This is a genomic window from Pararhizobium sp. DWP3-4 (assembly GCF_049898205.1).
Lineage (GTDB): Bacteria > Pseudomonadota > Alphaproteobacteria > Rhizobiales > Rhizobiaceae > Pararhizobium.
Genome location: NZ_JAFCXF010000012.1, coordinates 57,236 through 114,906 on the forward strand (window position 1 = coordinate 57,236; position 57,671 = coordinate 114,906).

Here is a 57,671-nt window from a genome sequence, read left to right on the forward strand (position 1 = left end):
GGCAGTGCGAGGATTTTGTCCATAAATACGGGCCGTAAACTGAACATTTTCACGGCCGGTTAACTCCGGATGCAGGCCCCCAGCGAAACCCAGTGGCCAAGATATTCTTGCCGACCTGGTGATCTTACCAGAGTTCGGCAACTCGGTCCCAGCCAGCATTCTCATCGTTGTTGATTTCCCCGCGCCATTTATACCCAAAATAGCGTACGACGATCCGGCCCGGAAATCAGCTGACACGTGGTTCAGTATTATTTTAGAGGAGCCACGTATCTTGTAATATTTAAACACATTCGACAAGTGAATCATGGCGAAAGTAACTTACCTCGCAAGAAACGCTCACCTAGGAGAGACAGAAACAGAAAGAATGTTGCTATTCCAATAAGATATGCAGGCGACAGCATGTCATCGCCATACCCTTCATAGTAAGATGCCCTAATCCATTCGACGCAATGAACTAGTGGATTAAACCACATGGCGTCACGTACCTCTTGGGAAAGTGTGGAAGGAAGTATAAATACGCCAGAAGTGGAATAAAGAGCAAACATCAGTACCATAAATAAAATGTTCCACATCTTGAATATCGATGAGACCACAGTATTTAAGAACCCCATGCAAATAGAGAGGTAAATGGTGGATGAAACCGCAGCGCCCCACATTGCAGGATCTGGCGGAACAATATCAACGCCATACGCCAGGGCACCTGCAAAGAACAATATTACGACTAAGAACGCCGTCAAAAATTCAATAATGCCGCGCGAGATTATTATATAAATAGGTTTTATAACCGGAAAAAGAAAAAGCGGTTTATTAGTCTCAATCGCTATTCCCATCATGCGCGCAGGGTACAGACACAAAATATATGGCATTACTCCACTGGAAACGAACACGGCCGGATCGTTACCAAGAGGTGTTACACGATTAGCGAGACTCATAAGGATGACAATTGTTACTAAGTGGCTAAGAGGCCACGCCACCGCCATCAGATAGCCCAAATGAGTGCGGCCGTATCGTGTACGAAGGTCACGCAAGATCAAGGCCCCTACAATGTTCCCGTAGGATCCCAATTTAATCACCAATACTCCTTCTCACGGATATTCAGCTCATGGGCCGACCGCCTTCGCTGCCTCCCAACTTAAGTCCCTACGTTTTTCAGAAAAACCGGCCTATTTTGTGACGCAAACCTAAAAGATAGGTGATTAGAGTTTGCATCCTAAACGACTGTCTATGGGATTGTCGTGGTCTCTCCGGGGCGGTTCGAACTGAATTTATCGTCGCCAAAATTTCTTCTACGAGACTGGAGTTCCTGGCCTGCAATATTGAAGTGTTCTCCTCAGCTGCTATGAGTTTGTCGCGAAGATCCCGAGTGTGAACAGAAAGGTTCTCGTTGCTCACCTCAAGAGCGGCGAGCTTTTCGTTAAGGGCGCGATTCTTGTTACTAAGTGAACTTTCATTCGCCTGCAAATAAGCTAGACGGAGCTGGAGATTGTCTCGATCAGACTCGGCTCGCTCCAATAGGGAGCGCATTGACTCAGCTTCAATTCTAATTCTCTCAGAATGCAACCAGTCTAGGTGACGTACTCCTTCCAGATCCTTCTTAAAATCAGACAGCGTCTGCTCCTGAATCTCGGAATAGAGAGAGTCCCAATTTGCTTTACCTAGCATATTCATGAAGGTCGACGCTGTAGGCGGACGAGATAACTCCCTACTCGCAGCTTCGAAATTTCGGAAATCCGATATTCGCTGTGAACTCAGCTTTAAATTTCGAGGCGTCAAGCGGGAGAACCGCGACAAGTGATGGACCAAATGATTAAGCTTCAATCTTGTTGGGACAGCGTCATTGGTTCCTATCAAATCATCCCTGAAGAGAGCCGCAATCAATTTTCTGCCATTCAAAAGCTTTTGATCCCAACCCTCCCGATTGATTGCGGATTGGAGCTGACGATCAAGTTCATCCTGCGACTGCGCAGCATAACTCACATCCCTTCCAAAAAAGAAATCATTGCTGAGTGTAATCAGGGGTTTGTCGAATATAAAAGGAAGTACTTGTGAAGACGTAAATGTGGTGACACAAACGTCACAGTTTCTGACAAGAGTCCTAATGTCGACATTGTTCAAATAGGTGAGATTGACTCCACAATCCTCAAGTATCTCAAACGGCCGCATGGGGTGCGGCTTGACCAAAAGGCGTGCTCCGGGACAGACTCTCGAAAGAGCGGAAACCAAAAACTGCAAGCCTTCCGCTGAATTTTTCGCAAAACTACCTACCCTGTCTGTGAGCTCATATTGCTCAGTTGTATTATGTAGATTTACGTCGAATGCTCCTAAATAAACTATTGTTTTGCCGACAAATTCTGATGAGGGTATATCTTCATCTATATTGTATCCATCGTATTTTTTATTAGCCGGTGAAGTATAGTATCTCTCAATATTGCCCCATAGGGGCAATAGATCGGCATCATTACTGTATGGCTCAATAAATTGTCCGCGCAGCCCGATATTGCTAAGAGCGAAATGTCCAACTAGGTTGAATGAGATAGTATCCTCGAATAATCCTCTCTCAAATATATAGGATGCAATCTGTCTGCCTTGCGCCAATCGTAACATTAATCTCGAAAGCGGTATCGAGCTTCCCCAAGCTAGGATTAGCACAGGCCGCATAAGCTCAAAAGCTCGCTCCCAAAAGCTCGCTGCTCGAATAATTGCATGTTCAGCCTCTACAGGAGAAGCAATCCCGCACCACTCCTGCTCCGATGCGATGAGTTCATCTACAAGCCACCCGAACGTGGCAGATCGCCCCATTATGGCATTCTTAAATCGGGCGCCTTGTTCAACTAAACTAAAAGGAACAAAAAAGTAATCGAAGCCGGTAAATGAACGATCTGGCTCATACGGACCAAAAACAATTAAGCGAATCCCGTTAGCGCCAAGGGCGTGCCCCAAATCCGAAATGGTTTGATAAAAGCTGTCCTTGCCATTTAGGTAGCAAAGCAACCAAACAATTCCCCGAGAATCCTCTTTGGTTTTCTTTTTCTTCATTCCCCGCCCTAGCGCATGGTATTGTATTTAGCTCCGGTAGTCCTTCCCCGGAACTAGGACGCTGTGATACTCGCCTACTGTGCTTACTGGTTTAGGCTGTAAAATAGATTCGGCAAGACGGAATTCCTGTATGTCGTCTATGTCAAAGCTCTCTGCCTCCGGCGTTTCAATGAAGGAGACATCCCCATTGTACAAAAAGCTACCCGTTTCGTTGTAGCTCTCCAATGCATGATTTGCATCAAACACAGCAATTATGAAGTTTATCAAACTAAGCGGCTCTAAATCCTGGGTCCTTGGACTTTTACCGCTTGCGTCGAAATTCACCCAATTTCCCCTGCAGTAAGCGTGTCGCCTTATCGTATTAACAGAGAACAGGCTCGAGGGTCTTTCTCTCTCGAACTTATCTATTGCAAGGTCGATTGTGTGGGCCTTGATGAACGGCGCTGTTGGATTAATCACTGCAACGGCATCACACGGGTGTTTCGACAAAAAATCAAACACAATCTCGTCAGTCGCCGTCGAAGAAGTCGCTAGAGCGGCGGGTCTCATGTACGACTCCATACCGTACTCGGCCGCCACCGAAGCAATCTCACAGCTTTCTGTATTGATGACCGTTTTTGTAAGAGTTCGGCACTGCTGTACGGCCTCGATCGCATAAGATATTAGCGGCCGCCCGTTGAGCAGCCGTAAATTTTTTGCTGGTATCCTAACGCTACCCAGACGAGCGGGGATGTAGCTGAGTATTTTCACTAGTTCCTCATGAGTATTCGGGAATGTGTTGCCTGAGGTTGTAGATCGATTTCACGTGTAGCTCATCATTGCCACAAAAGTCATCATCGACGTGCAGCTTTCGCCAGAATTCGGCCGGCTCTTTAAATTTTCCTTCAATGAGATAGCGCAAAGGTAATTCGCATGTTGCAGGGGCGTATTGTGTTTTTAGAACCTCGGGACCGTACGTTCGGATCAGGTTCTTGAGGTACATTTTTGCTCCATCATTCAGTGCTTGGAGATATTTAAAATCCGCTTGAGATCGGCCTTCCTTTTTGAAAACTGGTTTTGTTCCCTGCCCAATTGTATCTTCAAACCCAATAACTTGCCCATGAGGAGCGGTCAAAAACGCCTCCAGTATCAGAGAGTAATTTTTGACAACACTGTCGAACTCCTTGTTAGCTTCAGAAAAATATCCATGAGCTGAGCCGCCGCGTTTGAAAACGTCGATAATCTCTGGCGACGTTACCATATAAAATCCCTTGAGGGGATTGGGCATTATGGTTTGGAGCGCAGACTGGATCGAACCACTATACCCGAGATCGACCAGAGCCAGATTTGCTGCACTTATGCCAGCGGATAAACAGTACCGCTCAATCTGCTGTTTTTTCTTAATACCCGCTTCAACAATCTGATCCTTTAGAACTTCTAACACCTCTAGGATAAACTCCCTGTCGATGTTAGTCGAAAACCTCGCATCGGAAAACCCGAGTTGGCCGCTTGCTTCAAAGCCAATTCGAGCCATTAAAAAGTCCCGCACAGTACCGGAAAATTCCGCTCCCCGTACAATAAAACTAGGATCAAATACATTGGCCTGCATCGCACCCATGGCCAGTCTTCGAGACATGGGGAAATATTTCGCAGGCGGGAAAAAATCTGCGTCAGAGCCGACTAATTTCCGAATATACTCATAGTTCTCAAAAAGGAAATGTCCTTCTCTTGCAAGAAAACCAACTTGTTTGACGTCATGAATACTGTGGTGGTTGATAATCCAGGTGAAGAACCCGAAAAAAAGAGGACCAAATATCGAATAACCAACATCTTCCGGTGTATCTAGTGAAACAGGGCGGAATGAATCATTACTCAAAAATGCATTTGAGGCGGCTTTCTGGATAACGGGGCCAAGTACTATGCCGTCACGCCATTCCGTCTTCGACTTTTGCCAATCACCCGGAGGGCTGATACCTTTCAGGTCAGCCAATACCGTCGTGTGTAAGACATGCAAACACGGGATATCCCTCATGGTTGGAAGATGGATGTCAGATTCTTCATTGTCGCCTACATGTACGAACTGCTTGCCCTTAACCTCTAAGTTCGCGATCACAGGCCACACATCATCACGGTCTTTTCGGTAACCGCAATCTGCAGAAATGTAGAGTTGATCAAGCTGAGACTTAATACCCATATTTTCCAGGCAACGCTCGAAAAAGTCTTTGGGCATGTAGGAGTCGCTAATTAAAATGGTCCGTTTACCGGCAGAATGGGCACTACGAAGCATTGAAACAACATCTTCGCGAGGAGAGAGGCAGCGTTCCTCGATCGCAAGTTCAAGGCCTTTTGCTTCTCGAATCACGTCCGCAGACCAATTGCTGCAGTGCCCAAAACAATCATAGATATCGTGAATATCCACATCGCCTTTTTTCGTCACGGTCCGGGCGTAGGCCTCAGCTTCCTTACGCACCCTGAAGAACTCAGTCTCAGTGGTGATTTGCGCTCGGCTGTAAAGCACCCATCCGATATAGTTATGGATGTCGTCCGGAGTTGTCGCCAGTCTGCAAACGAGCGTGTCGTAAAAATCGAAGGAAAGGGTGTCTGCCGATTCAACAAAGTTTTTGGCATACTGTGCCGTATTGATATATTTATGAAGTAGTTTTTCGCTCCAGTTGCGCCTGAATGTTCCGAAATTATAATCATACTCGATATAGTCAAAGCCGTGGGAACTGGCTATTCCACATATTCCATGCTCAATTCCGTGCGCGAGCGTGCCGTCATGGTGCGAGGGCTCTGGATCAAAATCATCATATTTCCAAGCATGACTCAGGAGGCTTTTGAATGCTGCAGTGCGGCCCCAAAACATGCTTCCCATTGGCACGTCGATCAACCCTCTAAACTTGAATTCTGAAATCTCAAGCTTTGAAAAAAGATCGGCGCCCCTGTGGCCAGAGCCGAGCCAACTATGAAACCAAGGTCCGAACTCTATAAAAGTTGTTGGAAATATGAGACCAATTTTCTGATCATTCTTAAACTTTCCGATGATGGCAGAAACAGCCGCCTCTGAACCGAGTACACCCTTGTATAGGTGTTCGCGCCACCGAGACTGATTGTCGCCGGTGCGTAGAGATTTCTTGGTATGTATATGAACGAACAGGTCGTGCTCCAAGATCTCGTCTCTAAATTCTACGAGAAATGGTCCAAAATTGCGTCCCCGATTTTGCGCCAATTTGATTTCAAACCGGCAATTTAATTCGTGAAACTTAATGGCTTTTCGGATGTCGTCAGCCACCGATTCTTGCGTCACTGTGAACAGGGCGGTAAACGCATATGGCAAGCTTTTCAAATAGCCGCAGATCTCTTCAGCGAGATCACCGTAGTATACGTGAGCGACTACGGCTATCGTTGGACCATTTTCCAGTGGCGTATGAAAAATATGCTCTTCATGTCCCATAAAGCGCGTTGCGTGATGTCCGCCAAAAATGCTTCGAGCCGCGACCTTTTCGAACTGCCCATGCATGACGTAGTGCTGAAGCGGTAAAAATCCGTGGTTTCGTAAGCCAGGCAAAGCTTCGTTCTCATACCAGTATGGGTCAAAGAGTGGGTGAGGAGCACGACCTTCTTTAGCGCCAAACTTTATATAGTGTTCCGTGGGATCCATCTTCGACTCAAGAACATCCCTATAATATAATTGATACCAAACGGGGTCAAAGAGCTTACACGGGTAGCGTCCCTCATGTCTTCCGAAGCGGACATAATGCTTGATAGGGTCGAGTTTCGATCTCTTTACATCGGGATTTTTCTCAAGATACCAAGCCTTGTCGAAAATTCCGCTATTTGCAATGAGAGTTTCGAGTTTCATCTTTACGCTCCAGTGATTTTTCTTCAATTTCGCCCGCCACGTCTTGTCGATACGCTTGCAGCTCCCTGGGGTGTTGAGAGGAGAGATTCTTCAAGAGAATTGTGTGGCCCGTATTCGGCGTGGAGATACCAGCTGAAAAGTCATTTTACAACTTCTTTGGGGGGCGATGAAAATCGTCCGATGTGGCCGATGATGCTGCAGCAGTCGCGTTTGACTGGTGAGCCTAATGCAGAGAGGCAACGCCCAATCCGCTCTGAGGCAGAATCCTCTCATGCGGCCGTGAGAAGTTTTGTCGCCTTATCTGGCGGGTGACGGGCTGGTGGCCATTCGGTATTTTATTCCCTTTATGGTGGTTCCTGCGAGTTAAGGCGCTTCACTTGACATTGGACGGCGGGATCAAACGAACGTTTTACCCAATCTTCTGAAGTTTGCTACCTCACTCTTAAGCACCGAAAAGGGCTCCATGCCGATCAGGCAAGGCGCACGCTTCGTGTAAAGGCGAGCAACTGTCTGCGGAGGAGCTGGCGACGGATAAGAACTCGCCCACAATTGTCTTCACCGTGGATTTGCAAAACGTTCTTAACCAAAGGCTCCTCTATTCGGGACAACGACACCCAATCTGTGCCGGAACTTGCTGGCGGAAACAGGAGCCATCCACTCCATCAATCGAAATGGCATGCTCCAAGATCAAGGCACATCTCAGGGACGCAGCCGCCAAAACATTTGACACCCTCACAAAGACTCCCGGCTCAACCTGTTCCCTCTTCAATCGAGCAGAATGTTGGAACGTCTTCAGCGCCGGAGGATATGCGTCATGTTAATCGTACGATGCTTTTTATAAGGAAGGGCCAATGAATCGCGGCACCGGGATTCGCAGGCCGAACAATGTTCGAGGTAGATCTCCTTGGCGGAGAGCTGGGTCGGGCAGATGGCCATCGCGCGACCACCGCCTCTGACCGGGAAACCGCAGCTTCTTCAGCGAGACTGGCCAGTTGGTTGAAATTTACGTCCTGGCAGAACTCCAACGGGTTGTGCGTCCCGTTACAGATCTCGCCAAGACGCTACCTGCACCACATAGGACTGTTTTTGTTCTCTTGACAGAACCAAAAATGGCCTTTCCGAAACATTCTGGAAACGGTTCCTGAACAAATTAGCGACAGCTTAGATAAACACTGGAAATCTACCTCTTCTGATGGTGCGGCAACTTGTGGGAAACCATTCCGCAGACAGAGCTCACTAAAGCGCCCAGCAAAATTTGTTAAGCTAAATTAGTGCCGACCTACCCGATCGCCTTTTGGGCGGCCGCTTTTACGGCAAGTTCGGCAAGGTGCGCAAAGCCGATGCTCGCCTTCTATGAGTTGGACGCATTAACAATCGCAAGCTCCATTACGTTCTTGAGCTCCTATGTAAACGGGTCGCGTCCGAGGAAGCCGACGTTAGGAAACGCGACACTATCCAGCAGGTTTCAGACATATCGTCGCCTCCGGTCGACGAATGAAAGAATTTCTTTGGACGGGGTGGAGGCATTTTTTAAACGACATACCCTTCGCCGAGAGCCGGTTGGGCGGGTGAAATAAATCGTGGATGAATCGACAGTGCCCTGCGATTCTCTTCAATTGGAGAGGATCTGGTCCCGCGTGACTTGTAAGAAATGCTCGTCTTTACCATTCCCTATTATATAGGTTCGCCGATATTGGCCGGTGCACTGGTAATTCAGACTGAAACGAGCTGCCGGTTTGATTCAGATTGCGTTTTGAAGGTAATCGGCATTTACCACGTTGATCAATCAGACGGTAATGGTCCCGGGTGTGGACTGCTGACAGTGCCTTTGGAGGGATGCAAATGCCGTACGGTTGTATCTTCCTCCGGGTGATTGCTTGAGCGCTGAGTGGACGCCTGTGGGGGAGCATCGGTCCCAGCAGTTAGGACAAGCAGGAAATAATCTCAGAAATTGTCTGTGACTTTCGTGCCTTACTGCTATTGAGTTTGGCAGTGCGATCCTCGGGATCGCCGCGCAGGCGCCCGTACAGGAATAGGTCTTGCGACCGTCATCAGAGGACACTGCCGCTTCCGCCTCGCATCGCTTGCTGACTTGAATGGCCAGCGCGACGATGCGCCCGCAGACAATGCAAAGCATGGAGCATCATGATGACAGACGATGACAAAATCCAGTCCGTTCTCGGTCTCGACGTGTCCTGTGACAGCGTCACCCTGTTCGACAGCCTGAGGGCTGGGTGGCGCACTATGGCCTTGGCCGTAGCCAAACCCTGGTCCACCCCGCAGCGCCATGATCGCCGCCGATATTCAGGATCATGTTGCCGAGCTCGACCGGCGCGTCGTCAAAATCGAGGCACATATCGAAACCCTCATCCGCAAGGACTGGGCCTTCATCGCCGGAAAGGGCTCCGCGCTCCTTCCCGGCATCGGTGCGACCATCGCCGCACTTCTGATCGCCGCCATGCCCGAACTCGGCGGCATTAACCGCCGGCATACGGCCAGTCTGGCCGGATGTGCCCGCATCCCAGAGTCAGTGGAAAACTGAACGGCCGCAGGGCAGTCTGCGGCGGACGCCGGCATCTCCGGCCCGCACTGTTCAATCCGCTCGCCACCTCATACAAGGCCTTCCTTGCCGCCGGAAAACCATAGGACCTGGCGCTCGGCGCCATCATGCGAAGATCATCACCATCGCAAATTCTAGATTGCGCGACGCAGAAACCATCGCCAACGACTGACTTGATGACGCGTTCTTGCCGGCTCGGGGCCGAAACGGGACGGTATGCGCTGCTGGTGGCGTACCGGGACTGCTGACTTAGTTTTGTAGCGAGTGGGCGTTCGACGGAACAAAATGCTGTTGAGGCGATTGTATTTGCTCCATCCCATATACCGGAGACTTTCGATGGCCAAGAAGTCCACACCGACGTCGCCTGCCAATATCGCGACCATTCACGACCAAAAACTGCATCGAGGTGAAGGGGGCGAACTTCATCAGTTCGCCGAGGACGGCGCCCCTGTCTTGACCACTGCCCAAGGTGGACCTGTTGCAGACGACCAGAACACTTTGCGTGTCGGCGCACGCGGTCCGGCGCTGATCGACGACTTCCACTTCCGTGAAAAAATATTCCATTTCGACCATGAGCGCATTCCCGAACGTGTGGTCCACGCGCGGGGTTATGCGGCGCATGGTTTTTTTGAAACATACGAGTCCTTGGCTTCCTACACGCGCGCCGATCTGTTTCAGCGTCCCGGCGAGCGCACTCCCGTCTTCGTACGGTTTTCAACGGTCGCTGGCAGCAAGGGATCGGCAGACCTCGCTCGCGATGTTCGGGGCTTTGCCGTGAAAATGTATACCAAGGAAGGAAACTGGGATCTCGTTGGCAACAATATCCCTGTCTTCTTCATTCAGGATGCCATCAAGTTCCCTGATCTTATTCACGCAGCCAAGCCAGAGCCAGACCGCGCGTTTCCCCAGGCCCAGACTGCGCACGATACCTTCTGGGACTTTATCAGCCTGACCCCCGAGAGCATGAACATGGTCATGTGGATCATGTCGGATCGAACCATTCCGCGGTCGTTCCGGTTCATGGAAGGTTTTGGCGTTCATACATTCCGCTTCGTCAACGCCAAGGACGAATCGACCTTCGTGAAATTTCACTGGAAGCCAAAGCTTGGCCTGCAATCCGTTGCGTGGAACGAGGCTGTCAAGATTAACGGTGCGGATCCCGATTTTCACCGCCGCGACCTCTGGCAGTCGATCCAGTCCGGCAATTTTCCCGAATGGGAGCTACAGGTTCAGCTCTTTGACCAGGAGTTCGCCGACAGCTTCGATTTCGATGTGCTCGATCCGACCAAGATCATTCCGGAGGAGATTTTGCCGCCGCAGCCGATCGGCCGTCTGGTCCTCGACCGGATGCCCGATAACTTTTTTGCCGAGACCGAGCAGGTCGCCTTCATGACCCAGAACGTGCCGCCTGGCATCGATTTCAGCAATGATCCGCTGTTGCAGGGTCGCAACTTTTCCTATCTCGATACGCAGTTGAAGCGTCTCGGCGGGCCGAATTTCACCCACCTGCCGATCAATGCGCCGAAGTGTCCGTTTGCGAACTTCCAGCAGGATGGCCATATGGCCATGCGCAATCCCGTTGGCCGCGTCAACTACCAGCCGAATTCATTCGAGGAAGGCCCCAGAGAATCGCCCTTGCAGGGATATCGACATTTCCCGGCGGAGGAACAGGGTCCGAAAGTTCGCCTACGCCCGGAGAGCTTCGCCGACCACTACAGCCAGGCCCGGCAGTTCTTCATCAGCCAGACACCGCCAGAGCAACGGCATATTGCTGCCGCTCTGATTTTCGAACTGTCGAAGGTGGAAACGCCGGTCATCCGAGAACGGATGGTTGCCCATCTCATTAACATCGACGAGACGCTCGCCAGCAAAGTGGCTCATGCGCTCGGGTTCAAGTCGATGCCTAAGCCTGCAGATGCCGCTATGCCGACGCGCCAGGATCTGGAACCTTCACCGGCGCTCAGCATCGTCGAGCGTGGTCCTAAACGGTTCGAGGGACGCAAGCTCGGCATTCTCGTGACCGATGGTGCTGACGTGCAGATCTTCAAAGCTCTGCTCGACAACCTGACCAAGCAGAAGGCGGTCTTCGAAATCATTGCCCCAAAGGTTGGTGGCGTGACGATGTCGGATGGAAGCTGGGTGGAGGCTCACCAGATGATCGACGGTGGTCCGTCTGTCCTCTACGACGCGGTCAGTCTCGTTGTTTCCGCCGACGGCGTTGCCGATCTTCTCAAAGAAGCCACGGCACGGGACTTCGTCGCTGACGCGTTCACCCACTGCAAATTCATCGGTTACGTCGCCGATGCTGTGCCGCTTCTGGCCAAGGCCGGGGTTACAGAAAATCTCGACGAGGGCACGATAGAGCTCAAGGACAAAGCGACCGTTGCCGCGTTTTTTGACGAAGTTGGGAAGCTTCGCGTTTGGGCACGCGAACCATCGGTCAAGTTGAATTGATGATGGAAACGGGAGGGGCGTTGAGCCCCGCCCCAGCGCGGTAGGGGGCGCTTTCCGGCGCCGTTCGGGTTCTACGATGTCTGGCACCAAGAACTCTCTTGTGCGGATATCCGGTCTCTGCAGCCCTTATAGACAACCGCTGACATGGGGTCAGCGGCACCTCCAGCAAAAGAATGGATACACCAATGGCTCATACGAAAAAGCTCGAAGACCTCTTCCATGACACTTTGAAAGACGTCTATTTTGCCGAACAGAAAATCGTCGAAACCCTCCCAGAAATGGAAGAAGCAGCAACCAGCGTCCAGCTGAAGGACGCGTTCGCCAAGCACCTGGCAGAAACCAAGGTACATGTCGAGCGGCTCGAGCAGGTGTTTGAAATCATCGGCAAGGAACCGGAAGCCAAGACCTGCGATGCGATCCTCGGCATCACCGACGAAGGTGCTGAGATCATGGAGGAATACGAAGGCTCGCCTGCCTTGGATGCCGGACTGTTGGCAGCCGCCCAAGCCGTGGAACATTACGAAATGTCGCGATATGGCACCTTGCGCACATGGGCACTCGAGCTTGGGTTGAATGATGCTGCCGGATTGCTGCAGACGACGCTCGATGAAGAGCAGGCAACAGATCTGGCGCTGACCTCGATTGCTACGTCGGTTGTGAATCAAAAAGCTGAAGGCTGACCGTACCCGACACCGGATCCGTGGCAGAGCGCTGCGGATTCGGTACAGCGCCCTCTCCGGCCCGAAGATAGATTATGCCTTCAAGGCCGGCAACGATCACGCATTAGGCCTATCTCTGCAAAGGAGCGTCTTTATGTCGAACGCGACAAACGACCAAAACAATCTTGGCCCCACAAACGCAACCAGCCCGACAGAATTTGGGCAGTCTGTCGAAAGCCAGGCTCAGAGAAATGACGCCACGACAACGAGCGGAACGCAGCCCGAACGTCTAAATGTCTATCGGCTCGAACCCATCGCCGAAGCCCACGATCCCCGATGGGACAATTCGCCCTATCAAGGCGTTGTTGTCGTCGCAGCGCGCACCTCCGGAGACGCTCGGATCGTAGCTGCGGAGCGTGAGCTCGATTTTATGGAAATCGATGCTGCCCCGGCGGAAGATGTGACAACGAGCAATGCAAGCGCTTTCCGCTCGGAAAAGCTCTATACCGTGATTGAAATCGAACATGCCCGCATGGATCTGATCCGTGGAGTTATCGACGGCAACATTGCGGTATCGACGATAAAGCCCGTCCAGGTATAACTTGGTGACAGGCGTATAATCATAATGCACTTCGGTGAGGCTTAAACTGCTACGAAACCGCCCGCCGTGTTGCACCGAACACCGACCAGTCGGTTTTCGATGTCAGGATTTCCAGACCGAGCGTTCCCAACCAGCTGTTGCCCATTGGATCGAGCGCGGGAGACCACACGGCGATCGACGCCTGATGGGGAGCGACTGCAAGAATGCCTCCACCGACGCCAGATTTTGCCGGCAGACCGACACGGTAGGCGAAGTCGCCCGATCCGTCATACTGTCCGCATAACATCATGATGCGACAAAATCCGTCGTGCCCTGCGAGCGGCCTTGAGTTTGACGCCATCGTCATCATTCGAACCGTCAAGAATTAGAAAACGTCCTGCTTTCGCAAGACCGCGGCAATCCAGTGTGATGGCGCATTGATGGATATAAGCGTCCATGACCTTTTCAACCGGGTCCTTCAGATTGCCATGATGCCTCGACATGAACATCAGCGATCTGTTGAGGTCTCCCCCGGTCCGATCGCTGTCCATCACGTCCTGGTTCAGCTCCATCTTTTCCTCATCAAGCATGCGTTCAACCAGCCTGACGACGTGTCTACTAGAACCGTGGCGGCCGCCAAGACCGACAAGGATGTCGCAGATGACGAGTGCGCCCGCATTGATGAAGGGATTGCGTGGAATTCCTTTTGCGCGCTCCAGATCGATGATCGAATTGAACGGGTCGCCCGAGGGGTCGCGCCCGACACGCTCCCATACTTTCTCGCCAATAGCCTCAAGTGCGACCTCGAGTGCGAATACTTTAGAGATCGACTGAATTGGAAACCCGACGCGTGAATTTCCAGCCGCTGCCTCTTGGCCGTTACGCAAGTAAACGGCGATACCGAATTGTTCAAAATCCTTTTTGAGCGGCGCCTGCTTTCCCGCCAACTCAGCTTTTACGATTGCCTCATCGAACACCGCGGGTGCTTCCTTGCGGACCCGTGAGACGACATCCGCAAGGATACCTTTGAGTTCTTTGATCTCCATACCGATTGCACAATCCTTAACTGTCGCTCGTTCGGGGTTTGTCTTGGTCAGCCGCCGGCCAGTCATTCGACGGTTCGCCCACAACATCGGCGCTTGCATCCTCTGCCGGGTCGGGATCGCGCTCGTAAGCGTCCCGAAGCACCGCCGCTTGCTCCATTATAGCGTCAAGCACATCGCCTGCCTTCGCTCCCTTCACGACAAATGTATCGACGAAGTCTTCCAACCTCTCCCTGACGTCTTCGCTAAAGTTCCCGACCATATCTATCTCCACTGTTTCAAACGGACTTCAGTCGTCACTGAGCTCTAACCAGACAGGTGCGTGGTCGCTCGTATGCTCCCCCTCCCCAAACCTGTCTATCGACGCCGGCATTAAACGTCGGGCCGGGAGCGGGATTGCATTTCGATACAGAAAGGCAACCACTCGCCAGTCCGTTGATAGCAGCCTCGATGTATCGGCGATGTGTATCGTCGCAATCACCGGAAACACGCCTGCGAGTGAGAACTGGCTCCCTGCCCTTGCCCAAAATGGCGACGCCGTTCCAAAATTTTCGTCCCTGCCAGATCGCGCCGTACCCGGCCCTGAGTTCTTTCGCAGAAAACTTGTGTCGGGTGCCTTCAGTTTCTGCAGGCAAACGATATCCGGTGACGCCTCTTCAACCCCGCGCAGGAACACCTCGAGACGGCCTTTGACGCCATTCAAATTGTAGGTGGCGATCTTCAAGATGTGCCCGGTGCTTGTGAGAATTGATGCTGCACGAAAAACCCGCATCGGGCGACAATGTTCCGAACGAGTTTTTGGGTTGGTAACTAATTCTTAAAGTACGCGAGAGTTTTCCTGGGGGCTTCAGTCTGCCGCCTCTCCGACGGTATCGGCGACATACGCTCCTCTGGCCCCCATTGGCAGCGGCGATCCCGTGGTAGTATCGCGGACAGTCTGGTGTTCCAGTTCCGCATTCAATACGGCTCCAACGATTACGATGATCACTGATATCCACGTCCAGATCATAAAGCCGATCAATGCCCCAAGTGCACCGTAGGTTGCTTCATAGTTGGCGAAAGTGGTCAGGTAGTAAGAAAACAGGATGGAGGCCAAAAGCCAGAGCAGCGTGCTGAACACGGCTCCCCAGGTCAACCAGCGCGCCTTCGCATGCGCCCGGCTCGGGCCAAAATGATAAATCAGCGCGACAATGCTGCCTATGACGATCAGGACAACCGGCCACCGCAAAAAACGAATTAGCGTTTCCTGCCAACCATCAAGCCAGATGTAGGAAAGAACGGCAGGAACCCCGCCGAGCGCCGCGATGAAAACCGCAGCGAGGATTAGAGCTATCCCTGTGAAGGCAAGAGACACCAGGTTGAGTCGAATTATGCCCCGCTTTTCCGCCTCGCCATACGCGACATTCATCGCGTCAAACATGGCTTTTACGGCGCTATTTGCGCTCCACAACGCGATAGCAAGGCCGACAAGGAAACTCGTGCTCAAGGACGAAGCTTTTGCCTGCACGAGAATGTTGACCTGTGTCAGGATGATGTCGAAAGCACCTGGTGGCAATACGTCCGAGATGAAGACGATGTGCTTGGCCATTGTGGCGGGATCGGCGATGAAACCATAAAATGACACTAAAGCCCCAAGAGCTGGAAACAGGGATAGCAAAACATAGAATGTCACGCCGGCGGCAATCAGAGTTACCCGGTCTTCAAACACGTCCTCAAGCACCCGCCAGAAGACATCTCGAAGGCCCCTCGTCGGGATCTCATTCGGGGTCTCTGCGTTGCGTCCGCGGCCCGGTTCCTCTTTTTCCAGTTCAGCTGAGGATCCCATTATCCGTTTTACTCCATGATCTGCCACATCTCTTCGGCAAAGATAGCGCGACCCGGAATAATGGCTATCGGGAGGAAGCGTGAATCTCCGCGAAACCGAGATTATGCGCACATTCGGATAGTGCCAGGAAACCCCTGACTTACGTGAGTTGAAGTAAATCCCCCCTCGCCGGACATTGGCACCGGCCGACAAATCCGGCCTGATAACGCCCCAACATCTGTCTTCGACAGGGTGGCTGCATCGTTTGACGGATCAGCACGCGGGCGTCAGGCGTTTGTACTCCCTAAAGCCGCTGCCTTCGCGAAACCAAAGTCTCTTTTCGAATAATCCGTGGTGAGATCAGCTGGAAATGGTCCTGTGGTCAGCAGCGTGAAATCAAACGAACCGGGATTATCAGCGTGAAGCACATATTGCCGGTGAACCCTGAGAAAATCCCGTTTGATTCTCAGGTAGCGTTCCGGTTTCAAAAGATGCTTCACCTTTATAAACATCAGCTCGGCTTGCGGTGCATCAGGGTGTCCACACAGGGAAACCACGGCACACTTGTAGAAATGAATCACGTCCGTTAGGCATTGCACCTCCACAAATGACACCTCAGGAGCGCGGGCTATTTCGCCAACGCGTTGACGAAGTCTGTCTGCTGACTTCAACAACGCGCATTGCAGGATCGCCCCACCGAGCGTCGCGAACACCACGCGTTTTCCCGCGATAGCGTCAGGTTTGCGTTCCAAGACCATGCCAAGCACGTGCGCTGCGAGCGTCGATCCCATGCTGTGCGAACTGATGAGGTACTCGTCTGCTGGTTCATCCAATGCTTCGATCACTAAGTCGGACTGTCGCTCTAACCATCGGTCTAGGTCTGAATCACCCGCACCTGCGGCCGATACGGCGAGTTCCCAATCGGCCAACAGATGAAGCGTGAGAAGCCGTTCTGAGAAGGGATGGAAGAGATATCGATAGAATGAATATGCGAGTGGTAGACTCCAGAGATAATGCCAGAATTTGAAATCCAGCCATTGAGGCACGGCTGCGACTGCAAGACTTGTGGCAAGACCAATACTCATGAGAACGAAGGGAAACAGAAAAAACAGACCGAACCGCCAAGCGTGCCTGAAATAGGCTGTCAGTGCCCCTTGACCGATGGCAAACCCAAAACCTGCAAACCCCGCTAGGATTCTCCGGGTCATCGGTTTGTCGCTGAATTTTTCGACAAGGGTATTATGATCACAAATGTAGATAGTGCTTGCTGTTCGCCAGCCCGGCGCTTCGCAAACGATCGCAAAATGCGACGCGCTGGGTTCTTCACTTAACGGCTCGATGGCAGTCGAAAATCCCCATATCTCCGACGAGCGGTGAGCCGACCTTTTGAAGCGCCGGTAGTGAGCTGACGCGTCCATGCGTTCAAACCCTGGAAAATGGATAACCACACGTCGTTTTACGGGTTCAATCATCTTTGCCTGTATGTCAAAACATTCGAAGGGGAATATCCGACAGCCTTGTGAAAGCTGCGGCGCCAAGTCAAGCACGCGATCGGTGGCGCAGGCCATCTGCAATCATCGAAACGCAGAAACGCTTGGGGCCACTCTCGGAGCCGCGCGCGGTTCCTAGGCGGAGCAGGCCAGAATGTGGCGGTCCCCCTGTAGGAACTATGGGTGAAAACTATGTCTTTATCCATCGCCGGCATGAAGGGCCATCTGCGTAGTGTTCTCTTGTGCGGTTGAAAAAACAATGGGGACGTTCGTGTTCGAAAGTGTAACATTCGGTGCTTCTGGGCCAACTTCCGAGCGAAAAATCAGATCATCAAATGGAAAATTGTAACTCGGCAACCAGACTGATATTCCCTGAGGGGGAAAAACGCTGTCGCAAAAATATCCGGCTTGATTGTGGCGATTGCTGGAATGCCCTTAAGTTTTGGTGTCGGACACGTGCGTTCTGGTTTTTCAACGATCCACCAGTCATAGCGACCGCCGTTGTAACCTCAATCCTTCCTGATGCGACGCGGCACTACGCCATCCCCACCGCAGGCTGTGATTTCAACGCGCCACCGTGCGTTTGGCAAAGTGACCCTTGCCGGGTTGCAGTTCCGGTATCTTTGGCAAGGTTGCCCAGGAACCGTTTGGCTCACGCAACGTTGTTGAAAAGACTTGTCCGGGGACCCCTCCCCGGTCGCGAGAGGACGCTCAATGAAAATTCCCCTGTTCACTGCCGTCGGGCTCACTCTGATGCTTTTCTTGAAACCTGCCCTGGCGGACGAAGCAGGATTTTTAAAGTCGATTGGAGGGAAATGGTCGGGCACTGGGTCAGTGACAACAAAAATCGGATCCAGACCCTTGAACGTCACATGCAAATTTGACAGCAGAGCGCGGGGCACATCTCTTATAATGTCGGGTCAGTGCCGTGGACTGGTGGTGATCCGGCGGGCAATTTCCGCCGACATCAGGGCGAATGGCACGAAATATAGTGGGATCTATATGGGACCCTCTGGCCGCCCGTCCCGCCTTTCCGGTTCGCGCACCGGAAATTCTATCAATTTTACTGTCCGGTGGAGCAAGGAGATCAATGGCGATCTAACGGCTCAGATGACGGTCGAAAAAATTGGTGCCAAAGGATTGAGATTGAAAACAACAGACAAAGATCCAAAAACTGGCCGCCTCATTGTCACCAGTGATATCCGGCTGATTCGGTAACGGAGATCAAAAGTCTGGACCACTGACGTGCAAATGCCCGGCACCCAAATTTAATCGGACGTCGCTTTTGTTTTGCCACTGTCACTAGGTTCATCACTTTCTAAGGGTTGTTCTGCTGGTTCGTCTGATGGTTTGAAGTTGGTCATCAGGCGAAGTGTGAGAAACGTCATGATCGATAGAACAAGCGCGATATCGTAAGCTCCCAGCCCCACAGCGGTGCCGATCGCTCCGGTAGCCCATAGGCTGGCCGCGGTTGCGGTTCCTCGCACGCTTTTGCTTACCACCAGAATCGCACCACCGCCGATGAAGCCCATACCGGTGATCAATCCTTCAACGATACGAGCGGTGGCCTCGGGGCTTCCTGCTGTCAGATTTTCAGTCGCTTGGATAAAACCACAGCTGGCGATCGCGACCAGAGGAAATGTCCGCAAACCGGCGCTTCTTTCCCTCTTTTCGCGATCCCATCCTATGGGCAGCGCCAGGAGATAAGCGACGACAAGTGCGCCAAGATGTGGCAGCACGTTGAAGGACTGGGCGATTGCAGAAATCTGGTCGATCATTGGCAATTCCAAAAATAAAAAAATGTGGCGTTCCAGGTCAATTTGTTGCGCGAGGAAAGTGCCCGGCAGGCAAGGCCTTTTACTGCATAATTCTGCGCCCAAAAAGACAAGGGGTGAGCCCGAAAGCTCACCCCTGCCGGTTATTTCTTCATTTTTGAATAGTCGAGCTTAGGAGCGTTCGACAGATCGTCCTTCGTGGTATCGACAAAGGCCTTCCAGTTGCCATCGACGTCGGCAAGGGCAACCGAAGCGGGGTCAAGAACGACGTAGCTTTCGCCGATGCTGAGGAAGCCGCCGACACTTGCGACGATACCAATGACTGACTTTCCCTCACCGATTACGATATCGGAAATTTCCCCGATTTCCTCGTTTTGCTTGTTATAGATATCGACGCCGATAAGGCTGGAGGTCATCAGATCGGTGTCTTGGATGTTCACAAACTTCAGTGGAATGGTGGCGGAAGTCCCCATTGTGATGCCCGGGCCGGTAAGTGCTGCATCTGCTCCGGTCGCTGCGGCCGTCTGCGCAACGGCGGCGCCTGAGAGAAGGGAAAAAGTGAGACCGGCAAGGATCAGACGAAGGTTCATAAAAAAGCTCCTTAAAGTGAATGTTGCCGGCGGGAGAGATACCACTTCCGGCGGCAGTAAACACTCATCAGGACAATTGGTTCCGAGACGATCGCTACAAAACCGGTAGCCGCCGCGTCGCCTCTATCGTGACCCGACGGAAGTACCAATCACCTTATGGAGCGCTCCGAGAAAATGACCAGTTTGGAGGTGGTCAATGGGGATGGAAGCTGTAGCAGAAGTTCGGCGCGGAATCAGCCAGACTCCCCTCCCCTCCTCCCCAAGAGCACTGCATTAGCGCAGTACGAGGGATAATCTCAGTAGTCTCGTCGGTTGTAACCGGTCGCCGGAGTGTCCGCTCATCATTGTGTGCGGTGCTCCAGGTAAGAGGCTCAAACAGTTGGCGACTTCCGTGACGGCTGAAATCGCCATGGTGCAAGGTTCAGTCGAGCGGGCAATTCCTCTATCCGCGGTCATGACCGTTTGCGCCGTCTCAAGGTGGGATGCAGCCGGAAAATCACTTTGCTGTCTTTGCAATCGTTCACTTGGATGAGGTCTTCAACGGGATCGGCTTTCGTTCCATACAACGCGCATCCGGAACGGATCAAAGGCAACTATGTGTGAGATCATTTGACGCTATTATTCGTAAAATACGAATGAGTGATTCTTTAGCCAGGCTGGAAGTGAACGAGTTTGCTTGATTTGGGGAATGGTCAAGTTGCTGAGAAGCGTCGTTCTGTGCCAGTTGTCTGGACAAATGTTGGGTGGGTTGGCGGAACACCGACGTGAGGCGGTGACCCTTATGTACTTGTAATAAAGAGACATTCTTCACTTTTGATTGCGTACATAGTGTGTCCAATCGAAGCGGTATAACCTTGGTGGGGTCTATTATCTCCTTGTCACGCTTGTAGAATCGGAGATAAATAACGGTTAACAGGCAAAATTTGCCTATAAATCGTTATCTGGACATTTTTCTAAAATGAACGCTAACTCGATGCCTTCGACAAAGATACCAATGCACTTCGAAGATCAGATCCTCGAACAGGGAGACCTGATATCGAAAAAGCTGCATCTGCTGAGCGTGCAACGGTTTCCACCAAATGCGCGAAAGACGCTGCGTTCGTTTTCTTTGGCAGAGGTTGCAACCTATCTCAACGTGTCGCAAAGCACGCTGAAGAAGCTCCATCTCGATGGCAAAGGCCCCCTGCCCCAGACATCCAGTTCCGGTCGCCGGTCTTACACGGCCAGTCAAATGCTGGAATTGCGGCATTACCTCGATCAACATGGCCGCTCCGATAGCCGCATGTATGTGCCGCACCGCCGGCCAGGCGAAAAACTCCAGGTCATTGCTGCCGTTAACTTCAAAGGCGGATCCGGCAAAACCACGAGTGCCGCTCATCTCGCGCAATACCTCGCACTGACAGGCCATCGGGTGCTGGCTATCGATCTTGACCCTCAGGCATCACTGTCTTCTCTACACGGCTTTCAGCCAGAGTTTGATCAAGTGGCATCAATTTATGATGCGATCCGCTACGACGACGAAAAGAAGCCCCTGTCGGAAATTATCCAGCCTACAAATTTTCCGGGTCTGGATATCGTTCCGGCAAACCTTGAGCTGCAAGAATACGAATACGACACGCCCTTGGCGATGACAAACCGCTCGTCCAACGAAGGCAAGACATTTTTTACGCGAATATCGCGAGCGCTTCAAGAAGTTGATGACCGATATGACGTCGTTGTCGTCGATTGCCCTCCCCAGCTTGGTTATCTAACCATTACAGCGCTCACGGCTGCGACGAGCGTCTTGATTACAATTCACCCGCAGATGCTCGATGTCATGTCTATGGGACAGTTCCTGCTGATGCTCGGAGGTATCTTAAGACCGATCCGCGCGGCCGGTGCAGAGGTCAATCTCGAATGGTATCGCTACCTTATCACGCGATACGAGCCGACGGACGTACCACAGGCACAAATGGTGGGTTTCATGAACACCATGTTCCATGAGTTCATGTTGAAGAACCAAATGTTGAAATCGACTGCGATCTCCGACGCCGGGATTACAAAGCAATCCCTCTACGAAGTGGAGAAATCCGCGATAACGCGCTCAACATATGAGCGCGCGATCGATTCCATGGATTCAGTTAATGGAGAAATCGCATCGCTTATCCATGCTTCATGGGGGCGATGATATGTCAGCTGACAAAAACGCGATTTTCTCGCGGAAATACAACGGTCTATGCCGAAATTGGAGCAGGTAGATGGCTCGTAAGAACTTTTTAGCAGGCTTAGTCGATGTCGATGTCCCGTCGGAACAAGCGCCGACATCCTATCCAATGCGCGGCGCTTCGAAGACAATGATACGGTCAATCGATGAAATGGCCAAACAGGCCGACCGGTTTCTCGAAGGCGAGGCAATCGTTGAGCTTGAGCCGGAACAGATCGACGGCTCATTCATCTCTGATCGGCTCGATGATGATCCGGCGGAGTTTGATGCCCTAGTTGAGGCCATCAAGGTTCAGGGGCAGAATACCCCTATTCTTGTAAGGCCACATGTTGGAGATAGAGATCGCTATCAGGTCGTATACGGCCATCGGCGGTTACGCGTTGCCAAGGCGCTCGGACGCAAGGTCCGTGCTGTCGTCAAACAGATGGACGATCGAACGCACGTCATCACGCAGGGTCAAGAGAACTCGGCGCGCGCAAACTTGACGTTTATCGAGCGCGCCCTGTTTGCGAGACGACTTGATGAGAGAGGATACGACAGAGAGGTCATCTCGGCAGCACTCGCTACCAATGCGGCCTCGCTGTCAAAGATGATGTCGGTAACGGAGCGCATCCCAGCGGCCCTGATCAGCACGATCGGAGCTGCCCCGGCAGTTGGCCGGGAGCGTTGGATAGAGCTCTCGCTTCTCGCCGGGAGGGCATCCAGCATCGAAAAAATCGACGTCCTCACGCGAGCCGCGACATTTCTGGAATTGCGATCGGACGATCGGTTTACGGCAGTGCTGAACGCGTTGAACAAGACTGCGCGGCCGGTGAAAAAGACAGAGTTGTCTTCAAGCGTCGCGAAGTGGCAAACCGTAGACAAGACAGTCGCAGCGGAGATCAAGAACAGCGGTAAATCGTTTTCTCTGACAATGAAGGCGAAAAACGCCAGCCGCTTCGGAAACTACCTATCGTCGAAACTGGACATACTCTACGCCCAATTCCTGGACGAGGAACAGAAACACGGAGACTAAACTGCAAAAAGAAAAAGGCCCCCAAACGACCTAAATCGTGGAAGCCTCTCTCGTATTCCTAGCAGATCGAGAATCGCATTTCCCCGAATCATAGTCAAGAGTCTTGGGCACCGTTTTGGTGGTTGTGTTCTTTTTGCCTAAAAAAGGTGAAGGAAAATGCAGACGGGATTTGTGACGACGCCCTTTGGGCGGCGGCCGATGACTCTTGCCTTGATAAAAAGCCAGATTGAGTCGGCTGAGATCAATCCAGGCAAATCAATCGACAAGTGGAAGATCTATCGAGACGTGTGTGATGCGCGTTCGCTTTTAGGGCTGCGAGACCGCGCCTTGTCAGTGCTCAATGCGCTACTTTCGTTCTATCCGGAAACCCATCTCTCAGACGGTAACAAGCTGGTGGTGTTTCCTTCAAACGCCCAGTTGGCCACACGCGCCAATGGCATCGCCGGCACCACGCTTCGCGAGAACCTTGCTATTCTGGTTAATGCCGGAATCATCCATCGTAAAGACAGCCCCAACGGCAAGAGATACGCGCGCAAGGATAGGGCAGGCGAGGTTGAGGACGCTTTCGGCTTCAGCTTGGCGCCCCTTCTCGCACGATCCGAGGAATGGGCCCGCTTAGCGCAGCAGGTTGCCCTCGATCGCAAACAGTTTAGGATCGTCAAGGAGAAGATCTCACTGTGCCGTCGCGATATTCGCAAGATACTCACCGCGGCGATGGAAGAGGGCGCATCTGGGGACTGGGGCAAGATCGAATCCCATTACATCGGGCTGGTTTCGCAGATAGCAAAGGCCAAAACGCACGGCGCATTGAACGGCATTCTTGACGAACTGTCGATGCTGCTGGAAAAAACACTCAACATACTGGAAAACCAGCTAGTTTTTAAAAAATCCGACAGCAATGATGACGAAGAGCGTCGGCACATACAGAATTCAAATACCGAATCTATAATTGAATTTGAACCTGTCTCGAAAAAAAAGACGGGCAAAAACTCGATTCCCACCAGCAACCCCCCTGCTGAACCCGTAAAGGCCTTTCCGTTGGGATTAGTGCTACGGGCGTGCCCCGACGTGGCGATGTACGGGCCAAATGGGGCGATTGGCAGTTGGCGTGAACTCATGACGGCCGCCGTCACCGTCCGATCGATGCTCGGGGTCAGTCCGACTGCCTACCAGGATGCCTGCGACGTATTGGGACCGGAAATGGCGGCCGCAGCGATTGCCTGTATCCTTGAGCGGGGAGGGCATATCAACTCGGCAGGCGGTTATCTGCGTGATCTCACCCGAAGGGCGGAGAAGGGCGAGTTCTCGCTCGGTCCGATGCTGATGGCACTGGTACGCGCCAACGCTCGCAGCGAGCGCAAAACAGGATGAAAATGGGGATAAATGCACAAATACGTGTTCCCACCTCATTAACTCCGGCGTCGCGGGGACTGATAGTTTCTGACTGTGGGATGACGGAGGCCGGGCTGACGATGCATTTCAAACCACGCACAAGACTGATCCGGACGCCTGTAAGAAAAACCGGGCCGGAACGTTGATTCGGAGCTGTCGCGAACTAGTGGTCGTGTTCTGCTGATCTATCGCTGAGCAAGGCTGGCCGGCAGTGTTTCGCATTGCTCGACGATAGGGGAGGGGGCGCCGGAAAGCCGCCTGGTTGTTGCCGGCTGGGTGGCGCAGCCGGACTGACCTGCGGAAAAGCGGCACGCCTACGCATGCAGGTTTGCGAAAGTCTTATATCAAGGTCGGTTTACCACTCGGCGAAATGTCGGTGGGATTACTCGGGTCAGACGGCAGGCTTTCGAAGTGGGTTTTGGGAGTGAAAATGAGGGCCTTACGTTGTCTCGTAGAAAGTTCCTTCAGAGGCTCCTTTGGCCGAAGCTGCGAAGCGCGTATTTGGACAGGTTCTTGGTGGCGGGAAATTTGACTGAAAACGCGCTGTCGCCGCATTTGCGCCTAACGCATGTCCGCAAGCTGCTCGGCTGTTTCGGGTCCGGTGACACCTAGGGCTTTTTTCCTTGTCTTCGTGCATCTTTTTGCCGTCGCCTGCGTTGTGACGACAAGTCAGGGAGAAGATGATGATGCAGCGTGGTTCAAATAGGATGGGCAAACGGAACCGTTCCACCGGTGGAAATGAGCTTGAGGAATATTTCGCGGAGCTAGGCGACGGAGAAACGGATAATTACGGCTCTCAATTGAGCCCGCGCGGCACCAGTTCGTCTGGCCTGTCCGTTCCCGAGGAGATCCGCCGGCTTACCGCCTACGTCGCTCACCTCGACGGTATCATCTCAAGCCGTCTGGGTTCTCGGCAAGTAGCATCGCCGCGGGCTATGTCGGGTTTTCTTGGGCCAGCTGTTGGCCTTGTCATTGCTATCAGCATAGCCGTCGCTTTAAGGGCGGCTGCGCGCCGCTGACCAAGCCCCGGGCGCTTCCCAAAACATTGATTTCACTCCGGTAACCAGTGCGTGAAAAGCGTGCCGGGATAAACTTATATGAACAGGAAGTTCACATCGAGTTCATACCGAGGGGCGCAATGTCCGAAATCAACTCGAAAGGATGAAAATGAAAAATACAATCCAGACTATGGGCGCCGCTGCAATAGCGATGGTGGTAGGCCTCACCACCTTTACGGCGGCATCTGCGGCCCCGATCGCGCCCGCGCGGCTGGAAATGAAGTCGGAGATACAGGTAATTCAGTATCGCCACCGCGACGATCACAAGCCTCGCTGGAAGAGGCAGCAAGAACGGCGGCATGATCGCCGTGCGGAACGTAGCGAAGATCGGCGTGGATACTGGAAGGGCCACCGAGGGTATAAGGAACACCGCCGCGGTTACCGGCGCCATAGTGATGGATTCTACTACTCACCTGACGTCTTCCGGATAGTCATCCGTTGATGTTGATGGGGCGCCACCCGTATCGGGTGGCGCTTGTTTCTTATTTACCGGCGACTGAGGGGGTTCTCCCGAAGGTCGTTTATTGGCCGATGTCGTTTTACATACTATCCCGCCAACCAAGCCAACTGGAATGGTTATTGCGTGTCTGCTAATATATGCACGCAAGAGGAGGGAACAGTGCCATGAATTCGGACAGGTTGTGCCAATTTCCCGCAATTTGGCTGCTTACGGGTGTCGGAGAACGATACAAACCAGTCGATACGGTGGCCGCGGCAGCAGAAGTACTGCTGAACGAATGGCCGCAGAGCGGGGGGCGTGAGTATAGGTTTGCTCTTGAAGCATGCTTATACGCACTTCAGGACCGCGGCCCCTCAGATGCTGTCCCAAGAGCGCTGATGCGCGCTGCGGATGAGGCCTTCATCTGTTACATCCGCGTCGTCAAAGACGGAAAGCAAGAAGCGCTGCAATCGTCGATGTCACCGCAACAACACGCCATCCGAACGGGATCCAAGCTGATCGGCTCCTCGCCGTAGAGCGAATAAACCTAGCACGGTCTAATACCGGAACTGCCGTCTGATATCTGGGCCAAAAGTACGGAATTAATGCAGAGTTTCATGCCCGGGGAGGGGAGAACTTCCCTATTCGTCGGCGTTCACAATTTGGAAGACTGCTGTGTGATGGCGCAGCGTGTCAGAAACGCTATTTTTAAGCTTTTGCGCGATGATACAGCCATTCTTGCAGTGCTAAACAGTAACAAATGATAATGCAACATTATCGGTCGTTATCTTGTAGCGACGGGCGGTGCGGTTTTTGTGCATCACTTGACGATCAACTGCACATAGCGGCTCGGTGATTTTGCGCCCCCGCGGTGCATTTAGTCGATTCGTTTGAGGTTTTCCGGCACCTGATAAGCAGTTGCCTCGAAGCGCAGACGACGGGCAGTTGTGATCCCGTCTTTATCGTCCACACACTCTCCGTCGGGGCCCAACGTGCTGATAGTCTTTGTTTTCTTCTCCGAGACGAGGATATCGGAATGGCGGTTTGGTTGAAGGCGCCCCATGGCGAGCGTGCGCTCGATCGTCCGGAATTCCCCAGCGCAATTGGTATCCCATTCGCCCTGGTGCCCTGCGACCACAATGTTATCGAGCACAGGTTTCAGTTCGTTGTTGTCTACGAGAAAGAGCCACAGGACTGTCTCACCAAACGGATTGGGGCTCGAACTTCCGCGCCTTTCAATGCGCAATCCGAAGGAAATCTCGCTTTCTGAAAGGCGATAGTATGCGGTGTCAAAAGCCACGCCTGAGACGAAGACGGCATCGTCGGTGAGAAGGTCTGGAAGGCGCAGCCGGTGCTTCAGCTTGAGACCGTCGCTATCGACAACGAGGAGTTCGATGTCTCCTTCGTTTCCGTCCTCCGATTGGCTCGTCATGAGAGGTACTGCGAATAGCATGAGCTCGGGGCGGGCGGGCCACGTCTTGCAGATCAGTTCATGAGGATTGTCGCCCGCATCTGCCGGTAGCCTGATGGTCTGGCCTCCAACTTTAATTTCCCGTTCGGAAACTTGTTTCGCCGCGGGGTAAGCTTGCCTGACGATGTCGGCGCCTCGAGCGCTACACTCGCTGTCGGCCGCCTGAACACTCGGAACGGTGAAGGCAACAATGGCCGACGCAGCGGCAAGCAGAAAAAATACCCGGCGCTGGCGAACGAAACTTAACGACATGCTGGCCCCCAACGATTGAGTAACTGCGTCCATAGTGGTCCAACAAGTGCTGAGAAGCCAGTGCGGCTCGTTTGGCCGCGGGCTTGGTGTCGTTCCCTCCCAATGTCAAAAGATAGCGCAGGATCGATTGCTCGCCGGTCATTGATCCAACTTATCGCGTTGACACCCTCCTCTTCAAATGAGAACGATTAGTGAACATTATGGAGGCTCACCGCCGATGATTCGCTATTCCCGCTATGTCGAGCCCGACGTCCCGCAGCAACGGGCAGTCCCAAAATCCCCGAGCCCGAAACCACGGACTGTTGTCGTGTCAACGGAGCACGCCGCGACGGAGCCGGCGCCCACATCTCTTAACACCGACAAGGTGCAGTCGGCTGCCGAGACCTTGTCGCCGGGCGTCGAGCACCTCGAACTGACAGCGCCTGACGGCCCGCCGTCGAAAGCGAGGAAGAGTAAGTCCTCCGGGCGCAGGCCCAAGACCCAGCCGGCCGATAGCGGCACGGCGCCGGCATTGCCTTTGCTCACCGGGATCGAAGCCTAGCGGCGGCCGCTTCATCCGACATCTAGGACACTGCCTGCCGCAATATCGAGGGTCGTTTCCCGGGCGGCTGATGGGGACCGGGAGCGGCCCGCATCACATTGTGACTAAGCCGCTTCCCAGACCTGGTTGAGGATCTTTGCGGCCAGTGCCGCCTTGTCCTGGGGCAGGAACCGACCTTAGTGCTGCTGCACGACATCCGGCGTATCCTGGATGGCGTAGCTTGCCTGCTCATAGGATCCAGTCTGCTTGAGGATATGGGTCGCCAGAATATCCCGAACATTATGTGGTCCGTGCGGCAGCAAACCTTTGATGGCTCCGCGACCGGTATAGAGATTGTAGATCCCATAACGCTGGATCACGGTTCGCCAGGCCTCGTAGAATTTGGTGGAGTCGTAGGCCGCGTCGAGGCTGGTCGTTTTGACTGTCTTGACGAACAGTGTGCCAGGATCCTTTGCCGCGCCGAGTAGCACCCCGCGATGGCGATCGATATAGGCTTCGAGGTATTTATAGAGGTCGAGCAGGTCCGGCAGGATGAGCCGGAATGGTTTTTGCCCAAAGAAGGACGAGCCGGAATTCTTGAAGGCGGCCGACGGGATAAGCACCTCCCAGCCTCGCTCCCGCTCGCTCCACCGTAGCTCGCCGCACTTCATGTCTTCCAGCCGTCGCTCGGAGGTGGGGAAATGACCGCGCGGGCAGACGCGAAGCTGGCGAGGGTTCTTTTGCCGAAGCCCCAGATGCAGGCCGAGGCGAAGCATCAGGAAGAGCGGACGGCCTCCGCGGCCGGTCGTGGATAGCGGTCTTCGTCCGGCATGCGTTTGAGGATCTCATCGGTGATCTTGCGGTATTCCGCCAGCGGACTGTCCGCCTCCAGAATGCACATGATCGGCTCGAACGGATCGCGGTGAACACGCATTACCCGCTGAACTTCCTTGGATCGGTTGGCGGCATGGCGATGAAACGCATCGCAGGCCCCATGCCAGTCGCGCGCCGCGAACTCGATCTCCTCGGGCGCGACCAAGCCTTCGATCGGCCGGACGGTATTCAACAGCTCCGGATGCTGGCGGATCCAGCCAACTTCTGAACGTGTCAGGGCCTGTGCCACCATCAGCATGTCCTCCTCTTCCCACTTGGTATAGAAGCCACGCCTTTGTTCGCGCCACTGTAAATACCAGTCCCAGACGCCCGGGAAGATCAGCAGGCCGAAGGTGAGTTGACTGAGGGGAACGCCGCGTCCTTTCGCTGCGCCGGCAGGCGAGGCGGCAAGAGCGCCGAACATCAAGCCGAGATGCTCGATCTTCTGCGACGCTGTTTCCTCTCCCCATACCCCGTTCCTCTGAAAGCCGATCGCCGTCAGCGTCGAGGTCTTGAAGCGGATCAGATCAGCCATTTCCATGGCCAACTGCGGCGGCGCGTCGATGACGCCTGACAGAAGATCAGGATCTTCGAACGTTTCCGTAGCATTCTGGTTGGCGCTGATCGCCAGGCATTGCGATCGAGGCGACAGCGATCCACCGCCATAGGTGATGCCTGGAAAGCGGATGGCGTAATGCTGCTTGACCGCTGCGGCCTGGTAGCGCCGATAGTCTGTCGAGCCCGAGATGATGACCCGGCGCACCCATTCGAGGATTTCCTCCCGCTTGACGAAGGGCAGGCTGCTGAAATCGTCCGGCAGATGCCATGCGAGGCGCCGCCGCTCTGCCGGGCTGATGTCACCCAATTCATGGCCGTAGAGAGAACGGGACTGGTGCGGCAGCTTCGCCTTGAAGTATCCGGCCGGCAGGCCGTATCGCTGCTCGATGCGCGACAGGATTCCGAAGCTCGCTACTGATCGTGGAACGCGCTCGCCCTGTACCCAGGAAAGGAGGGTCTTGTCGTCGAAGGTTTCGCCCAGGCGAATGACGGCGCGATAGAGTTGCCAGTGGCTCTCGCCGAACCTTCGCATATGATAAACAAGCGCCTCCTGAAAACCGGCAGGATCTTTGCTAGCTTCGAACAGTGGATCAGGAAACCGCCGGATCGGCTCAGGTCCCTTCTGCTCCGACCCGAACCGGGGATCAGGATCGTCGTCGCCGACGCGCCGCGGCGTTCGGGTGGAGGGCGCCGTGGCCGCAGACCGACGTTGATCAGGCCGTTTTGATCGTGGTGCTTGCTTCACCGGCTGATCGTCCTCCGCAACTCGTGGCGCTCCGAGCCACCGTATGATTGCGTCCAAGGTAACGCGGAACTGCCTTTTCAAATCCGCCGTCAGTTCATCCTCGATCCCACAGGCATCGATGATGAGACCGACGAGGTAGGGCCTGATATTCTCCAGCGCTCGCTTCGACGCGATCGGCGCAATGCGCGCTTCGCAGAAGTTCGAGATTTTTTCGCTGAAAATGACGTGATGACAGATCGTGTTTTGGCATGCTCTCATTCCATTCTCTCGGCACCAATGCCAAGGGCGAGCGGGAATAGGAGCTGTCGTTTAAAAAAGGATTACTCGATCACGGGGGAGGCGGGAGCGGGCAAGGCCGTTACGGGGAGGTTTAGTCCCTCGAGGTGATCGTGGGGCAGGTGGTCATGATGATGCCCCTTGCCAGTCCGTTTTGAATGCGCGGAAGTTCCAAAGCGGCTGGGGTGAGTAACTTTTGATTCAACAGTGTTCTTTCCGACATAGGAGACGGAAGAGTTATGTATGTCTGCGCACGGGCAGCTATTGTTACATCGAAAATAGGCTGTCTAAACTTCGATAACCTATAATTATCGATGGTTAAGAAACCAACTGGCAATCATGCCATGTGAGGAACTGTAATATTCATATAGAGTTCCTACAGGAAATCATTTACCATGATTTCAATGACTTATGATCTCGCGAAAATCAGCATGACAGCCCTGATCCGACCGGCTTTCGACGCAGGCATGGCGCTTGCGCGTTTGGACGAGCGGATTGCCCGTTCGCCGGTCGGCCCGGGCTTCCTCGAACGATCCCAATTCGTCGACGCCTGCGCTTCGCTGTGGATCGACGGAGAGCTTGTGCATCTCGAAGACCTGGTTCTCCACGACGCCACCCGCGATATCCGCACACCGACCCACGAACTCACCATCGCCCGCGACGTGTTGCGCACGCGTCGGCGGATCGCCGCCCAATTTCCGGGCTGGGCGTTGTCGGCCGACGGTATCCGGGCGCTGCGGAAAACCTCGGAGATCACCTCTGCCGAAGCTAACGAGCGTGAGACGACAGCCGCCGCCTGGGGCGTAGTCCCGATCGATCCGGAAGGCCAGGGGGGAAGACGCCGACGACATCAAACATCTGCCCGGCATCGACTATGCCGCCATCGATGCGGTTCTAGCCCGATCGGAGGCAGCAATTGAGAACGCAACACGGCCCGGCCGGAGTGGCGACCAAGAGAAAGATCCGATGATCTACGATCTTGACTGGGACGAGGATGCGCGGCTCGACGAATGGCGCGCTGTGTTGCGACAGGCCGAAAACTTGCCGGCGGTGCTGCAGGCGGTGGTTGCCCTCGATGCCTGGAACCAGCTTTCCGTCCTTCAGTACGCGCCCTGGCTCGGCCGCCTCCTGGCTGCCGCGATCTTGCGCCAGGCCGGGCTCACCTCCGGTGCGCATCTTGCCGCGATCAATCTCGGCCTCAAAACCATCCCCCGTCGATCGGCGCCGGCATCGCGACCGGGAGACGCGGCTGCTCGCCATCGCCCACGGTCTGATCGCGGCCGCCGAGCTTGGCATGAAAGAGCATGACCGGTTGGTGCTGGCCCGCACCCTGTTCCAGCGGAAGCTGGAGGAGAGAGGACGTCTTGGTGGCGAAGGCGCTCGAGGTGACGCCGCAGGCGGCGCGGCGGATTGTTTTGGAGCTCGGCCTGCGCGAGATGACGGGGAGGGGAGGTTTCGGGCGTGGGGTGTTATGTGATCAGCTTACAAACGGCCGTGCGATAATGTGAACGCCAGCTGACCCACCGCTCTGCGAGCAGCAAACGGTTGCGATTCAGGCCAAGTGTTTGATGAAGTTTTAGAGCGCGACGCAGGTTCTTTATATTCCGCGCACGACATGTAACGCTTGGTACTCTACCTATTTTCAGGACGGCATAGCGTCTTCTTGGCATCCACCTCCACAGCGCTTGCTGTCTTATTATGCCCGTTCCTTGCGGTGAACGCCTGCGCTATACATTGCATCCGATATCTGGGGCGGTCTTGAACCTCCATTGTCAGGTTGCCGACAGCTTGGCGATATGGGGCCTGACGTTACGGGCAACTTCTGAAGGAACCGCCAGTAACGCAGCCTCCAGGATAGCCTTGATTTTCGGCCAACCCGCCTTGCTCGACGCCGCAGATTGAATAGCTGGAACGGAAATCCTCGGGGTTGCAAGAAGAGCTGGTACCGCGCAAAGTGCCAGCCATGTTGCAGCAATGAGTTCTGATAGCGGGGCGCCGGTCAGGTCTTTTAACATGGGCTGGTTCATGTAGTGCGCCGCCAAAGACTGTGCTGTAAGCAGCTCGCCAGGTGTCCGCTTACGCGCGATGGCACCAAGTGCGATCAGTGCATGCGTCGGCCATGACGAATTTTCCCCAGTGATTTTGGCCCAGGGGTCATCCTGCCCCAACATGATTTTTTCCGCATCGGTGAGGAAGTCACAGAGTCTATTGTAAGTCGGGTCGGGGGGCAGATCCGCTTTCCAGCTGCCAAACGGCAGATCCGAGACTTTTCCGTTCGCCATCAGCACGATAATCGCAAGGAAGATAGTGAAGGTATAGAACACCTCCGTCTCGTTCGATAATGGCGGGGTTGGCGGATTGTCTGCGGCACTTAAGTGAAAACCGTGCCCAGCGGCATGCTGGGCGGACAGGTGCGCCAGATAGGTCATTTGCCTAACCGTGTCGGCGATCAACGGGCTTACAACACCGGTTAAGACCGCGAGACGGGAAAAATTCTCGAAGCCCGTCGCGAGGACCAGCCCATCCTTCGACCCTCGCAGCCATTCTGCGATGTTCATCGCAGCTGAGAGATCGCCCGGCACGAAAAGCAACACCTCCAGTAACTGGCTGGCGACGAGAGCGGTGCTGGCAGGTCGTTGGTCTCCCCACTTCAACGTATCGATCGCACTGGCATTTCCCAAGAACGCTTCTGGGTCGTTCAGGCCGCCTCTTGGCTCGCCCTTCAGGTCGGCGAGTACGATCTTCAGTGCGTGCGAGCCGAGTTGCCGAACCGAGAGCAACGGTTCTGGTGGTGACGGTCGTCCGTCGTCCAGCAGACGCTGGACGGCTTCGCCGAACGCCGTCAGCGCCTCGTTCGTCTGCCCGGCGAGATAGAGAGCAAGCCCATAGTCGAACCGAAAGCCGACATGACGTTCTATCTGATCGTCCTCACCAAGGTCTGCCACCGCATCGCCGAAACGCTGAGCGGCGAGTTGCCAAAGTTTCGCTCGGGCTGCTGTCAAGGCTCCTTCGCGGAAGATGTCAGCACGAAAGGGCGGAAGGACGTCAAGATCGGGAATAATCTGATCATAAACAGCCAATGCTTCGGGCAGCGCCCCCGATCGCCACAGAACTTTCGCCTTTGCGGCCAACAGACGCGTGCCATGATCGCCAAGCCCAGCCAGCGTACGATCTGCGGTCGCGATCGCGCTTGTGCTATCGCGCAGATCCTCATCGATGACGCGCACCAGAAGGGCAGCGGCCGCCGACGCCAGAGGAAGAATTTGCTCCCTGAGAGCGATTTTCCGGGTCCTCTCGAGAAGTTCTGCGAGGCCTGCCCAGTCCGGTTCACCCGATTGTGTTTCGTCGAGCCAGATCTGGTTGAGGACGACGATAGCGGAATCCAATTCCATGAAGCGGCCTGGAAGCAGGTAGCGTCTCTCCGTGGGATCGAGTCCATCCACCAGATCCAGATACTCGCTGAATTTCTCGATCGTCGAGGTTGAACGGATCAGCGAAAACGAGACGATCGGGGAGAAATCCGGCCAGACGTCGACAACCTTGCGGCCCTCTTCATCCATTCCCGTCAGCACTTGGCGGACATCTTCCGCAAGCCTTTTGAATCGAAGGCCGAGATCGATGGCCGCGGACACGGGTTGTACCAAGTCGTCGCGTGCCAGGAGCTGCCAGACGAACATGAAGTCGAAAAAGACAGTTCCCAGGTCGCCGGATCGGCGATTGTCGGCCTCGCGCAGTGCTCGTCCCACTACGGCTCGAAGCTGATCGGCCTCTCCCTCCATCGCCATCCGGAGCTGGAGCAATCTGAGCACACCGGTGTCCAAAGTACCCGGGAACGGTGATTCATACTGATCCTCGACGCCGATCATAGCGAACGCGCCGGCCGCCTCGCCAATCTGTTTCCAGACTTCCGGCGGCGCTTCAAGCAAGCTCGGAAGGATGTGAAACAGCGGCCCGGCGCTACCGTTTAGGATCGAGTGCATCAGGATTGTCGAGACGTCAGCCGGTGACATCGATCTGTCAAGCCATGCCCAGGCTATGTTACCGTGCATGCCTTTGCTCCAGGCCGCGCCTCTGATCTCTACCCCGAGGTTGCGCAGCAGTGGCGAAACGCGCAGATCCGATGTGTCGGTGACCTCCAGCCACGGTCCAGTCAAACGATCAATCGTGAGCCCCGGTTCTGGAAGAGCTGGGGCTATTCCACCGACCGCCATCAGACGTCGCCTGGATATGCGCCCCAAAACGAGGCTTGCCCTTGCGAGAAGCTCGCGTTCGTCTTGCGGAAGCGCCGAGACGATCTGCCTGGCCTCGGCTCTAACATCGACCAGTTCCGACGTGGGCGTCAGCCACTCGGCGATAGACGGTCGCGGCCAGTCCTGCCTCTGCAAAGCCTGCAGACGCGCATTAACCAGCTGTGGATGGCCGCTTGTCGACATTGAAACAATTTTCGACCAGACGTCGATGTCATCCGCCGGGCAACCAAGTTCACCAAGAAAGGAGCCGATTTCGTCTGTATCGAAGGCCGGCGCGGCTAATATGCGATCTTCGTCGAGGATGACCATCGTCGCCAGGCGCGGCGGCAGTTTCTGTGAGCTCGTTATCAGAAGGAAGCCGGAGACCTCCCGGATCGCCGCCATTAGGCGGCCGAGTGCCGGGGAGGTGGCTCTGGTGTCTCCGTTCGCGTCAAGGTCGTCGAGCACGATCGTCATCGGTGAGCGCTGGCGTATGATATGCTGGGTCGCAGCATCCAGTATGGCTACAATTGACGCGGCGGTGAGATCGCGCAGATCAATCCAGCCGGCGCCTGTAAACCCTTTTAGGGCCGCCGATGCGAGGATCGTCTTGCCCATTCCCGTGGAGCCGTGGATCAAAACCGTCCCAACGCGAAGGGCGGCGGATATCTTCTCCTCAAGCTCTGGTCTGGAAAACTGCCCGCGAATTGCAAGTGGAGGTTTTGCTATCGCCTGAAGAAGCGGCGCGATTTCGTTCGCCGGTGCGCTACCTCCCGTCAGCTGCATCATCAAATCAAGCAACTGGCTCGTTGGTATCGTAGTTGATCCCGCTGCTTCCAGTATCCGAATGAAATCACCTCGCCGCAACGGTGCCCGGGTTGGATCGATGACGTTGTTCCAGGCGTGGAGGTGCAAATCCGCCAAGGCGCCTGAAGATGAAGTAGCGCTTATCTTCCGAGGCTCTCCAAGTTCAATGAGCTTGTTTTCGATACGCTGCTGAAGCGCATCCGCATTCGGTTGCCCGGTCACCCACTCGAACGGCAAGATGACACGATCGACAAACTGTTCGGTCGTCGCGCTCGTCAGGAAATCCTTGAGCGATTCAGTTGTTCCGTCGTGAGACACAAGGAAATTCTTGATGATCTCGGCGTCGGCTAGGGAGCTTTCTGCATTCGGCGCCCGTCGGATCTGTTCCCATGCTTCTACGCCCGGGCGCGACAATGACAGGTCAGTTCCTCGTTCCATCCCAACTTCCGAGGTCGTGAGATACCGGAACTTGATGGTTGACCCGGGATTACGTTTGCAGTGCTGCCAGAAATTGCTGATGGCTGCTATCGCGTTGCCGTTTCGGAGTGTGAGAGTGCCAGACCCTTTGGTATCCTTCACCTGTTCAGTGGTCACTTCTGAATGGCGGGCGCGGTCGAGATCTTCGGCGCCTTCGAGGTAAAGTTCCTCGCCGTCGGCTAGGTCGAGCCAAGTCTCAATACTGCGAAGGATCTGGTAGGAGTAGCCGCGCATGGGGGCCACCGCTTCGCGGCCCGGATCGTTTGCCAAGGGGTTGAGACGAAAGTCGTTTTCCATGACTTTATCTAGGGCAGAGTGTTCCGTTCGCGCAAGACGAGCGCATTACCCTCAACATTTGTTTTGCCTGCGGGTAGTGCGAATAGCCACTCGAGTGAAACTCTTCCGAGGTCTGTCTATTTGCCGGAAGCGAAGGCGGTGGCAACACATGGGCCACGATCGCCACGCTTTTGCAGGCAGCTAAAATGAACAACGTCGATCCGCTCGCCTGGCTGACACAGACCTTAGTTCGCATGGCCAACGGTTGGCCCGCGCAGGATATCGACGCTCTGATGCCGTGGAACTTCCAGTCGAGCGTGGTCGGCTAACCGCTTACTAATGATCGAGGAGATTTTTGATGAAGACGAGCAGATTTAGCGAACCACAAATCCTTGCAATCCTTCGCCAGGCGGAGGGAGGTGTCCCTGAATCAGATCAGCGATTTTTTGCGTTCAACCACGGTAAACCTTACGCGTCTAAGGTGAAAGCGGAAGCCGGAACACACACGGGACCGGCGCGAATTGGTTCAAGTGGTATCGGGGGAATTTATCTCGTAAAAGCGCTGCCATCGTGCATGCTTAGCCGAATTTGGGGGATATCATGGGACTGTGGTTGATTTTAAGGCAGGTTATAGTGCGGCTGCTGGCGTCGCTTCCATTTGTGTTGGCTTTCTTGATCGTGCCGCAACCTTTCAATTCCCTGGCGCTCTGTCTTTTCATGTTAAGGAAAAAGAGCGCCGCCGACACCGAAGCCTTTGAAGTAGCAACGTTGACTAAATTCATCGCGCGGCGAATCTCGCTTGATGACGATGGGCGAAATGAGTTGAAAAAGATCCATATCGCGTTCATGGACAGCGAACACACGATAGACCCCCGAGACGTTCAGCATGGCGCCAAGAAGGTCGCTGGTGACCTCCTGATGGACTTATTGGACTTGGTGGTGGCAGCGCTGATGCTGATTAATGTGGGAATTTATGCGCTACGCCAATACACCTGAGCGAAACGCCATGTAGGTTTCCCGAAAGAAGAACAGGATGAAAGTGACACATTCAAAGAAAACGCCGAGTCAGAAAAGGCCACGAGCCAGGATCGGTGGCGTCATCTTGCAATTTTGATGCTCATTTTTCGACACTGCAAGCGCCGCAATCGGCACGTGTTTAGACACATAAGCTATCTGACCAACCCCGCCGCGGATTCATTTCCTTCAAGGCGGTATATCGCAAGTGGCGATGACCTCGGCTTGATCTCCACTAATCCGGCGACTTTGCCAAGCTGGTACCAGCAAGCAGACGGGCAATATCACCCAGTGATGATGACGTACCATCCTCTTCACCGGATGCGGGCAGCCAGTCAACGCCGGTCCTCCAGTCTTTCTCCTGGCCAGCAAGCTGCTGTACCGCCCGGACAGACTGCAATCCGCCTTTCCTATCATCCGCCAGGACCGGATCGAACTCGCTTTCCCACGATGAACCTATATCCAGCGAAATGCCGAACCCTTGCCCAAGCGTCGAGCGCTCATCTTCGTTGAGGTCCAGAGCGGCGAACGCGGCACCCGGCTCAACTTCGATCCCGAACAACCATGCAATTCTGGCTGCGGCCAGGCCGGAGCCGGGTGCCATCAAAACGAGCGTCGAACCGTCGTGCCTCTTGCCGATAAGCAGAAAGCCGCCTTCGCGTGCCGTCGCGGTCACTGCATTGTCATAGTAGTACAGCCTGTACTCGGATCGCGTAGGATGCCGGGCGCGGGCGTCGTACCACGTGAGCATCCCCGTTTCAGCCCGGACACCGCCATCGTCGGACATCCTGATGAAGTCTGTCGGAATCTTTTGCGGGTGTTCCTTCCCGAACAGGCCGATCAGGGGCTTCGATCCATTGAACGCGTGCTGGTTGGAGCGGGTGATATCCGTCTCGACTGCGCTCAATCGCTTGAACACAGCACCACTGAACGACGGTGTGAGCACCCCGCCCTTCATGCGTAACTACGCGAAATTTCAGGTGCATCTGCCGGAAGGGGCGGCAACGACGAAGCTTTCAGGCTGTCCCAGCATTTCTCCTTTTTGGCCCATTCCGATACCTGCCGGGCACCCGCATCGTCCCTGAGGATATCATTTACGCGCACGGCCAGCTTGCCGATGTAACCGGAAAGCTGCGTTGACAGGCCCTGCTTTTGCCAGATGCTATCCAGTGACAACCTGCTGCCGGCAATTGTTGGGTTATTCCTAAAAGCTGGTTCAACGGCCTTGTCGAGAAGTCACTTCAGCGGTTCGGCAAGCTCTATGTAATCCAGCCTTACCGCGAGCAAGAGAAGTGCGCCCGTATGTGCATGGAAGCGACCGGCCCTGATTGCAATTGCTCATGCATGGGGAGGAATCATGGTGCAGGCGTGAACGGGAGTTGGTTCGAAGTATCGGACACGTTTGCCACGCGATGGAATGACAAGGAAATTGCCTGCCGATTGATGGTCTCGAAAAGGGCAGCAAAGGCGAGTGCGAGAGAGTTTGAAGATCTGATCTAGGATTGAACCGCTGATCTTCATCGGCTGCGGTGATTGCCGAGGTGGGGGCGCTTGCATGTTCAAGTGCATACAACTACGGTTTGCGGATTAGTAACCCGCCACATGAAGAATCCCATGATCAAGAAAATGCTTATTGCCGTCGTCGGCCTGGCTATCTCCGGCTGCCAGTCATCCACTGAACTTCAAACAGCCGTGGAGCAAGCAACACCCGTCCCATCGTCGGTCAAAGCCGCAATTGTAAAGGACGCCCGCGATTACCTTGTCGATCCTTATTCGGTTAGAGATGCGGAAATATCATACATGCAGTTCAACAAACACAGTGGGCTGCACTGGGTGTGCGTAAAGGCAAATGCCAAGAACCGCATGGGCGGCTATTCCGGAAGACAGGCAGTCGAGGTTTGGGTTCGCAACGGTCAACTCGCTGGCAACTTGCCAAATAGCCCCGCTTGCAATCTGCCCACCATGAAATGGCAGGCATTCCCTGAGTTGGAAGCCCTACGCAATGCTTAAAAAGAAGGCCCGCCGATCTTCACCGGCGGGCCTCATGGTCAGATTGATGTGATAACGAAGGGCGGCGATACCGCTAACTTTACGACTGCCGGATCGCTCAGTCACTGGGAGACGGACATGCGCCTACTGCCCCTTACACTGTTGCTGATCGCCGTTCCGACGCTTGCTCAAGCTGACGATGACAAGATGCGCCGACTCCACGACAATGCTCGCAATTGCCTCTCTACTCAGTTCAACCTTAGAGCCGAGGATCCGAAGTGCTACTCGACATGGATTATTCGCAAGGAAGTCTGGGATAAGGCATGCGCGGGACCGATAAATATTTACTTCAACTACAGGCGTGACGTCGCGAAAAACGATCCTGAGACTGTCTCTGCATCAAGAGCCGACTGGTTGCAGTATTGGAACGACTACATCGATCGGGAGACCTACAACATTCAACAGCGAAACGGCTGCATCTAAATTATACTCATAAGGATTAAAAATGGACAAAACTGTTTACTACTACACCTTCCTGTCTACGGCTGGACCCGTGTGTCTGTTCCCTGAAGGGACTGGCTACAAGATCCTCGTCAATCAAGAAAACCTTGGCGCATACTCGAATCCAGATGAGGCATTTATAGCCGCTGTCACAGGTAGCACGCTAACGCCTTAGTCTGGGGGTGACCTCAACCAACTAGACCTTCCGGGTAACATCGAAGACTGGCAGAAGGAATGCTTCACCACGATCAGCGGATTGTGGTCTGACCCTCGATAAGATCCTACGCCCGCCGATTTAAGCGGCGGGCGGACCGAGACTGGTGTCCGGGGAGTCCTAAGAAAGCAGGACTCCGTTCCCGCCCTTCATGACCACAAGCGCATATGGCTTTTCATCGGAGAGAATTCCGAACCGGACTTCGCTTACGTCTCCCACCGTGCCGGTGGTAATCCGCGATGATGCACGGAATTCCTTCATTTGGTCTGGGTCGAGTTTTTTGGCGTCCATCACGCTGCCTCCACCGCGACATAGTAGCGAGGATTGCCGTCATCATCGCCAATGACGTGCTTGGCCGCATATGCCTCGAAAGAGCCGTGGACGCGTCCGAGATTTTGACCAATCCACGAAGCTCATCCATGACCTCGCGCGCGATCAGTACCGCGGGACAAATCCAACCGGCAATGGACGATCCCCTGATCGCCAAGAAGCACACATACTGGGAATGCAATGGCCACGTGACGCGCCGCGTCCGTATCGTTCGAGAAACGTCGCTGCTTCGCAAGTCGGCTGCTGAGTGAACGGAACGTTCCACCGAGAACCCTCGCCTAGGATTGCAACATTTCAGGAGAACGCGCCAGCGGTCCTCCGCTGGCGGCCCTTCCGCTTTGCTCGCTCGATTAATTCCCCGGCGACCGTCTTGCCAAGTGGGCACCGGCCCGGATGCGAGAGTCGCCGGCTTCCTTGCCGACCGTGTGGATGAACTCCGCTTGGTCGGGGAACTTGTCCAGCAAGCGCTTTCAAGATCTAGCCCATATTATGCGACGCTGAATCCGTCCTCAAACAACGTGACGATAACCGGTGATTTTCCATCGCCATAAAACGTACTATATTTAAAGGAGCGTTTCAGGTCTTCGGCATCCCAGTGGCCATTGATAGTCGAACGGTAGTTGAACACTAATTCCTTGCCTTCTTCAGGAGCAAGGACGATTCGGGCAATCGCCTGCGGGTCAGGATGCGCATGCTTCGAGCCGTTTGTTGAGATCAGCCAACATGAAGATTGTAGCTTCTCAATCAGAGATGACGTGTTGTTGCGCGCGCTTCCATGATGGGCGACCTTGATCGCTTCGAACCAAATCCGGCCGGCTCCATATTCTCGTTCGAGGCCATGTGCGATATCGTCGGGATGGGCATCGGCTGAGAAAAGGATGCGCTTAGCGCCAATCTCCAGGACGAAGGCGATGCTTGCTCCGTTTGGCTTGGTTCGGTCGGGAGCTTCATCTTGCGTGGCAAGTTCCTGCATATTGGCTAGTGAAGGTGTAATTCTCGGTTTGTGGGCGAGCGTCGGTTCGCTATCGAGACCTTTAACGTGCTCGAGCCATTGGGGATAGAAGTCTTCAACTTTCCATTGAGTTGGTCCGAGCAATAGAAGGTTAAGGCCGTCGGCGAGATTGAAGCGCGGCAAAGCGCCCTCGCGTTGTACCATAATCGTTTCGCCAGCCATTTTTATGTTCCATGGAATCCTCAAATCGGTGATACACTCATCAAAATTGAGCGCCTGACGAACGCTGAGGGTCTCAGCCGTCCCGAGGAAAGCCGCAGTCTCATTGCTAGCGTTTCGTTTTCTCACGCAGATGCCGGCTGCTTTTTTATGGTGATCCAAACCATTGAACCAGACTTCCCCTATGCTGGTCTTTCCAGTATTAGCAAGGAAGGTCAGCAGACCGGCCACATGATCCGCATCGATATGTGTTAGGACCATCAAATCGATGATTGGCTTTCCTTCTCGCTCCGGTAGAGAGCTGAGAAAAGCAGGCAGTGTGTTAGTTCCTGTCTCCGCCCTCCCGCCATCAATGACCATGCGGAAACCGCAAGCTTCGACGAATAGGCAGTCTCCGTCCTGGGCGGGCAACATGGCAATGACGACATTGTCGGACATATTAGTTCGCCTGAAAAGTGGATCTAGCCGGGATGGAAAACTGAGCGACAGCCAGAGGTAGGACGAGGATCAGGAGGTTGGCTGCAAGCAGAGCGAGGAGCAGTCGCATATCCAGGAACCGGCTTTCGATCCGCTGATCCTTCAGATTTGAAATGAAAAGCTTAAGTTCGTCAATGCGTTGCCTTTGATGCCGTGAGCGCTCAGCTGACGGCTGCTGCCAATGATCAAGATCGGCCTCGGCTAGCTTGATTTGCTCATCCCGCGCAGTTTTACCGTCGGTTCCACCTGAGAGCTCGGCTATACGCTTACGAAAGTTGCGCGCGGGAAGCAGACCGACGAAGATGTAAAGCAAGATCGACACGATCCAGAGAACGACAAACTGGGGGCGCCAATATAGATAGCTAGTATCGTAATCCAAGTCCCATGCCATCCACCAGCCCGCGAACCAGTAGCACATGACAAGCGGCGCCAGCACGGCGAAAATACGCACGCCCTCCAACACGCGCAACGCGTTACGTGCCTGAGGCGTCGATAGGCCCGCAAGCTTAATCTCGTGGCGGTCCATGATGCGGGTGAACTGCCCGAACCCCATCAACTGGCCGAGCAGGTTTCCGATTGGCAGGGCAATTAGAGGAACGCCAATGAGGAGGAGAAGACCAAGGAGGCGGTCGACCACGTCACCATCCGAAAATGACGTCAGCGATAGGACGCCGGCGAGGGAAACAACGACGATCGCAGCCGAGAAGACGCGCGACCACCATCTGATTGAGGTTCTGAAGTCAGCAAGAAATGCCCCGAATGCACCAACTTTGCCTGGAGGGAAGACGAATGCCGCGCCGTCGTCGAAATCACCGACAGCATGCCCGAGCTTGCCAGCAAGGGCGACCGCTCGCCAGCCGACGATAATGATTGGCAGCCCCGCGATAAGCGGCATGATATCCTGTGGAAAGGGTGAATAACTTCCTTCGTAATACTTCAGAAGGTTCATCATTGCGTACCAAACGAACGCCCAGATGAAAGCGGCGAAGACATAAAGCCATTTCTGCCGCCCGAGATGGTCGAGTGCCGGGGTCAGGACGTCCAGAAACTGCCGGAAGACGTCATGCATTTGATAAGACCTTCAGATCAGACGGCAGAAAAAGGGACTTGATCCTTGGAAGCTTTTCGATCTCGGCTCCGCGCTTTTGTTTTAAGATGGACACAAGATTTACTGAGTCTCTTTCAGGATACTCGCTGGCAAGAATTAGCCACTGCCAGAACTCGGCGATAGTCGGTTTGCGTGTAAATCGGCCTTCGAGTTCAAACAGGCTCGTCCAGAATTCGGCGCCCGCTCTTACCAGATCATCATCGTCGCGTGGCGCTGCCTTGCTACCACGGTAGGCCTTGAAGCGAGCCTGGAGGATTTCGAGCACAGTTTGCGGCGTAATCTCAATGTGATGCGTAACGCACCGGCGAAGAAAAGGATCCGGCAGACGTCTTTCGGAATTCGAGGTGATGACGATTATAGGTCGGAGCGCTGGCGGACCGATTTCTGTATTGGTTTCTTCGATCTTAAATTGCATCTGATCGAGTTCGCGAAGCAAGTCGTTCGGGAAGTCTCGGGGAGCCTTGTCAATTTCGTCAATGAGGACGATGTAGGGCTTGGATCCATCGCTCTCTCCCGGCCAACCGAAGGCAGTCCCCAATGCTCGGGGCTCTATGTGTTTCCACTTGTCCACCGCGGTTTTAGAAATCTGACTCTCCCGAAACCACGAGACGGCGTCGAAATTGTAGCAGACATCGCGAGCGCGGGAGTCCGAGCGGACTTGATACTCCAGGAAGTGGCTGTCAGGCAGATCGAGTTGGAGCTTCAACCAGTAGGCTGCAAGCGTCTTTCCTGAACCTGGCTCGCCGGTTAACAAGAGCGGGCGGCCGAGGCTAAGGGCTACATCGACTGCTGCGCGTAATTCCAACGATGCGACGTAACTTGTTGCGCGCTCCGCATGTCTCTCAAAAAACTGCGTCACGCGTCGCTGCCGTTCCTCCAAGATCTCGCTCTTGGCCCCTAAGCGACTTATCAGACTGAATTCTTTCATCGCGACCTCCATCGTATGCTCTAGGTCTTCAAATTTGCCAATTGCATCAGTTCGCCAACAAGCTTCAGGAACACACCCGAGGTTTTGTTGGAGAGGTGTTCGGTCTTTGCATCCAGGTCGCTTTCGGACAAATAGTAGTAGCTTCGGTAACGCGAGAGATGCGTCTTGATTTCCGCTGGCGAAACCGAGCCGAGACGAATTGTATCGTTGCCGTTCGACAGGGCGAGCGGCTCCGTTGCGTCCGCCTCGAACCCAAATGCGAGAGCAATCCTAGGACCGGCTTCTTTGGTAGCCAGCCCTCCGCAGATATCGCGCCAGAGCCTGACGTAGGCTTCAACCAGTCCGGCGTGAGCGGCCGATAGTGGCCCGTGCGATAGTGCCAAAATGCCTTTGCGTCCCGGCGAGATGTTCATAATGACTGACTGGACAGTCCCCGGATTTGCCATATCAATGTCGAGGTCGTTGGCCAAAGCCTTAACAATGGCAACGCAGAACTGGTTCCTCAGATCCCTTTCGTTTGCCGGGCTGGCATTTTGCTGTAGGGTCACGTCGAAAAAGAGAGGCCGGTGGCTGGGAAAGCGCTCCACGATAACATCGCGGGTTCTTTGTCCAAACTGGACTGGCATTTCATCGGGAGCTCCTGACCACAAAAATACGGAGGGATCTTTTTCAGCTGGCTCGCGGTTCAAATTTTCTTGCAATATGGTTTCGATCTTTGCCAGCGGTTCGCTGCGATCCACCCGGCTTGGAAAATCGCCAACAGCATCGTTGGCTTCCGCTACCGGCCGTACTGTGCCAAGCGACGTCCAATTTGTGAACTGGGCCGCAACCGCGATCGAAGCCCAATGACCGCTCCCCATCCAGGTCGACGGCATGTTGCGCAGGACTTCCCGAACCGCGATGGGCGGAGAAAAACCGTCGATGATGACCGACTTTAGCACGTTTTCAGCCAGCGTGCGACTCGCGTCCATACGCACAACCGTACGCATAGCGATCACGCATGAAGACGATTTCGCAAAAGTCCTGAGAGCGCTTTCTTGGCTTGCGGCGGCACCCTGGCAGGCATTGAAGAAGACCAGCGGTGGACGGTGGGCGAATTCGACCTTCTTAATTTCGTTGTGAATCTGATCGACCTGTATCCATTCCGATACACCTTGCCGCCCTGCTTTCTCGAATTCGAAAATAGCGCCCCTTCCCAATGACCTTCCATGCCCATAGAAATATATGATCTCGGGGTAAAAGAGCGTGCGGGTAAATACGTTCTGATATTCTTCAACAGTTCGAACGCATTCAATGTTATGTTTGGCGTTCAATCCTTCGTAATATGGCAGCAAGAGATTCAAGAGTGCCTCTTTATGGGCCTTCGCCCCGGTGTCCTGGGCGGCACCGGCCTGAATGACCTCCGGCATAACGAGCAATAGCCGCGGTGCGGCGGGCTGACGAATATCGTACGATTCTGGACGGGCACCGAGAACAGGAGCGGCATCGAATGTGATTGCCACGGGCATTGCAAAGTTTAGCGCCAGGAAATTGGCGTCGTTTCGGCCCGTCAACATTGACCACGGCACTCGACAAGTAATATCTAGGAGGTCCTCGTTTCCGCTTGGGTCATTCGGATGCAGGACAGGAACGATATGCAGGTGGGACTCGATGGGCACCCTCGCATCGCCAAAAAGACTATGCCTGAGGGCTTTTCCAATCTTGCGCTGCTCCTCGATGCGCAGGTCCCAGGTATTAAAGTCCAAGAACTGGTCGTCGAGGTAGCTATCGAGGAGCGCCTTGACATCGGGGATCGAACGGTTGTCGAATTTCATGTTCCGGGACAAGCTTGTGGCCCGCCATGTTCCGTCGAAACAAACCTCGATGATCCCCTCATTCTTTCTCAGTTTTATCTCGGTTCGCATCACGCGCTAACCGTGGCCGGGCGTTCGTCGAAAGGCTGCAAAGTCGAAGGAGTGTGGTCTGATGCAATCTCACCGGGTTCAGGCAGATCATAGGTCAGCGGTCGGACTTCCAGGTAAAAGCCGCTACGCACGATGACACGCCTTCGCTCTGGACTGATCGCTAGAACAGCAAGGCCATCACGGTTGGGATCGATGCTCCTGTCAAGGATAGCGGCACCTCCAAAATCCAACTCAGAGGCTTGCCCATCGCTCAACCCGAGAATGTCAAATTCGCCGCTCTCCCCAATAAGTGCCATCGAGACACCCGTCGGTCGATTTTCCATTAAGGCCGCTCTCCGATCAGGAAAAATCGTTAGTTGCTTTGCTCGCCAAGCGGGGGCAACGAACGATTTCTGCCGGTTCTGTTCGTCGGCAAGAATGGCAACACCGTTTGCGAGCGTAGCGACGACTATGCGGGAGCCTGCATTTTCGGACATGAAATCTGTCAGCGCGGTGATCTCCGCATCGCATCGTGTAATCGGCTGCATGCCCTCGCGCTGTCTGGTGGAAGATTTCGCCACGGCTTCCTCTGTCACCGGCAATTCAAAGACGTTTCCAAAATCGTCGCCACAGAGCAGCGTCTCAGCTTGGGAAAAAGCTATCGCTGATATATTGCCAGGTATTGTTTTCCGTTCTGGTCTCATGCCCGCTGATCCCGAAACGATTGTTACTTCGTTCGACCGCAACTTAGCACAGGCGATTAGGTCACTGGCGGGGCTGATCGCGACGAGCGGGTGGGCGCCCAGATCAGCATCGACGTCGATGCGGCTTAGTGTTAAGCGATGCGGCCCCGTTTCACCATTCTGTCGGTCCAGCAGAGCGTACAATTCACCCGTTTGGGACGTCAAGACACCACCATTTCTATTTAGAAATGGGTAAAATTTACTGAAGGAACCGGAAGGAATGGGACTGTTCTGCTCAATCGCTTCGCGCGTTCCCCGCACGGCATCGATCTTGCTGAAAACCTCCGGCGCCGATTCATCGACCACGAAGAAATGGCGCCCCTCACGGAAGAAGCCGGCGAGCGGATCAGCACCGGAGCCGATCCTGACGCGAACTTCTGAAAGCCCTAAAGACCAGACGGCAAAAACAGGGTCGGCGGCCGATAGTTTTTGGCCAATGTCCCGGGACAGCGAGAGACGTTTGACGTTCCGCGAAGGCTGGGGAAGCTGGATGGTCCCTTGCTCGAGATTGTCGCCGGGAAGACGCAATCGGTTGATAAAATCATCAAATACGGAGGAATGGATAATTCCTGATTTTTTTATATCGGCCAGATCCTGCATCGCGCGGTCCTGTCGCGGGGAAAAGAGCTCTGCCTGCGCGCGCGCGAACCGCCAAAGCTCACCGGCAGTGAACGCCGCCGGCTCCTGTCCAAAAGCATCGTCCAAGATCTCAAGAAATGCATCCTGCTGTTCGCGCGGTATTTTCGCAGAGCGGGAAAGCAACTGGCGTCGCATATTCGGTGAAAACTGTAATCCTTCTTTTCCCATCCAGCTCTCCGGGAGACCGGTGAGGAGTGAATAGGCGAGCGCCTCGGTTGGTTCCACTAGCGCGGGATGTGCGTTCCGGAGCCTTTCGGCCAAGGCAAAGGACATGGGTTCAATCGTGGCGCATGCGCTCGCCCACTGGGCGTGCGGCTCCGTCAAATGATGGAAGACAGCCTCGAACCGCTGCGAAGATGTGACGGCTCGTATGGCCCCCCTATCCGGTGCAAAGGCAACCGCCAGAGCCTGCCGGAGCGCGTGGCCCGTCGCAGGGTGAGGACCCATACCGAGACTTTCGAACCGAAAGTGGCGATTGTCCCAGAGCCGTGGATCAACGTAATCAAATCCCAGAACCGGACCCTGCTCCCGCAGCGCGGCAAGCATCGAAAGGTCGCGTTCGGAAATTCGCTTTAAATCGCCGAATAGGGTGGTGAGCATCCAACCATTTCGCTCGGCGACACTGTCAACTGCCCTCTCAATCGTCTCTCCGGGACTTTGTGGGGACCATGTCTGCTGTGTGAAACCACCAGAGTATGGAAAGGCTTCGACGAGAAGGCCGCGTTTTTCCAGGGCGGTCTGGAACTCCGAAGCAAGGGTATTCCAATGGCGCCCACTCGCCATGACATCGACCAAGATTACGATGGTCGGAAGCTCTTTTCGGCGTTCGAAGACGAGGCTGTCCATATCACCGCGGACTCGTCGATCGACGGTAGCCCAAAGGTCTAGATCCGAGCGAAAGTCGGCGGTCGGACGATATGTTATCAATTCAATGATTTCAGAGGCGAGCGCTTGATCCAGGAATGGCCGAGGTCGTCCCCCAAGCGAGCCGGTCCTGAAGACTGATCCGTCTCCAATCTCCGGGTATTTAGTGTCAGTTTTATTCTTTTCGTCGCTGATGCGAATTATGTCGCGCTTCAATCGAAAGCCGAGCAATGCCACGACAACGCCGGTGGCAACGAGCGCGGACACAGTCGCATGTCGTACAAGAACCGCAATCTGCAACCCTTCCCAGTCATCTCCGCTTGTCAGCAGGTCACTACCGAGCGGATCGGTAAGCGCGCCGCCGACCGCGCTCACGATCAGCGCCGTCCGATCGATCAGTAGACGAAACAGGCCGGGTAACAAAACGGCGAAAGCTGAAAGAAAGAGGATGGCGGCGAGCACCCAAACTGCGGTTGGCAGCCAGTTGGTCGACAGCAGGCGGTTGAATTTTTCGGCGAGCCAAAGGCGGTACAGCGTAAAGGTACTGACTCGCCGGATTGGCTCCCTAGGCCCGGGGGTGTCGTCCTCTCTAGGAAAAGGCGGGGGCGGACCTTGAGATTTCGTCGGCTGCGTTAGTAATTCGTCGATGAGCCTCAGAACTGTCCTACGGTGCTCGTGACGCTTGGCAAAGATCGGAAGGAGGAGATGCTCAAGGTCCGGCCGCGTCCATTCCTCTTGCAAGTGGAGAAGCACAACAGCCTGTTCCATCTCTGCGATGCCCACGCGAATGCGTGTCTCGCGGAGACGCCACATTAGTGCTTGAACGAGGCTTTGAGCAACCGATGTCCTCATGCGGCACCGCGCTGATAAGCTGTGTCGCACGCTAAAACGGTTCGCCCACGCAGGTAATCACACCCAGTGCTCGAAAATTTTTGAATGCCGCTCATGATCCCCTCAGCGACTATTCTCTCTTTCCCAATGGATCAAAGCATAGCACGGCGATTTGTATATTGTCGCCAAATATTTTCTACTGCAGATACGTATTTTTACTTAGACAGTCGCGTTAGCTGCGCATTGCATCGATACATCCGATGAATGGGTTCGAGACAACATGATACCGATGGAGCACGGATACTGTATACGCATCGCTTGGAATCGACGTCGGTTACGGCCATCCGCGAACGTGACGCAAGTTCCCTGCAGTCAATGCAAATGTGGACAGAGCGGTTATCAGCAATTTGCTGGATCGCGTCGTCCGAGCGGTAGGGTTCGATATCTTCTCTTTGTCGTGGTACTGACGCCGAGCCTACACCCCTAAAAGCCGGTCGAAAAACCGACAGCGAGGTACCCTCGAACTTCGGATTTCTTATTCTGCGGACATGAATGATCAGCGATTGGTATTAGACCCGCCTCTCGCCAGCAGTCACCATTCTCCCGGGAACAATCAAACTGGGAGACTATGCCGTGAACGTAACGCGATACTTGCCTCTATATCTGACACTCGCCTGTGTCGGTACGCAGGGGTCAGCTTGTGCCGAAGCCCTCGTCGTCAACAGCTATGGTGGGCCTTACGAGGCGATCATCGAAGAGAGGATTATCAAACCGTTTGAGGAGAAGACGGGTATCGATGTCGTCTACGACGCCGTCGGATCGGCGTCTCAGGACTATGCGAAAATCAAGGCGACTAAGGGCCAACCCGGATTCGACGTTGTCGTCATGACCGCCTCGCAGGCGCTTCAGGGCTGTAAGAATGCGGCGTGACGACGGAAGGCGCCTGGATCGTCGGGATGCCGCTCGACGAGAGTGCCGCCCCGCTGGCAGAGAGAAGGCGGGTGGGATAGATGCTGAGGTCAGGATCGCACTCGGTGAGGCTGCAAATCCGCTACCGCGTACCTTCCTCCGGGGTAAGTTCCTAAATCTCGCTGGGTGGCGGCTTGGAGCGAACCATGCCCTTGCTCTGTTGCGAACACTCGACGATATGCGAACGCTTTCCTCCGTCGGGCTATTGATCGCAGGGAGTGTACCTGCAGATCTGAGGCTGTTTGATATTCCGGAAGGATCGTGCGGCGGCCATTGCGGGCGGGCCTGTACCCCCCCCTTTGATCAAGGCATGCGCGACGATCCGGAAAAGCAGATTGCGCCAGCCATCTGGAGCCTTGTGGCGACGGAAGTGTCCAACGTGATCGACAACGTGGACAATGAAGACGCTTCGGATTATGCGGAGCAATATTGGCGCGAGTTTCCACCAGGCTCGCCAGTGTTCGTCAGCAAGAAGATGACGATACTCAGTCGGTCGGAGCGCGAAAAAGTCGCATATAGAGAAGTTTTGGGAGAACCTTGAACGAGGTAAGACCGTTTGAGGTTATCGCCGTGAGGCAAGATTGCATCGGAGTAATCCGCTCCAATTTTTAAGAAAAAAGTAACCCGTGGCATCCGTTGATTACCGCCTCTTGAAGACCGCACCAATTCAACTTACATTTTCAATATGTCTCATCGGCCAGGGGAGATATTGTTGATGGATAAAGACGACAGAGACGAACATACGTTTGCAATCCTGAACGAGCCCTGGTGGATATCATTTTATTCTCACCCTTTCACGCTTCACTCACTTACTGCATTCGCCGTTATTACAGCAGCAGCGATACCCCTTTTGGGTACTGCTTACGTGTCTAATTCAGCCACGTTGGCCGATTTGGCAAAGGCTCACGAGCAAACGATCGCCGACTTAAACGGGAGACTGGCTGCTAGTCAGCGAGAAGCAAGATCGCACGCAGCTGAAAAGCAGGACCTTCAGGCAAAACTGAGCGAGGCCGGGAAAGCCCTTAGATCCATGCAGCCGGTCGTCACGACCTTCACCCTTTCGCCGCAAGAGAGCGTTGCGTTTTTTGGCGCATATACGCTGAGGCTGGAAAGCATCAAGAAGGACGGAGTCATCGCCGTGATAGGGCCACCAGATAGCAAATCGCAAACTTGGCAACTTGCGAACCGAAATGTTTACGTCAATGTTCAGTGGCTCGGCTGCATGTTAACTGCGGAAGCTAATGACGGACTACGGACAGCTACCGTGACGACCAACTGCCCCCCGACTTACAACACCAACGAATATACCGTCCTTACCCAACATTGAAGGCGGACGGTGCCATAGGCAAGGCCCTTTCCGGTTGGGCGGCGATGGCCGCATCGGGTCGGCAGATGTTCGAATACCTCAATCGCAGCAATCGCTTAAATAGCCGCCGCCATCTGATTGGCATAGAATCCAGAGCCGATCGCGTTGGGCGGGCTACTTGGTCGTAAGTAATGTCCACTTGGCAATTCATACGTTACGCCGCCTGTATCTGCGTGGGGTTAAACTAAGCCGTAAACGTCCTCCTCATCAGGTCCATATCTCAGGAGCGCGAGGTAGCGGCACCACATACGGTCCGGAAACTTCATTATTTGCCTTTTGCGTCCGGGTATTGTGCAAATGTGTTCGCTTGCAAACGCAGTCACAAATAATATCCTGGTGTCTCATTTCTATGTTGACTACTTTATCTATTCTATACTGCACAAGGCCGAGGCCATCCAGCGGCTCGGTCTGGAATGGGTCGAGGGGTTCAGCCATCGACGGCTTCTGGAGCCCATCGGCAACGTACCCATCAGCCGAAAGCTGTAGAGTGGTATTTGTCCGTGCTGGACGAAGAGCGCCACGCCTGCATGATTTAAACCAAACGGCTTCGGCAAACCCGTTGCGGTTCAGAGATGTGTAATCTTGGCGATTTCGTCGCGCGGAACATCGCGACTCAAATGCGCGGCATCTTAACGCAACGGCAGTGAGAAGGGGCTTCCGGCCCGAAACGTCTGAATGCCGGTGAAGTGGAGTCGGCGCCGACGCCTAGCCCCGGTTCTCTGGCCTGAACCCCTCATGGAGGTGAACCAGCACTTTCGAGGTCGCCTCGCCAACAGTGATCCTGCCGTCCTTGTTGGCGTCGAGGCCGGCATTGGCCTTGTAGTTTTTGCTCGGATGTTCGTAGATCGCGGTGCCGTCGGGCTTGCCAAAGAAGGCCGGCGCCAGGATTGCCATGTAGACGTCCGACAATTTCTTGAAGGGCCGGCCCTTGGCCCATCGCCTCATGTATTCTTCGACAAAATCGAGTTGGCGCAGTTCGGTCATGGTCGCGAGTTCGGCGACCGTAGTGCCGAGATCGGCCGCGGCGATCGGAGTGAACTGGATGAGCCCCGTCGCTGAGCCGCCGGCTAGATTCTTCTGTTTCGCGGAGAAGCTGCGTGCCGTCTCGAACGACATCGCCGCCATAAGGTGGCTTGGGTCGCTTTCCATCCGTTTGCAGATGTCGATTACCTTTTTCTTGAACTCGTCATGGCCGAACTTCTTGTCGACATAGCGCCCCCAGGCGATGCCCTCGCCGGTTGGGACCACATCTGAACCCGGAACATCCGCGTCGCTGCCGAGCGGCGGGCCTAACCACCTGATTGCCGCGACTTCCGAGCGGGCAAAATCCAAATCCTTCACCGAGTTACCCTGGTTTCCGCCAAGCAGCGTAATCTTGCCCTCGACGCCGCTCTGCTTTGGCGAATAGAAGCTGACGTGGCCGGAGCGCGACCCGTCGGGCGGCGGTGACATGACGACGACCGCGCCGATGGGAATTTCGTCGCTTCCGAGGGGAACAGCCAGATTGCCCCATGTCTTCCAATTGGCAGCCCAAGCGGGATCGTGAACGATCTTATGAGCGACTTGTCCGCCGACCTCTTTCATGCAGAAGGCTGCAAAAGCGCCGCACCAGGCGAGCACCGTGGTCGTTGAAAGATTGGTCGCACCGAAATATTTAAGCACCCTGTTGGTGCCGGCCGGACTGCTCTCTTTCATGATGCCGTTCCGCCAGGGGTCGACCTGTTCGCGCAGGGCGATATCGAGCCATGGAGCATTGCCGGCGGTGATCGGCAGGAGTTCGGGGACGTAGTCCCGCATCAATTTGAAAGCGTCGGCGAACAGATGGTCGAGCTTGGCGCTCACCACGGCGTACAAGTCAGCTACCGTGCGTGGCCCGGCGGCGACGCCCCTGGCCTCCGCTTCAGCCTTGTCGACCTTGAAGACATGGTGATTGTGGCGAAATATACGCTCCATCTCCGCCTCGCGAATATCGTCGAGGTTCTTGACGATCTCGTCGATGCGGGTATCCACCTTGCCGGCGATCTGCAGTTTGCGCAGTTCGATCGCGGCGCGTGGTGTGACGACGGCGGCAATGAACACGTCGGAATAGGTGGGGATGTAAGGACCAGTCTTTTCCGGCTCCGCATTGGTACCGACGCCCTGGTCATGTGCGGTAACCGCCTCGCTGATCGTGCGCGTATCCTCCCGCGTCAGGAAAGCGGCGCCACGGATCTGGTCCGATACGTTGTCGCGGTCATCGGCGGTGATCTCGGGATCGTTCGCCTTGTTGAGATATTGGCTCCAGCGCGCCGACGTGATCTGGAAAGGGCCGACCGCATCTGTGCCTGAGGTGATGTTGCCGACGTTGGCGAGGCCGGATTCATAGAGCGCTAGCGCGATCAGGTAATCGGAGTTGACATAGTTCGCGCCCGTATCCGGCAGCGCGTTAAGCCACTCTTCCGCCTGCACACAGGTAGTCAGGAATGCCCAAGGGATGATCGGCGGTCGTTCGGGCGCCTCGGCCGCCTCGATAAACTCCACCGGCAACCAGCAGCGCCGGAGGTCGCTCACCATCCGGAATTTGACCCGTCGCAAGGTGCCGTCCGCACTGAGCGTTTCGCGGACTTCCCCGACCGGGTCGTCTTCCACGATGCTGCCCACGGGAATGCGCGGCGGCACCTTGGCGAGCGCCGGCGGTTCCCCCTCGAATGGGAACTGCGCCTTTGTTAGTCTGTGGAACATGATCGTATCCTCCACCGCTTCCGCCGGACGCAGCCGTTCGGTTAATTCATTAGCATCCGTTCAAGATCGGGCGTGAACTGCGTGTTCAGGAACGCCTTGGCGCCCGACTGGAATACGTCCCCTCCGATCCTTTGCTTGATCACCGCGATCTTCGGGCGAAGCGTTGTCAACGTGTCGGCGTCCGAAATCTCGATGGTTGCGCCATGTTTCTTGGCCAGCGTATTCAGGTCGTCGCGCAATTGCGCCAGCGCCGCGGCATTTGTAGGATCGTTCTTGAAGCTGTTCCGCTCCAGGAAGTTGGAAAATTGCGGATCGCACTCTGCGAACGGTTTCGGCTGACCCGCACCAAAGGTGCTTATGATTGCGTTCTGGACATTCGGCGACAATTCGCCGGTCTCGGCCTGCCTTTGCGTATACTGGTAGGCACGGATCCCCTCAATGGTGCGAGGCCCGGTATTGCCGTCGGCTGGCACGCAAAGCGCCTTCTGGATCGCTACAGCGATCTTATTCAAGGTCGTCGGATTCCCCGTTCCTTGACCTCGATCAGGATTGAACACTGTCGTGTTGGACGTGATCGTCCCCACTACCGGCAGATCACCGAATGAGCCACCCGCTCGTGGCAACTCGCCCTGTGCGCCCATGGTGGAAAAGTCGTTGACCTTCGCCTCGATCGCGAAAGGCAGGCAAAGCCGCGTGTAGGACCTGAGTGCATGCTCGGCGTCCGGCTTGTTAGCGAATTGGATTCGCTGCTTTTGAATGTAGCTGCGGAAGTCGTAACGGCCCCTTAGCACGATCGAATTGATGGTCGAGGATTCAATCTCGAGCAGTAGCCGACTGTGGTAGTTCTCCACGCTTTTGGTCAGGAGCTGGAAGGCTTGGCCGACGATAGTGATCGCCTTCGTTCCCGCATCGACTTGCCCAAGCACCGCGGAGGTCGCCGCTGCGGTATCGCCAATTTGGCTGATCCACGGCCCCTTGGATCGCTTGCGATTGTCGAGCCATTGCAGATAGGCGTCGCAGCGCCGGTCAACGTCGTTCATGCCCTGCTGGACAATCAGATTCCAGCTGTCGACTTGGCAGCTCGCGTTCGGCGCGTAGCTCTGGCTGGTCGCCTGCCGGCAGAGATAGCCGAAATACTGGTTCTGCAGCGATTCCGTCCGAACCAGGCTTGGTCCTGTCAGCTCCGATCCGATGCCGTTGGTGAGATAGTTCTGTTCGCCGGCCTGGCATCCCGCAAGCGCCGCCGCGGTCACCGCCAGTAGTGGCAGAAAAATGCCGCGGATCGCCACACGCGCCTGTAGCAGTCGCGAGGGCATCTTTTTGAAATACAGGCGAATCACCGAATCAACCATATAGTCAGCATGAGACCCGGCCCCGCGCGAACGCAATCGGGCGGCGCTCTGCATCCACAACTATAAACAAACGTTGCATGGGACCGACGGTGTAAACGCGTTTCGATCTTCGGGGCGCCTTCTGTATTAAAAATGCAAAATCAGCGCTGCAATTAAGTCGCCAAAGAGGATCGTGGCGACGGTGAACGCAAGGCGCCGCCACCGATCGATACTTACGATGAGAATGCTATTGTGTTGGGGCTGCGGAGCGGAGACGGAGGATGCTTCGGCAAAGGCGTCGATTTTCGTGACGACGTTGTTCGAGAACAACGCCCCCACTTTGGCGATGTCTCCTTGTGGCCCATGCTGTTGAAAAACTCTGCGCATGGGCTTTCCGATTGCGCTGACTGAATTGGAATTGCGCAAAACCGCACCGTTGACACGTCATGCGCAAACACGCCTCGCGACAGGGCTCGTCGAAAGCCAGATTCTCGTCACATCCATAGGCCGACCCCAGGACCCAACGCGCGCTCTACCCAAGACGCGCAGCTGTTGCACCTCTTCGATCGTGCCGCTCGGCATAACCCCGCCACCGGACAGGGTTGTGCATGTTCCGACTGGGCTTCTTCTCGGACAGCAGCAGGGCGAGGCTCTACAGCTAGCGAGCTGTCAATTAGGGTTATCAAACGTGTCGAGAAACCATTCGGCAAGTCGCCGCATCGATACGGCAGGCGCCCCGAGTTGGTCCATGCCCAAAGCGTCTTCCTCATTTTCAGCCGCTACGAATTTGCATCCTCCAGCGAAGGATATTTACCGATCCCGATCAGCGCACGTGGGTGCCAGCGCGGTCCGCGGGGTCTAGCAAGATTAATGCGGGTTCAGTCATGTATCAGGCCTTTCCCGTAGGACGATGTGCTTGCCAATCAGCCGATCCCCATCGCGGGATATGGAAAGCCCGAGGGCGCGTCTATGCCGGTTGGCCAATAGCGCCGTATGCCTGCATCGGCGACGGCGTAGCCCCAGTTGATAAGACGCTCCTGCTGGACGTTGTCCATCCGCCGCAGTCGCGTCGGAATGGCGGCGATCAACGCAGTCTTTGCTTGTGGACAAGGCAGAGCATCGGCCAAGCCGTAGTCTGCTATATTCGTTCGTGCGCTCCAGAAAGCGCCGTGCCGCTCCTGGCGCAAGAGCGAGCCGACCACCTGGATCATGCGCAGGTTGCGGACCTGTTGATCAACCACCTCTAGGACACGCAGCGATTGGCGCGCCCAATCGCCCGGCGGCGAAGAGTCATCTGCGATGTGACCGCCGCCGTCGGACACGAGAACCGTCTTGCAGCGGCCCCATATCTGTTGAAGGCCCAGATTGTCGTACACTCCGCCATCTGAAAGGCTGATCTCGCTGCGAAATGAATCGTCGGTGATTTCGCCGGGTGCAGGCGGATCGAAATCAGTCGGATCGACATCCAGAACGAACGGCGACAGCACAGGCGGAAAGGCTGAGGAGGCGGCTACCGCATCGGCGATCCGCAGCGTCGGCGCAGCAATGCGTCCAACCCGCCAGTCACGAATTTCTGCGCGCGAAAAGCGGAAGAGTGATCCCGTCTCTAGGTTGGTGGCGTTGATTATGAATCGTGGGGTATCGGGTAGGTCCTGCAAGGTCTTCTCGCCAAACAAATGTTTGGAATAGGATTCCGCAACGTAGTGGCCGATGCTGCCGGGCAGCAGCAGTCCTCCGATTACCGATCGCTCGTCGATCGTCACCCTCGCCAACGCTCTTACCGGCTCGACAAAGTCGCGCTTAAACGCCGATATGCCGCCGGGCTCCAACCCTGTCCAAGCGAGCGCAAGCGCAGCAGCTGTGATCGAGCCGCCTGACACACTCGAAACTCGTGTGAGTTCAAATAGCTTGCCTGAGTCCATCAACCGCCAAAGCGCTCCGACATGGAATAGCATCGCTCGATAGCCGCCGCCCGACAAGCACAGGCCGACACCATCAACTGGCGTGCCCGTCGTCAACACTGGATCATTTAGCGAAAAAGTGGAATCGGCCATGCCATCGCCCTCCCTGAAGGCCGCAGCGAGCGCCTTCCAGCCATCATCGGAAGCTGTCCTAGTCTGCGAGCAACAACTCTCCACCATCTTCGTCTGTGCGGGAGTGTCGGGAGGT

Annotated in this window: 42 protein-coding genes and 7 pseudogenes (1 of these 49 cut by a window edge); 21 read left to right on the top strand and 28 right to left on the bottom strand. The window is 54.8% G+C overall.

What is annotated here, in order from left to right; genetic code table 11:
• The 5 genes from ACP7E6_RS24595 to ACP7E6_RS24615 all read right to left on the bottom strand — a co-directional run.
• Positions 1-306, bottom strand: partial view of an ABC transporter ATP-binding protein gene (locus ACP7E6_RS24595; protein WP_426232319.1) — the beginning only. 348 nt of this gene lie to the left of the window's left edge; 306 of the gene's 654 nt are visible here — the first part of the coding sequence; its start codon is at positions 304-306; its stop codon lies off the left edge, out of view.
• Positions 303-1,028 (bottom strand): ABC transporter permease, encoded by a 726-nt coding sequence (locus tag ACP7E6_RS24600; protein ID WP_426232320.1) that lies wholly within the window; start codon positions 1,026-1,028, stop codon positions 303-305. Before ACP7E6_RS24600 ends, ACP7E6_RS24595 begins: the two co-directional genes overlap by 4 nt.
• Before the next feature lie 121 nt (positions 1,029-1,149).
• Entirely contained in the window at positions 1,150-3,036 is a 1,887-nt protein-coding gene (locus tag ACP7E6_RS24605) for a hypothetical protein (RefSeq protein ID WP_426232321.1), read from the bottom strand.
• Positions 3,037-3,063: 27 nt separating this feature from the next.
• Positions 3,064-3,786: a cytidylyltransferase domain-containing protein gene (locus tag ACP7E6_RS24610; RefSeq protein WP_426232322.1), complete on the bottom strand. Its 723-nt coding sequence runs from the start codon at positions 3,784-3,786 to the stop codon at positions 3,064-3,066.
• A gap of 7 nt (positions 3,787-3,793) precedes the next feature.
• Positions 3,794-6,877, bottom strand: coding sequence for a rhamnan synthesis F family protein (locus ACP7E6_RS24615; RefSeq protein WP_426232323.1), 3,084 nt, complete (start codon positions 6,875-6,877; stop codon positions 3,794-3,796).
• A gap of 2,287 nt (positions 6,878-9,164) precedes the next feature.
• Between ACP7E6_RS24615 and ACP7E6_RS24620 the strand changes: the two genes are divergently transcribed.
• The 4 genes from ACP7E6_RS24620 (at position 9,165) to ACP7E6_RS24635 (ending at position 13,151) form a co-directional block, all read left to right on the top strand.
• Positions 9,165-9,419: a hypothetical protein gene (locus tag ACP7E6_RS24620; protein WP_426232324.1), complete on the top strand. Its 255-nt coding sequence runs from the start codon at positions 9,165-9,167 to the stop codon at positions 9,417-9,419.
• A gap of 354 nt (positions 9,420-9,773) precedes the next feature.
• Positions 9,774-11,891, top strand: coding sequence for a catalase C (gene catE / locus ACP7E6_RS24625; protein WP_426232325.1), 2,118 nt, complete (start codon positions 9,774-9,776; stop codon positions 11,889-11,891).
• 185 nt (positions 11,892-12,076) lie between these two features.
• Positions 12,077-12,571, top strand: coding sequence for a ferritin-like domain-containing protein (locus ACP7E6_RS24630; RefSeq protein WP_426232326.1), 495 nt, complete (start codon positions 12,077-12,079; stop codon positions 12,569-12,571).
• Positions 12,572-12,704: 133 nt separating this feature from the next.
• Complete coding sequence (locus ACP7E6_RS24635; RefSeq protein ID WP_426232327.1) at positions 12,705-13,151, top strand: hypothetical protein; 447 nt, start codon at positions 12,705-12,707, stop codon at positions 13,149-13,151.
• 49 nt (positions 13,152-13,200) lie between these two features.
• On the opposite strand, the gene ACP7E6_RS24640 is transcribed toward ACP7E6_RS24635, so the two are convergent.
• The 6 genes and pseudogenes from ACP7E6_RS24640 to ACP7E6_RS24665 all read right to left on the bottom strand — a co-directional run bounded on the left by ACP7E6_RS24640 (position 13,201) and on the right by ACP7E6_RS24665 (position 17,545).
• Positions 13,201-13,440, bottom strand: coding sequence for a glutaminase (locus ACP7E6_RS24640; RefSeq protein WP_426232328.1), 240 nt, complete (start codon positions 13,438-13,440; stop codon positions 13,201-13,203).
• Complete coding sequence (locus tag ACP7E6_RS24645) at positions 13,418-14,176, bottom strand: glutaminase (protein ID WP_426232329.1); 759 nt, start codon at positions 14,174-14,176, stop codon at positions 13,418-13,420. The genes ACP7E6_RS24640 and ACP7E6_RS24645 overlap by 23 nt, the downstream gene beginning before the upstream one ends.
• A gap of 16 nt (positions 14,177-14,192) precedes the next feature.
• On the bottom strand, positions 14,193-14,435 hold the full coding sequence (locus ACP7E6_RS24650; RefSeq protein WP_426232330.1) for a hypothetical protein: 243 nt from the start codon (positions 14,433-14,435) through the stop codon (positions 14,193-14,195).
• A gap of 112 nt (positions 14,436-14,547) precedes the next feature.
• Positions 14,548-14,897: pseudogene (locus ACP7E6_RS24655) on the bottom strand (exodeoxyribonuclease III); the annotation flags it as partial.
• Positions 14,898-15,020: 123 nt separating this feature from the next.
• Complete coding sequence (locus ACP7E6_RS24660) at positions 15,021-15,998, bottom strand: YihY/virulence factor BrkB family protein (RefSeq protein ID WP_426232331.1); 978 nt, start codon at positions 15,996-15,998, stop codon at positions 15,021-15,023.
• Between the two features lie 266 nt (positions 15,999-16,264).
• On the bottom strand, positions 16,265-17,545 hold the full coding sequence (locus ACP7E6_RS24665; protein ID WP_426232332.1) for a hypothetical protein: 1,281 nt from the start codon (positions 17,543-17,545) through the stop codon (positions 16,265-16,267).
• Positions 17,546-18,181: 636 nt separating this feature from the next.
• Here ACP7E6_RS24665 and ACP7E6_RS24670 point away from each other — a divergent pair.
• Positions 18,182-18,685: a hypothetical protein gene (locus tag ACP7E6_RS24670; protein WP_426232333.1), complete on the top strand. Its 504-nt coding sequence runs from the start codon at positions 18,182-18,184 to the stop codon at positions 18,683-18,685.
• A gap of 50 nt (positions 18,686-18,735) precedes the next feature.
• On the opposite strand, the gene ACP7E6_RS24675 is transcribed toward ACP7E6_RS24670, so the two are convergent.
• Both ACP7E6_RS24675 and ACP7E6_RS24680 read right to left on the bottom strand, forming a co-directional pair.
• The gene (locus ACP7E6_RS24675) at positions 18,736-19,245 is read right to left on the bottom strand and encodes an MgtC/SapB family protein (protein ID WP_426232334.1); all 510 of its coding nucleotides are present in this window, start codon (positions 19,243-19,245) and stop codon (positions 18,736-18,738) included.
• A gap of 140 nt (positions 19,246-19,385) precedes the next feature.
• On the bottom strand, positions 19,386-19,832 hold the full coding sequence (locus tag ACP7E6_RS24680; protein WP_426232335.1) for a PRC-barrel domain-containing protein: 447 nt from the start codon (positions 19,830-19,832) through the stop codon (positions 19,386-19,388).
• Positions 19,833-20,790: 958 nt separating this feature from the next.
• Here ACP7E6_RS24680 and repA point away from each other — a divergent pair.
• The 4 genes from repA to ACP7E6_RS24700 all read left to right on the top strand — a co-directional run bounded on the left by repA (position 20,791) and on the right by ACP7E6_RS24700 (position 25,461).
• A complete protein-coding gene (repA, locus tag ACP7E6_RS24685; protein ID WP_426232336.1) occupies positions 20,791-21,999 on the top strand; it encodes a plasmid partitioning protein RepA in 1,209 nt (402 codons plus the stop codon).
• A gap of 70 nt (positions 22,000-22,069) precedes the next feature.
• Complete coding sequence (gene repB, locus ACP7E6_RS24690) at positions 22,070-23,050, top strand: plasmid partitioning protein RepB (protein ID WP_426232337.1); 981 nt, start codon at positions 22,070-22,072, stop codon at positions 23,048-23,050.
• Between the two features lie 156 nt (positions 23,051-23,206).
• On the top strand, positions 23,207-24,421 hold the full coding sequence (gene repC / locus ACP7E6_RS24695) for a plasmid replication protein RepC (RefSeq protein ID WP_426232338.1): 1,215 nt from the start codon (positions 23,207-23,209) through the stop codon (positions 24,419-24,421).
• Positions 24,422-25,125: 704 nt separating this feature from the next.
• Entirely contained in the window at positions 25,126-25,461 is a 336-nt protein-coding gene (locus ACP7E6_RS24700; RefSeq protein ID WP_426232339.1) for a hypothetical protein, read from the top strand.
• 91 nt (positions 25,462-25,552) lie between these two features.
• On the opposite strand, the gene ACP7E6_RS24705 is transcribed toward ACP7E6_RS24700, so the two are convergent.
• Complete coding sequence (locus tag ACP7E6_RS24705) at positions 25,553-25,891, bottom strand: hypothetical protein (protein ID WP_426232340.1); 339 nt, start codon at positions 25,889-25,891, stop codon at positions 25,553-25,555.
• Positions 25,892-26,124: 233 nt separating this feature from the next.
• On the opposite strand from ACP7E6_RS24705, the gene ACP7E6_RS24710 reads away from it, so the two are divergent.
• Positions 26,125-26,475 carry a DUF982 domain-containing protein gene (locus ACP7E6_RS24710; protein WP_426232341.1) on the top strand — a complete coding sequence of 117 codons (351 nt, stop codon included), beginning with the start codon at positions 26,125-26,127 and terminating at the stop codon, positions 26,473-26,475.
• A 341-nt stretch (positions 26,476-26,816) separates the two neighbouring features.
• Here ACP7E6_RS24710 and ACP7E6_RS24715 read toward each other — a convergent pair whose 3' ends face one another.
• Positions 26,817-27,662 carry a hypothetical protein gene (locus ACP7E6_RS24715; protein ID WP_426232342.1) on the bottom strand — a complete coding sequence of 282 codons (846 nt, stop codon included), beginning with the start codon at positions 27,660-27,662 and terminating at the stop codon, positions 26,817-26,819.
• Between the two features lie 307 nt (positions 27,663-27,969).
• Here ACP7E6_RS24715 and ACP7E6_RS24720 point away from each other — a divergent pair, with 307 nt between their 5' ends.
• Complete coding sequence (locus ACP7E6_RS24720) at positions 27,970-28,203, top strand: hypothetical protein (protein WP_426232343.1); 234 nt, start codon at positions 27,970-27,972, stop codon at positions 28,201-28,203.
• A 104-nt stretch (positions 28,204-28,307) separates the two neighbouring features.
• Here ACP7E6_RS24720 and ACP7E6_RS24725 read toward each other — a convergent pair.
• Positions 28,308-30,608, bottom strand: a pseudogene (locus ACP7E6_RS24725) (hypothetical protein).
• 421 nt (positions 30,609-31,029) lie between these two features.
• Between ACP7E6_RS24725 and ACP7E6_RS24730 the strand changes: the two are divergent.
• A pseudogene (locus ACP7E6_RS24730) lies at positions 31,030-32,111 on the top strand (RHE_PE00001 family protein).
• A gap of 295 nt (positions 32,112-32,406) precedes the next feature.
• Here the strand turns inward: ACP7E6_RS24730 and ACP7E6_RS24735 are convergent.
• The gene (locus ACP7E6_RS24735) at positions 32,407-36,444 is read right to left on the bottom strand and encodes a hypothetical protein (protein ID WP_426232344.1); all 4,038 of its coding nucleotides are present in this window, start codon (positions 36,442-36,444) and stop codon (positions 32,407-32,409) included.
• Between the two features lie 116 nt (positions 36,445-36,560).
• Between ACP7E6_RS24735 and ACP7E6_RS24740 the strand changes: the two are divergent.
• The 3 genes and pseudogenes from ACP7E6_RS24740 to ACP7E6_RS24750 all read left to right on the top strand — a co-directional run.
• A pseudogene (locus ACP7E6_RS24740) lies at positions 36,561-36,752 on the top strand (transposase domain-containing protein); the annotation flags it as partial.
• A gap of 29 nt (positions 36,753-36,781) precedes the next feature.
• Positions 36,782-36,910, top strand: a pseudogene (locus ACP7E6_RS24745) (IS3 family transposase); the annotation flags it as partial.
• 113 nt (positions 36,911-37,023) lie between these two features.
• On the top strand, positions 37,024-37,419 hold the full coding sequence (locus tag ACP7E6_RS24750) for a hypothetical protein (RefSeq protein WP_426232345.1): 396 nt from the start codon (positions 37,024-37,026) through the stop codon (positions 37,417-37,419).
• Positions 37,420-37,672: 253 nt separating this feature from the next.
• On the opposite strand, the gene ACP7E6_RS24755 is transcribed toward ACP7E6_RS24750, so the two are convergent.
• Complete coding sequence (locus tag ACP7E6_RS24755) at positions 37,673-38,395, bottom strand: hypothetical protein (RefSeq protein ID WP_426232346.1); 723 nt, start codon at positions 38,393-38,395, stop codon at positions 37,673-37,675.
• Positions 38,396-39,051: 656 nt separating this feature from the next.
• Here ACP7E6_RS24755 and ACP7E6_RS24760 point away from each other — a divergent pair.
• Positions 39,052-39,447 (top strand): hypothetical protein, encoded by a 396-nt coding sequence (locus ACP7E6_RS24760; protein ID WP_426232347.1) that lies wholly within the window; start codon positions 39,052-39,054, stop codon positions 39,445-39,447.
• A gap of 117 nt (positions 39,448-39,564) precedes the next feature.
• Positions 39,565-39,909, top strand: coding sequence for a hypothetical protein (locus ACP7E6_RS24765; protein WP_426232348.1), 345 nt, complete (start codon positions 39,565-39,567; stop codon positions 39,907-39,909).
• A 352-nt stretch (positions 39,910-40,261) separates the two neighbouring features.
• On the opposite strand, the gene ACP7E6_RS24770 is transcribed toward ACP7E6_RS24765, so the two are convergent.
• The gene (locus tag ACP7E6_RS24770; protein ID WP_426232349.1) at positions 40,262-40,432 is read right to left on the bottom strand and encodes a hypothetical protein; all 171 of its coding nucleotides are present in this window, start codon (positions 40,430-40,432) and stop codon (positions 40,262-40,264) included.
• A gap of 128 nt (positions 40,433-40,560) precedes the next feature.
• Here ACP7E6_RS24770 and ACP7E6_RS24775 point away from each other — a divergent pair.
• A pseudogene (locus ACP7E6_RS24775) lies at positions 40,561-40,722 on the top strand (hypothetical protein); the annotation flags it as partial.
• Positions 40,723-40,958: 236 nt separating this feature from the next.
• Here ACP7E6_RS24775 and ACP7E6_RS24780 read toward each other — a convergent pair.
• The 5 genes from ACP7E6_RS24780 to ACP7E6_RS24800 all read right to left on the bottom strand — a co-directional run bounded on the left by ACP7E6_RS24780 (position 40,959) and on the right by ACP7E6_RS24800 (position 49,052).
• Positions 40,959-42,080 (bottom strand): MBL fold metallo-hydrolase, encoded by a 1,122-nt coding sequence (locus tag ACP7E6_RS24780; RefSeq protein WP_426232350.1) that lies wholly within the window; start codon positions 42,078-42,080, stop codon positions 40,959-40,961.
• A gap of 1 nt (position 42,081) precedes the next feature.
• The gene (locus ACP7E6_RS24785) at positions 42,082-43,188 is read right to left on the bottom strand and encodes a hypothetical protein (protein WP_426232351.1); all 1,107 of its coding nucleotides are present in this window, start codon (positions 43,186-43,188) and stop codon (positions 42,082-42,084) included.
• Complete coding sequence (locus ACP7E6_RS24790) at positions 43,181-44,155, bottom strand: AAA family ATPase (protein ID WP_426232352.1); 975 nt, start codon at positions 44,153-44,155, stop codon at positions 43,181-43,183. Before ACP7E6_RS24790 ends, ACP7E6_RS24785 begins: the two co-directional genes overlap by 8 nt.
• A gap of 20 nt (positions 44,156-44,175) precedes the next feature.
• Positions 44,176-45,969 carry a hypothetical protein gene (locus ACP7E6_RS24795; RefSeq protein ID WP_426232353.1) on the bottom strand — a complete coding sequence of 598 codons (1,794 nt, stop codon included), beginning with the start codon at positions 45,967-45,969 and terminating at the stop codon, positions 44,176-44,178.
• A gap of 89 nt (positions 45,970-46,058) precedes the next feature.
• Positions 46,059-49,052 (bottom strand): hypothetical protein, encoded by a 2,994-nt coding sequence (locus ACP7E6_RS24800; protein WP_426232354.1) that lies wholly within the window; start codon positions 49,050-49,052, stop codon positions 46,059-46,061.
• A gap of 714 nt (positions 49,053-49,766) precedes the next feature.
• Here ACP7E6_RS24800 and ACP7E6_RS24805 point away from each other — a divergent pair.
• The 3 genes and pseudogenes from ACP7E6_RS24805 to ACP7E6_RS24815 form a co-directional block, all read left to right on the top strand.
• Positions 49,767-50,036 (top strand): annotated as a pseudogene (locus ACP7E6_RS24805) (ABC transporter substrate-binding protein); the annotation flags it as partial.
• Between the two features lie 358 nt (positions 50,037-50,394).
• On the top strand, positions 50,395-50,625 hold the full coding sequence (locus ACP7E6_RS24810; RefSeq protein WP_426232355.1) for a hypothetical protein: 231 nt from the start codon (positions 50,395-50,397) through the stop codon (positions 50,623-50,625).
• Positions 50,626-50,799: 174 nt separating this feature from the next.
• Complete coding sequence (locus ACP7E6_RS24815; protein ID WP_426232356.1) at positions 50,800-51,411, top strand: hypothetical protein; 612 nt, start codon at positions 50,800-50,802, stop codon at positions 51,409-51,411.
• 744 nt (positions 51,412-52,155) lie between these two features.
• Here the strand turns inward: ACP7E6_RS24815 and ACP7E6_RS24820 are convergent.
• The 4 genes from ACP7E6_RS24820 to ACP7E6_RS24835 all read right to left on the bottom strand — a co-directional run bounded on the left by ACP7E6_RS24820 (position 52,156) and on the right by ACP7E6_RS24835 (position 57,556).
• A complete protein-coding gene (locus ACP7E6_RS24820; protein WP_426232357.1) occupies positions 52,156-54,186 on the bottom strand; it encodes a hypothetical protein in 2,031 nt (676 codons plus the stop codon).
• A 26-nt stretch (positions 54,187-54,212) separates the two neighbouring features.
• Positions 54,213-55,523 (bottom strand): hypothetical protein, encoded by a 1,311-nt coding sequence (locus tag ACP7E6_RS24825; protein WP_426232358.1) that lies wholly within the window; start codon positions 55,521-55,523, stop codon positions 54,213-54,215.
• 126 nt (positions 55,524-55,649) lie between these two features.
• A complete protein-coding gene (locus ACP7E6_RS24830; RefSeq protein WP_426232359.1) occupies positions 55,650-55,889 on the bottom strand; it encodes a hypothetical protein in 240 nt (79 codons plus the stop codon).
• A 536-nt stretch (positions 55,890-56,425) separates the two neighbouring features.
• Positions 56,426-57,556 carry a patatin-like phospholipase family protein gene (locus ACP7E6_RS24835; RefSeq protein WP_426232360.1) on the bottom strand — a complete coding sequence of 377 codons (1,131 nt, stop codon included), beginning with the start codon at positions 57,554-57,556 and terminating at the stop codon, positions 56,426-56,428.
• Positions 57,557-57,671 lie beyond the last annotated feature (115 nt).

Bases quoted from the DNA above. Each gene is read 5' to 3' on its own strand.
- ACP7E6_RS24660 (WP_426232331.1), bottom strand. From the start codon at position 15,998: ATGGGATCCTCAGCTGAACTGGAAAAAGAGGAACCGGGCCGCGGACGC.
- ACP7E6_RS24835 (WP_426232360.1), bottom strand. From the start codon at position 57,556: ATGGCCGATTCCACTTTTTCGCTAAATGATCCAGTGTTGACGACGGGC.
- repA (WP_426232336.1), top strand. From the start codon at position 20,791: ATGAACGCTAACTCGATGCCTTCGACAAAGATACCAATGCACTTCGAA.
- ACP7E6_RS24665 (WP_426232332.1), bottom strand. From the start codon at position 17,545: ATGGCCTGCGCCACCGATCGCGTGCTTGACTTGGCGCCGCAGCTTTCA.
- ACP7E6_RS24635 (WP_426232327.1), top strand. From the start codon at position 12,705: ATGTCGAACGCGACAAACGACCAAAACAATCTTGGCCCCACAAACGCA.
- ACP7E6_RS24645 (WP_426232329.1), bottom strand. From the start codon at position 14,176: ATGGAGATCAAAGAACTCAAAGGTATCCTTGCGGATGTCGTCTCACGG.
- ACP7E6_RS24700 (WP_426232339.1), top strand. From the start codon at position 25,126: ATGATGCAGCGTGGTTCAAATAGGATGGGCAAACGGAACCGTTCCACC.
- ACP7E6_RS24705 (WP_426232340.1), bottom strand. From the start codon at position 25,891: ATGGCGCCGGTAACCGCGGCGGTGTTCCTTATACCCTCGGTGGCCCTT.
- ACP7E6_RS24670 (WP_426232333.1), top strand. From the start codon at position 18,182: ATGAAAATTCCCCTGTTCACTGCCGTCGGGCTCACTCTGATGCTTTTC.
- ACP7E6_RS24650 (WP_426232330.1), bottom strand. From the start codon at position 14,435: ATGGTCGGGAACTTTAGCGAAGACGTCAGGGAGAGGTTGGAAGACTTC.
- ACP7E6_RS24785 (WP_426232351.1), bottom strand. From the start codon at position 43,188: ATGCATGACGTCTTCCGGCAGTTTCTGGACGTCCTGACCCCGGCACTC.
- repB (WP_426232337.1), top strand. From the start codon at position 22,070: ATGGCTCGTAAGAACTTTTTAGCAGGCTTAGTCGATGTCGATGTCCCG.
- ACP7E6_RS24680 (WP_426232335.1), bottom strand. From the start codon at position 19,832: ATGAACCTTCGTCTGATCCTTGCCGGTCTCACTTTTTCCCTTCTCTCA.
- ACP7E6_RS24620 (WP_426232324.1), top strand. From the start codon at position 9,165: ATGATCGCCGCCGATATTCAGGATCATGTTGCCGAGCTCGACCGGCGC.
- ACP7E6_RS24765 (WP_426232348.1), top strand. From the start codon at position 39,565: ATGCGCCTACTGCCCCTTACACTGTTGCTGATCGCCGTTCCGACGCTT.
- ACP7E6_RS24830 (WP_426232359.1), bottom strand. From the start codon at position 55,889: ATGCGCAGAGTTTTTCAACAGCATGGGCCACAAGGAGACATCGCCAAA.
- ACP7E6_RS24780 (WP_426232350.1), bottom strand. From the start codon at position 42,080: ATGTCCGACAATGTCGTCATTGCCATGTTGCCCGCCCAGGACGGAGAC.
- ACP7E6_RS24710 (WP_426232341.1), top strand. From the start codon at position 26,125: ATGAATTCGGACAGGTTGTGCCAATTTCCCGCAATTTGGCTGCTTACG.
- ACP7E6_RS24675 (WP_426232334.1), bottom strand. From the start codon at position 19,245: ATGATCGACCAGATTTCTGCAATCGCCCAGTCCTTCAACGTGCTGCCA.
- ACP7E6_RS24605 (WP_426232321.1), bottom strand. From the start codon at position 3,036: ATGAAGAAAAAGAAAACCAAAGAGGATTCTCGGGGAATTGTTTGGTTG.
- ACP7E6_RS24825 (WP_426232358.1), bottom strand. From the start codon at position 55,523: ATGGTTGATTCGGTGATTCGCCTGTATTTCAAAAAGATGCCCTCGCGA.
- repC (WP_426232338.1), top strand. From the start codon at position 23,207: ATGCAGACGGGATTTGTGACGACGCCCTTTGGGCGGCGGCCGATGACT.
- ACP7E6_RS24815 (WP_426232356.1), top strand. From the start codon at position 50,800: ATGGATAAAGACGACAGAGACGAACATACGTTTGCAATCCTGAACGAG.
- ACP7E6_RS24770 (WP_426232349.1), bottom strand. From the start codon at position 40,432: ATGGACGCCAAAAAACTCGACCCAGACCAAATGAAGGAATTCCGTGCA.
- ACP7E6_RS24795 (WP_426232353.1), bottom strand. From the start codon at position 45,969: ATGAAATTCGACAACCGTTCGATCCCCGATGTCAAGGCGCTCCTCGAT.
- ACP7E6_RS24630 (WP_426232326.1), top strand. From the start codon at position 12,077: ATGGCTCATACGAAAAAGCTCGAAGACCTCTTCCATGACACTTTGAAA.
- ACP7E6_RS24810 (WP_426232355.1), top strand. From the start codon at position 50,395: ATGCGCGACGATCCGGAAAAGCAGATTGCGCCAGCCATCTGGAGCCTT.
- ACP7E6_RS24750 (WP_426232345.1), top strand. From the start codon at position 37,024: ATGGGACTGTGGTTGATTTTAAGGCAGGTTATAGTGCGGCTGCTGGCG.
- ACP7E6_RS24760 (WP_426232347.1), top strand. From the start codon at position 39,052: ATGATCAAGAAAATGCTTATTGCCGTCGTCGGCCTGGCTATCTCCGGC.
- catE (WP_426232325.1), top strand. From the start codon at position 9,774: ATGGCCAAGAAGTCCACACCGACGTCGCCTGCCAATATCGCGACCATT.
- ACP7E6_RS24790 (WP_426232352.1), bottom strand. From the start codon at position 44,155: ATGAAAGAATTCAGTCTGATAAGTCGCTTAGGGGCCAAGAGCGAGATC.
- ACP7E6_RS24755 (WP_426232346.1), bottom strand. From the start codon at position 38,395: ATGAAGGGCGGGGTGCTCACACCGTCGTTCAGTGGTGCTGTGTTCAAG.
- ACP7E6_RS24615 (WP_426232323.1), bottom strand. From the start codon at position 6,877: ATGAAACTCGAAACTCTCATTGCAAATAGCGGAATTTTCGACAAGGCT.
- ACP7E6_RS24800 (WP_426232354.1), bottom strand. From the start codon at position 49,052: ATGGAACAGGCTGTTGTGCTTCTCCACTTGCAAGAGGAATGGACGCGG.
- ACP7E6_RS24715 (WP_426232342.1), bottom strand. From the start codon at position 27,662: ATGTCGTTAAGTTTCGTTCGCCAGCGCCGGGTATTTTTTCTGCTTGCC.
- ACP7E6_RS24640 (WP_426232328.1), bottom strand. From the start codon at position 13,440: ATGATGTTATGCGGACAGTATGACGGATCGGGCGACTTCGCCTACCGT.
- ACP7E6_RS24735 (WP_426232344.1), bottom strand. From the start codon at position 36,444: ATGGAAAACGACTTTCGTCTCAACCCCTTGGCAAACGATCCGGGCCGC.